This window comes from Mycolicibacterium sp. TUM20985, from assembly GCF_030295745.1.
Taxonomy (GTDB): Bacteria; Actinomycetota; Actinomycetes; order Mycobacteriales; family Mycobacteriaceae; genus Mycobacterium.
Window position 1 is genome coordinate 3,978,629 of the sequence record NZ_AP027291.1, and the last position, 55,764, is coordinate 4,034,392.

The following is a 55,764-nucleotide window of genomic DNA, read 5'->3' on the forward strand; positions in this document are numbered from 1 at the left end:
ACATACAGTTCTGCATGGCGACGTCCGCGCCGCACGTCCTCGAGAGGTGGCGTACGTCGGGAGCCGTGGTCGCTCCGATTCCAGCTACGCCGTACCCGGACGAGAGGTACCGTACGAAGATGATGTGGTACGACCGTCGGACATTCGCCAATCACGCTTCGCCGGAACAGATTCCGAAGATCTTGAGGGAGATGAGCACCGTGTCGAACCAAACCGAGGTTCAGCTGGCGAGCCTCGCGGCCGCGCAGTGACGGACACCCCCATCTCAGACGGTGTCGCACGAGTTCTCGATCCGGGAGCCGAAGAGGACGCACGACTGCTGGCTGCGCTGCGGGCCGACGAGAAGATCGAATTCGTCGACACCTGGGCTGCCCAGCGGGCGGCGTTGGGCCGACTGGTGCCCGGCGTCGAGGCGGATCTCGCCGAGGAGTCGCCACGCTTCGTGCACTACCCATGGCGCCGGGCGGTGGTGAAGACCCTTGGACCGCGGTCGTTTCGTCGACTTCGCCTGGACCGCAACCGGAATCTGATCACCACCGAGGAGCAGGATCGCCTCGGGCGGTTGCAGGTCGGCGTCATCGGGCTGAGCGCGGGTCACGTCGTCGCGCACACCATCGCCATGCAGGGACTCTGCGGTGAGCTGCGGCTCGCCGACTTCGACGATCTCGAGTTGTCGAACTTGAATCGCGTACCGGGTGGATTGTTCGATCTCGGCCTGAACAAGACCACCGTCGCAGCCCGCAGGATCGCGGAGCTGGATCCCTATCTCGTGGTGCGCACCGCCCCCGCCGGGATAACCGCCGAGACCCTCGACGAATTCCTCGACGGCCTCGACGTCGTGATCGAGGAATGCGATTCGCTCGACCTGAAGGTCGGCATCCGACGGGCCGCGCGGTCACGTCGGATGCCAGTGCTGATGGCCACGAGCGACCGTGGGCTCATCGACGTCGAGCGATTCGACCTCGAACCCGACCGGCCCATCTTCCATGGCCTGCTCGGTGACGTCGACCCCGAGTCACTGACCGGCTTGAGCGCCAACGACAAGGTTCCGTACGTTCTGCGTCTCATCGAAGTCGGCGGCTTGTCCGCACGGGCGGCCGCCTCCCTCCTCGAGGTGGGCCACGCAGTTGCCACGTGGCCGCAGATGGCCGGTGACGTGACCCTGGGCGCGGGTCCCATCGCGGAGGCCGTCCGGAGAATCGGCCTGTGCGAGCCACTTTCATCGGGTCGAGTCCGACTGGACGCTGGCGCCGCACTGGACCGGATCGCGACGCCCAGCCCACTGCCAACCGCCGCAGTCGACGGCACCGGACGCACCGCGCACCAGCCCAGGTCGACGGAGCCCGGTGACACCGTCACGGCCATGCTCAGCGCTGCTCTGCGTGCACCGTCGGGCGGCAACGTCCAGCCCTGGGTCATCGACGCGTCGACCGATGGGGTCACCGTTGCGCTCGACCCCGCTCGCACGTCGACCATCGACGTCGGTCGGCGCGGAAGTGCCGTCGCGGTCGGGGCCGCGGCCTACAACGCCCAGGTGGCCGCGGCCGCCTGCGGCGCCCGGAGTCGGGTCGACTTCGAAGAGGACGGCGACGCGTCCCCTCTGATCGCCAGAGTTCGTCTCGAAGACGGTACCGACGACGAACTGGCGGGCCACTACGACGCGATGCTGCGGCGTGAGACCAACCGCAGCCGCGGCGAAGGCGCCTTCCTACCCGCCGGGGTCGCCGACCAGCTCGTCGCGACGGCGCAACGGGAAGGCGCGCGGCTGGATCTGATCACGTCCCGTCCCGCCATCGACGAGATCGCCGATATCTTCGCCGCCGCCGACCGGATCCGCTATCTGACCAGCAGGCTTCACGAGGAGATGATCTCCGAGCTGAGATGGCCGGGCGACGTCGACCCAGACACCGGCATCGACGTGGTCAGCCTCGAGCTGGGCCCCCGGGGGGATCTCGCACTCGAGATCCTGCGTCGGCCCGACGTGATGGCGGAGTTGTCGGTCTGGGGCGGCGGGGAGATCCTCGGCGACGAGACCGCCGCGGGACTCAGGGCGAGCTCGGGGTTGGCGGTACTTCGCGCGACCGGGCGCAACCTGACCGATTATGCGCGCGGCGGTGCGGCGGTCGAGGCGACGTGGATCGCCGCCCAGGAACTCGGTCTGGCAGTGCAACCCATCTCACCTCCGTTCCTCTATGCCACCAACGACGCCGAACTGCAGAACGTCTCACCGAAGCACGCCGAAGAGCTGGCTGAGTTGCAAACGAGATTCCGCGCGGCCGCAGGCATCGCTAACAACACGGCTGACGCAATGATCTTGATGCTGCGGCTGTCGGTGGCAGGACCCGCCACGGTTCGGAGCCGACGACGGGGCGTCAATATCGACCCGCCACCGCTACCCTGATTCGGTGTCCGTGGAAAATTCGCGCCTCAGCCTCGACAGGCTGGTGACGACGGTCGCCGTCCGGTTGATGGCGGCCAACGCGGCGACCTCGGCGATCGTCTCGCAGGAGGTGCTCGCCGTCCTGCTCGAATACTTCGACGTCGACGTCAGTTTCCTGCGGTACAACGACCACTCCATTCGAGCCTCCATTCTGATTGCCGAATGGCCACTACGGCCCGACGTCCCCGATCCGGACCCCTTGAAGGTCGTGTTCTACGAGGACGCCGATCCCGTCTTCGCATTGGCCGAGAACGTCAAGTCGCCCATGATCTTCCGGCCCGAGAACGAGGACTACCAGAAGCGAATCGAAGAGGGACGCAACATCCCGCAGACGTCGATGGCTGCGGCGCCGCTGGTGTCGGGTGAGGTGACGACCGGCGTCTTGGGCTTCGTCAAGGTCGGCGACAGGGAGTGGAAACCCGAGGAGATCAACGCGCTCGAGGCCATTGCCTCGTTGTTCGCTCAGGTGCAGGCCCGCGTGCAGGCCGAGGAGCGTCTGCGCTACCTCGCGGAACACGACGACCTGACCGGCCTGCAGAATCGACGCGCCCTGATCGATCACTTGGACGCCAGACTGGCGGCCGGTCGACCGGGTCCGGTGTCCGCGCTCTATCTGGATCTCGACCGCCTCAAGACCATCAACGATTATCTCGGCCACAACGTCGGCGACTGGTTCATCCGCGTGCTCGCCGAACGACTCCAAAGGGGTACCGGGGACGAGAGCGTCATCGCGCGACTCGGCGGTGACGAATTCGTCGTGGTACCCGCGTTGCCCATGCCCGCCGCCGAAGCCGAGAAGCTGGCCGACCGGCTGCTCGGCCTACTGAGCGAGCGCGTGGCGATCGACGGGGAGATGCTCACCAGAACCGTCAGCATCGGTGTCGCCCAGGGTGTGCCGGGTCGCGACTCCACCTCGGATCTACTCCGCCGGGCCGATCAGGCGGTGCTCACCGCCAAGGGTGCCGGCGGAAACCAGATCGCGGTGTTCTCCGACGAAATGTCGCTACGGACCGAATACCAGAACGACATCGAACTGCACATCAGGGACGTCATCCAGAACGGGGCGTTGTTCTTGCAGTACCAACCCGAGGTCGACATGCGCACCGGCGAAGTGCTGTCCACCGAGGCGCTGGTGCGGTGGAACCACCCCACTCGCGGCCTGCTGTCCCCCGCGGTGTTCATCGCCGTCGCCGAGTCGATCAACCTGGCCGGCGAGTTGGGCCGCTGGGTACTGCGCACCGCCTGCGAGGAGTTCGCCCGGTGGCGGGCGCTCGGCGTCGCCGATGGAATCGTATTGAGGGTCAACGTCTCCCCCATCCAGCTGGTGACGGACGGCTTCGTGGAGTCGGTGGCCGCGGTCATGCGCGAGTTCGCCCTCGAGCCCGGCTCACTCTGTCTGGAGATCACCGAGAACGTCGTCGTGCAGGACATGGAGACCACCAGCGTCACGTTGGCGGGCCTCCGGAAGGCCGGAGTGCAGGTCGCCATCGACGATTTCGGGACCGGGTTCAGCGTGCTGTCTCATCTGAAGTCACTGCCGGTCGACGTGCTCAAGATCGACCGGAGTTTCGTGACCGATCTCGGGTCCAACCCCGACGATCTGGCGATCGTGCGTGCCGTGATCGCTCTCGCCGAGGCCTTCGAGCTAGAACTGGTGGCCGAGGGCGTCGAAACGGAGATCGCGGCGAAGACGCTGCTGAAGCACGGTTGTTACCGGGCTCAGGGTTTCCTGCTCTCGCGACCGTTGCTCGGCGAGGACATCGTCCGACTACTGACCGACGGGCGGGTAGCCGTGAACTTTTCCGCAACGCCAACCGTCTAGGGACGGCTGCCGCGCTTCGTGCAGACCCTCGCGGAGCTGCCGACGCGACCCGGTGCACGTCGGCCGCGTGGGCGCCGCAGGTTCCGTGGCGAGCAACTCGACCCGGCTGAACCGGCTGGCCGTCCGACCGACGATGCAGACCTGCAGTCGTTCCCCTGCCGCCACGTCGACGTGCTCCTCGCCACCGTTGTCCTCATCCCGTGGCGCAAAGGTGATGCCGGATCGGGTGCGTACGGCGTAGGGACCGTCGGTGGTCGACAACACGACTCCGACGATCACGCCTTCCTCGAAGACGATCCGGTCGAGTGTGCTGGCGGCGTGCACCTCGACGTCGCGGTCGAGCGCCTGTGCTGTCATCCACCGACGCAGCGCGTGCTCTCCGAAGCCGTCGGCCCAATCCATCGCACCGATCGAGGCCACCTCGATGGACCCGCCCTGGTCCGACTTCATCGTGGTCGTGCGCCAGTCCCGCATGCTGGTGTACAGCAGGCCGAAGGGTGAGGCGATGCACTGCGCGGCCCATGCGTTAAGCCGCGATCCCATGAACGTCTCGATCCGGCGGGAGAAGGCCTCGTCCCGCGACAGGTTCCGGGCCGCGCGGCGGGGCACGACCACGTCGCGGTTCACGTCGGCCGACTCCATGACTCCCTCGGACACCGCCGCCAGGTACTCGTTGGTCTCGACGTCGAGTGTGTCGTGCAGCAACCAGCCGCGTTTGAGGCTCACGCGCTCGCGTAGCGTCCCCGACGGCATATCACCATGATTTGCGGGGCCGGCATCGGCCACGAGGACCTCGCCACCCGCATCAACCGTGGCGATGGCGTTAGCCAGTCCACCAAGACCCGCGCCGATGACTGCAACGTCAACTTCCGTATCCCACATGGGCGTTACATACTCCACGTTAGCTCGTTGAATGACTGCTGGGTTGCCGTGGCTGAGGCGCTCCGCGTCCAGTGGCATATGTTCCTGCACGTGGCGGAGCATTTTCGAAGAGTCCGGCAGCTGAGGTGGCCGTGGCGTCGAGCTGAATCATGTTGCTGCAGCTCGGTGTAAGCCGTTCACGGAGGTTGCTCTTCTCCGCGGGCGATCGTCGCACGGGGCGAAAGGTACCCCGCGCCAAGATCAGACCGTAAGTCACCACGGAACGTACTTTACATACTTTTGGAATGAAATCCAGCTGGGGAGATCATTAGTCTCGGGGAGTTTCCGAATCCGCCTGACATCTCCCGCCGCAGCGCTTGGCACCTGGGCCGCCAGACTCGCCCGAGCAATCGAAGATCACAGTGTGACGTCTGACACGACCGCTTTGGGGCCGTCGTTCATACACCTCGCCGCCGTGCGTGCCCAGCCGCCGCGTAACCTCGATGCCGATTAACGGTCCACCGGGACCTTTCGAGGCAATCCAGCCGTCGGCAGTAGTAGCTCCGCGGACGATCCGTCTCCCCCAACCTGGCGGGCGGCATCACGCGACGGTGGGCCATCGGGATCGAGAATGCCGCGCCCCCGGGCCTCGACAAACTATGATCCCGACGAACGATCGCCATCTGAGGGATCGACGGAGGTGCTGGAAATGGTGCGCCAGGCTCGATCCGAGGCGACACGGAGGAAGATCGTCGACTCCGCAGTCGATCTGATCAATGAAATTGGTTACCCCGCGGCCGGGTTGGGCGACATCATCGAACGCGCCGAATTGACCAAGGGCGCACTGTATTACCACTTCGACTCCAAGGAAGCCTTGGCGACCGCGATCATCGAAGAGGGATCCGAGAGCATCCTCGGCACGTTTCGAGCGGCGGGGCGATCGAGTTCTCCCACCATGGAGAACGTCATCCATGGGTCGTTCGTCGTGACCGACGTGCTCGGCAACGACCGGGTGGCGCGGGCGGGCGCCCGGCTCCTCCGCACGTTCGGTGGGTTCAATCCGGCCGCAAAGCGGACGTTGCAGATCCTGGTCGACGAACTCGTGAACGGGATCGAGGCCGCGACCACCGAGGGTGACCTGCGGCCCACCGTGGACGCCCAGGCGACCGGCGCCTCCATCGTCGCCGGCATGTTGGGGGCCGAACTGCTCTCGAGCACCTTGGCCGAAGGCGCAGACCTTCGCGCGGGGTTCACCAGAATGTGGGAGTTGGCGCTTCCCGCGATCGTCACCGACGAGTCGCTGAACTACTACCGGGAGTTCCTCGCCCGGCAGGCGCTGCGTCAGAACTCAGCGCAGTAGGAACGACGGTGGACCTCGCGTGGTCGCCGACCGACATCACGTTCCGCGAGGAGGTGCGCACCTTCCTCGACGCGAAGCTGACCCCGGAGCTCCGACGGTCCGGCCGGTTGATGACCAGTGTCTACAGCGATCATGACGCGAGCCTGGAATGGCAGCGGATACTCCACGAACGGGGCTGGGCGGCGCCGGCCTGGCCGGTCGAACACGGTGGCTGCGACTGGAGCCTGACCCAGCACTACGTCTTCAGCCGGGACTGAGCGGAATTGCATCTGGTGCAACAACATTGCGACTGCGGAGTCAGCATAACGCCTGCAGAACGTGCCTACGGGCGGGGTTCGACGGCGCTCCGGTTGCGGCCCACGTGCTCGTTTACCCCTAGCGCATCATTGTTGCGTTTGATACAACAGTCTCATGAGTGGAGATTTGCCTGGTTCAGCGGCTTTGTCGCTGGTGTCCAAAGTCGCGTCGCTGGACCCGGAAGCGGCGACGGTTCGGGCGATGCTCGCGGGTTGGTCGGATCAGCAGCGTGCACGGGTGTGCCTGCCGCCGACGATTCTGGCGCGGGCAAGCGTGGTGCGCCGGTTCGGCGACTTCACCGGTACCCACCCTTGGGAGTGGACCGCGGAAGATGCGGACGCGTTCTTTTCGTCGCTGGTCTCCGGTTCGAAGCCGAAGGCCGTGTCTACGGTGCGCGGCTATCAGAACGCGTTGCGCTTGTTCTGTGACTTCATCACCGACCGCCGGTATGGCTGGGCAGCCCTATGCGAAGAGCGGTTCGGGCAATTGCCCGCGCAGATCCTGCACGACTGGAACACCGTCACGCACGTCAACGAGTTCGAGGGCACGGCGGGACGCCGTCCGTTGACCTACGACGAGGTCCAGGAGTTGTTCGATGCCGCCGACGGGTTGGTCGAGCAGGCACGACACCGCCACCGCAAGGGTTCGTTGTCGGCGTTGCGGGATGCCGCGATGTTGAAAGTCGTGTACGCCTTCGGGCTGAGGCGCCAGGAAGTCGTCGGACTGGACGTCGTCGACTTCCGATCCAATCCCAAAGTCCCGGCGTACGGAAAATACGGCGGGTTGTTCGTCCGGCACGGGAAGGGCTCCCACGGCGCTGCGCCGAAACGGCGCACCGTGCTGACCGTGCCGGAGATGGATTGGATCGTCGAGGTGCTCGAGCACTACATAGACGAGGTTCGTCCATGCTTCCGTCCGGTTCGCCTTCCAGGCTTGTGGATCACCGAACGGCACGGGCGACTGTCCAAGCGCAGCGCGAACGAGGCGTTCACCGCCGCCCGCGACGCGGCCGAACTGCCCAAGGAACTCGACCTGCATTCGCTGCGCCACTCCTATGTCACGCACCTCACCGAGTTCGACTACCCGGAACGCTTCGTCCAGGATCAGGTGGGACACTCCTATGCCAGCACCACCTCGATCTACAGTCACGTCTCCGACGAGTACCGCAACCGCCTCGTGCGCGCCGCGCTCACCAAACGCGGCATCACCACGGAGAACGACCAGTGAACCGAAAGATGGGGTACCAGTGGCATCTTCGCGCGTTGATGGCTCAGCACGGGATGTTTCAAACCACCGAACTCGTGCCCTTACTGGCCGAACGAGGCGTCGTACTGTCCCGCGAGCAGGTATTCCGGTTGGTGACCCAGCCTCCCCAGCGGTTGTCGATGGACGTCCTGGCCGCGTTGTGCGACATCTTCGATTGCACGCCGAATGATCTCATCGTGATCGCCGTCGTCAACGCGCCCGTCAAGAAGGCTGTCGGCGATGCGGCGCCAACACCGCCCAAGGTTCGGCGCACTACCGTGCGCCGGCCCGATCACACCCGGTGAAGGGCTCACCACACTTCCGACCCAACGCCTGGGCGCGGGTCACTGCCCGCGTCGTCGCCGACGTCGCGGGCATGTCACCCGAGGCGGCCGAACGACTACTCACCGCCGCGAAGGTGCATCGCCCCAAGACCCTCAACGCCGTCGACCGGTATCTCAGCAGCCACCCCGACGGCGTGACGTCCCCCGATGCGGACTGCCCCCGAGGGGTCATGCGACTGACCCACGCGTTGCTCGATGGTGGCTACACGTCGGTGCGTCCGCCGCAGTGCACGCTGTGCGCCGCACGGAAGCCGCTGACCGCAATAGGTTCGTCTGGGCGGATTTGTGACCGATGCAGAAAAGTCAACCAGGCCGTCACCTGCGCGCGATGCCACAAGCTGGCGACATATCGAGTCAACCTCCCCGACGGAATCGTGTGTGCGAACTGTTACAGCCGAGACCCGCGCTCGAAGACGTTGTGCAGCAACTGCGGTCGTCTCGGTCACCGCGCACGCCGTCTACCCGACGGCGGTGTGCTCTGCTCCACCTGCGCCCCCCGCCCACAGCACACCTGCGTCGGCTGCGGGCAGATCCGCCCCGCCCAGTCCTTCACCGCCGACGGCCCACTCTGCAACCGTTGCTACGCCAGGATCAACATGTCGTGGCAGTGCGGACTCTGCGGGGCGCCCCGCCGACGCCAATCCGGCAGCGGCCTGGGTCCGCACCTCTGTCGAGTCTGCCGACAGCGCATTCGCAACGGAGTTCACCCCGAAGCCGGGTCGTCGTGGGAGTGCGGACTGTGCGGGGCTCCCCGACTGCGCCGGTCCGGCACCGGCCTGGGACCCCACCTGTGTGGAGTTTGTCGACGTGGCAGCAGCACCAGCCCACCGGCGGATCCCGGGCAGTCTGAGTGCGCGTTCTGCCACCGCACCCGTCCAGTGGGCAATCACTGGCCGGCGGGCCGTGTCTGCCAGCCCTGCGCGGCACGGGCGAAGTCCTATCCGGCGATCTGTGCCGCCTGCCACGACGCGAAGGTCCTGATCGGCCTGGACGACCACGCGAATCGGATCTGCGGGCCATGCGGAGGCGCGGCCATCGACTACCTCTGCAGGGCCTGCGGCCAACCCGGCGTTCACACAAAGGGTCGGTGCAGCCGCTGCGTCACCGCCGATCTCCTCGATGACGCCCTTCGGGGTCCTGACGGTCAGGTGCCTACCCAACTCATGCCGTTACGCGACGCTCTGGACGCCGCAGCCGATCCACGAAGCGTCGCCGTCTGGCTCGCGGACAGCGCCGCCGCAGACCTGCTCCGTACCCTGGCACGTGCCGGTGACCCCGTCACCCACGAAGCACTCGATGCGTTACCTCCCGGACGAAGTACTAACTATGTCCGCGAAATCCTTGTTCGCACATCGATCTTGGCGCCCCGCAACGAGCACCTCGAAGCAATCGAACCATGGCTCGACAGGCACCTCACCGACCAACCGCCTGAACACGCCAGGGTCGTCCGCAACTACGCGGTCTGGTACCTGCTGCACCGTGCCCGCCGTCAGCGGCGTCCGTTCGGCAAGGCCGGTGCCGCCCGTATTCGCCGCCGCGTTAGTTGCGCTCGAATTCCTGGCCTGGCTCGACAGTCGGGGCCGCCCCTTCTCTGCTCTCGATCAGGGCGACGTGGACACCTGGCTGGCCAACGGCAATTGGCGACATCGAGAAATCCGCCCGTTTCTGCGCTGGACAACACAGCGCCGCATCACCACGGGGGTATCCGCACCGGCCGAAATACCAGGCACACCATCGGTATTCATCGACGAGGCAACTCATCTCGAGCAACTGCACCGTTGCCTGCATGACGACGGCATCGACGTCGACTTACGCGCCGCCGGCGCACTCATACTGCTGTATGGCATTCCGACGATGAAGGTGCTCGAGCTACGGCAAAATCAACTCCATGCCAAGAGCGGCGATACGTTTCTGGTTCTGAAGGATCATGAGCTGTTGCTGCCCCGACGACTTGGTGACCTCGTGGCGCAACTGCCGCGGTCGACACGCCGCTCGACGTTCCCAGAGACGAGCGCACCCGACAGGTTGCTCTTTCCGGGCCGGACACCTGATCGACCTGTCGATGCCGCGGGGTTCGGCAAGCGGCTCAAACGCATTGGTCTCACCATCCGTGGTGGGAGAAATACTGCGCTCATCGGGCTGGCCGCAGAGCTACCTGCCGCGGTCCTCGCTGACCTGCTCGCCATCGACATCATCACCGCGACGAGGTGGGCCGCATACGCCAAGAAGGATTGGATCGACTACGTCGCCACGCGAGTCGCCGACGCCACGCAGCCACCTGCAGCGACGCCCTGAGCGCGTCCTTGCGCATTGGGCGCCGAGGAAGATCATCGCGGGTTCGACAGGACCTTCAGCAGCTTGAAACCGTGCGTAAATGTTTGTGACACTCCCGTAGCGGCCAATGCGTCATGGCGGTCCTAGCTGGCAGAGTGAGCCTGTGACGGTTGCCAAGCAGACCCGCCAGCGACGGGTGGGGTCGATGGAGATATTGGTCGCCGGCCTGCTGGTGCTGGCAGTTCTTGGTGGCACCGTGCGCGGCTTCGTCGTCGGCAACCCGGACGTGGCGACCGCTGCCACCGTGTTCTGCGGGGTATTCGTCCAAGCGCTGCCGTTCCTGGCTCTCGGTGTGGTGATCAGCGGGTTGATCGCCGCGTACGTGTCTCCCGACCGTCTGGCGCGCTGGCTGCCCCGCCGAACCGGTGTGGCGATCCTCACCGCCGGGGTCGGGGGTGCGGCGTTGCCGGGGTGCGAGTGCGGGGCAGTTCCGGTGGCCCGCAGGCTGTTTGGAGATGCTGACGGCTCCGCGGGCAGCCGACAGGGTGCGGCCGCGCTGACCTTCATGCTCGCCGCGCCTGCCATCAATCCGGTGGTTCTGGTGTCGACAGCGGTGGCCTTTCCCGGTGAGCCGGCCATGATCGGGGCGCGGTTCACGGCGTCCCTGCTCACCGCGGTCATCATGGGTGCGGTGTGGTCACGGTGGGGTCGCGCCGAATGGATCACCCGCAAGTTACCCCGAGCGCACCACGACGACGGGTCGAAGTGGACCGTGTTCACCGAAGCGGCGCGCCACGACTTCCTGCAGGCGGCGTCGTACCTCGTGCTCGGCGCCGCCACCGCGGCCGCACTGCACGTGCTGGTGCCGCCGGCGGTCTACGAGCACCTCGCCGGCCAAATGCTGCTCGGCATCCTCACCATGGCACTCCTCGCGTTCGTCTTGGCGCTGTGCTCGGAGGCCGACGCCTTCGTGGCGGCGAGCCTGACCATGCTGCCGTTGCTGCCGCGACTGGTGTTTCTGGTCGTGGGACCGGCCGTGGACGTCAAACTCTTCGCCATGCAGGCAGGCATGTTCGGCAGGGCATTCGCCACGCGATTCGCCCCGACCACTTTCGTCGTCGCCACCGTGGTCGCCACCGTGGTCGGCCTCGCGTTCCTGGGAGGTGCGCGGTGAGCCGGGAAACCGAGAACGTACTACTGCTGCTGATCGGCTTGTGCACGGCCATGATCGTGTGGACGGGCACGTACACCCGCTATGTGAAGCCGTCGTTGATGCCCTGGCTGGTCGTGACCGCCGTCCTACTCGTCACCCTGGCGCTGTGCGCGATCGTTCGAGACGTCCGGGCCCAAGGACGCCGCGACGACGATGCCGATCACCACGATGACGTCGGGCACGCGCACCGGGTCGCGGTGGTGTGGTTGCTTGTGCTGCCCATCGCGCTGCTGGCCTTCGTGATCCCGCCAGCACTGAGCGGGCGGGCCGCCGCGCCGACGGTCACCGAAGTTTCGCGCGAGGTCCTGTATCGCCCCTTTCCTGAACTGCCGGCCGGACGGGCACCCGAACTCCCTCTGGCCGAGGTGGTTTCGCGCGCAGACCTGGACTCTGCCAATACTCTGGACGGCCGGTTGATCACCGTGACCGGCTTCACCCTCAAGGAAGGCGACGGCATCGATCTGGGCAAGGTGGTGATCATCTGCTGCGCGGCCGACGCGCGGCTCGCGCGTCTGCACATGCGGGGGCCAGCCGCCGCCGAAGCCGACCGCTATCCCGAAGAGACCTGGTTTCGGGTCGAGGGCGTGGTGGTTCCCGAACCGCAGGCGCCATCGGGATTGGCCATCCCGACGCTGACGGTGACGACCCTGATGCCCGTCGAGGCGCCCAAGCACCCCTACGGCTACTAACGTCGATCGTTCAGGGGCCGCCAAATGGCAGAAGCGCCATCTCGCGGGCGTTCTTGACCGCCATCTTCACCGTGCGCTGCTGCTGAACGGTCAGCCCGGTGACGCGCCGGGATCTGATCTTGCCGCGCTCGGAGATGAACGTCCGCAGCAGCGCGGTGTCCTTGTAGTCGACGGTCTCGATGCCGAGCTTCTTGAACGGGTTGGCCTTCTTCTTCAGCGGATCGGCGGCGGGAGTTCGTCTGGTCGGCTTGCTTCGTCCTGGCATCGCGGTTACCAGCTCGCCTTGCGAATGCCGGGTAATTCGCCGTTGTGGGCCATGTCGCGGACCCGGATGCGGGATAGCCCGAACTTGCGCAGGTGGCCGCGGGGGCGTCCGTCGACGGCGTCGCGATTGCGCAGCCGTACCGGGCTGGCGTCCCGTGGCAGCCGTTGCAACGCCGTCTGTGCCGCATTGCGTTCGTCGGCCGTGCTGGACGGGCGCCGGATGACCTCCTTGAGGTCAGTCCGGCGTTCGGCGTAGCGGGCCACGATGATGCGGCGTTGGTCGTTCTTCACGATCTTGGATTTCTTGGCCATCTCAGCGCTCCTCGCGGAAGTCGACGTGCCGGCGGACGATCGGGTCGTACTTCTTGAGCACGATCCGGTCGGGATCGTTGCGCCGGTTCTTGCGGGTGACGTAGGTGTAGCCGGTGCCGGCGGTGGACTTCAGTTTCACCACGGGTCGAATGTCGGTGCTGGCCATCAGATCTTCTGCCCCACCGCACGCAGCCGGGCGACCACGGCCTCGATGCCGTCGCGGTCGATCACCTTGATGCCCTTGGTGCTGACCCGCAGCGTGACCCGTCTGCCCTGAGACGGCAGAAAATAGGTCTTGCGTTGGATGTTGGGGTTCCATCGACGGCGGCTGCGTCGGTGCGAATGCGACACCGAGTTACCGAAACCGGGCGAACGCCCGGTCACTTGACAGTGCGCGGACACGTGGCCTCCTCTGCGTTGTTAGTAATGACAATCGTTTTCGACAGGCGCCTCGAGGAACGGTAACGTAACCGACGGCTAGATGAAAATCGTTCTCAATAGAAGGCGGGCAATGCGTACACCAGTAGTCCTCGTCGCCGGTCAGGGTGACAGCGACCGCGTGTCGGGCGCCCTGATGGACACCCCCGGCACGCTGGTCGTCGGTCACGAATACGACGGACAGGTCGTGCGGCGCTGGGTCAGCATCATGCGCAATGGCGAATTGCACACCAGCGAGTTGCCGCTGGAACTGTCCAATGGCTGTGTCTGCTGCACGACCCGCAACGACCTGTTGATACTGCTGCGCAGGTTGCACCGTCGCGACGACGTAGCCCGCATCGTCGTCCTGCTGGCACCGTGGCTGGAACCCGAACCCATCTGTGTCGCCATCACCGAGGTTCATGTCCACGTCGGGCCCGGCTACGTCGACGGTCCAGCCGCGCGGGACGTCCGCATCGACGCGGTGGTCACCTCGATCGACGCCGACAACTGGCTTCCCCGGGCGGTCGGCAGCGACGAGATCGACGACGGCCGGACCGTCGCCCAAGTCGTCGTGGGCCAGGCAGAGTTCGCCGATCTGTTGGTGTTGAACCATCCCGAATCCACCACACTGGCGGTCCTGCGGCGGCTGGCACCATTGGCCCGGGTCACCGTCGGAACCGACCGGGTGGAGCAGGCGCTGGGCCACCTCGATGCGAACACCCGCCGCGGACGGCAACGCGATCCACACGAACCCCTGCTCAGCGGGCAACCACCGCTGGATCCCGCCGGGGAGGTCACCCTGGTGGAGTTCACCGCGCGGCGGCCATTCCACCCGCAACGCCTGCACGCCGCCATCGACGCACTGCTCGACGGTGTCGTTCGCACCCGGGGCCGGGCGTTCGTGGCCAACCGGCTCGACGACGTCATGGCGATCGAGTCAGCTGGCGGCGGCGTCCTCGTCGAACATGCCGGAACCTGGCTGGCGGCAATGGGTCCCAACGAGTTGGCCTACGCCGACCCCGAGCGACGGGCATTGGCCGCGATGGGTTGGGATGACCGGTTCGGTGACCGGCACATCTCTCTGGCGGTGCTGGTCTGCGGCGCGCAACCGGCCGACATCGACAGCGCCCTGCGCGGCGCTCTGCTGACCGATGACGAACTGTGCCGGCCGGACGACTGGGCGTCTTACCCCGATCCGTTCGGCGAGTGGCATGCCGACCCCTGCGACGACCTGCCCGACGAACTCGACGACGTCACCGCGCGACCCAACCGCCACGGAGAAGAGGACCGATGAAACCAGGTATCCATCCCCCCTACCACCCCGTCGTATTCCAAGACGCCAACACGGGCAAGGCCTTCCTGACCCGATCGACGATCACCAGTTCGCGCACCATCGAGTGGGAAACTGCGGACGGCGTCGCGACGTACCCGCTGATCGTGGTGGACGTGACGTCGGATTCGCACCCCTTTTGGACCGGAACCAACCGAGTGCTCGACTCGGCGGGACAGGTGGAGAAGTTCCGCCGGCGCTACGGGCAACGGTGACCGCGAAACTGCCCGTCACCGTCCTGTCCGGATTTCTCGGGGCAGGAAAGACCACGCTGCTCAACCACATCCTGGCCAACCGGGCGGGACGCCGGGTGGCGGTCATCGTCAACGACATGAGCGAGGTGAACATCGACGCCGCCCTGATCGCCGGCCAGGGGCACCTCGATCGAACCGAGAAGAAACTCGTAGAGCTGACCAACGGGTGCATCTGCTGCACGCTGCGGGAAGACCTCGTCGAGGCGGTAGGTCGGCTGGCCCGCCAGGGCCGCTTCGATCATCTGGTCATCGAATCGACCGGGATCTCCGAGCCGATGCCGGTCGCCGCGACGTTCGGTTGGGAGTTCGACGACGGTTCCAGCCTGGGCGACGTCGCCTCCATCGACACCATGGTGACCCTGGTGGACGCATCCACCTTCCTGCCCGAACTGGCCCGGGGCGACGCGTTGACCGATCGCGACCTGGCGGCCGCCGACGGTGACGCCCGCAGCATCGCCGACCTGCTGGTCGACCAGGTCGAGTTCGCCGACGTGTTGTTGCTCAACAAGACCGACCTGGTCGGTGAGCAGGCCCTGGGCACGGTGGAGACGATGCTGCGGCGGCTCAATCCGAGGGCGAAGCTGCTCCGCACGGTGCGAGGCGAGATCGATCTCGCCGAGGTTCTCGACACCGGTTTGTTCGATCCGCTCGTCGCCGAACAGACGCCCGGCTGGGATGAGGAGATCGCCGAGGGCCACACTCCCGAAACCGAGGAGTACGGAATCAGCAGTCTGACCTTTCGGGCGGACCGTCCGTTCCATCCGCAGCGCCTCGCCGATGTCCTCGACGTGGTGCGAGGTCTGTTGCGCAGCAAGGGTTTCTGCTGGATCGCCAGTCGACCCGACATCGTCGCGATCTGGTCGCAAGCCGGACCGAACCTGGTGTTCGAGCCGGCCCAATACTGGTCGACGACGGAGCTGGAGCGCGGCCAGGAGATCGTGTTCATCGGCCTCCGGCTCGACCGTGCCGAGGTTGAACGGCTGCTCCACTCGGCATTGCTCACCGACACGGAATACGCAGCAGGCGAACACGATTGGCTCGACTACCCAGATCCGCTACCCGCGTGGGAGATCGCCGCACATACGCACTGACCTCGAAGGAGCTCCGATCCTCGACTTCACCCAACACTCACAACCTGCGTCCCGCAGGCCCATCGACGTTGCGGTCGGCGTCCTGGTCGGGCTTCGCCAGTGCACCGAAGGCGAGGCGTTCGCGGAGATCGCGCACTCCGTGCACGCAACCGGCATCGGATTGGGCAGCCTCGCCCGAGCACTCGTCGCGCTGGCCAGCGGCACGGCCGAACCATTCCCACATCACGCAGCCGCCCAAGAGCTGTGGGGCGATCTGGTGGCCCGCCGCCGTCAGCTCACAGCAGCGCCCACTCACCGTCCTGGACCCGGGCGATGAGGTCGTTGCCCTTCGGCTGAAGGACCTAGGCGACGCCCTCTCGGTGCTCTCTAGTCCGCGCTGGCGCAGTCAGCACAGACCCCGAAGATCTCGATAGTGTGGCTGACCTCGGAGAAGCCGTGCTCGCGGGCGACTTCGGCGGCCCACGCCTCGACTTTCGCGCCCTGTACTTCGACCGTCGCGCCGCAGTGTCGGCAGACCAAATGGTGATGGTGTTGCTGCGAGCACCGTCGATAGACCGACTCACCGCTCTCGGTTCGCAGCGTGTCGACCAGACCGGAGGCCGCCATCGACTGCAGTCGTCGATAGACCGTGGTCAGGCCGATGCCCTGACCGCGGCGGCGCAGTTCGTCGTGCAGGTCCTGCGCCGAGCGGAATTCCTCGAGGTTCTCCAGCAGATCCCACACGGCGGCACCCTGCCGGGTCGCGCGCACGCCGGGGACGGTCGGTGGGCGGACATCGGCCGCGGCGTCGTTCACCTGCCCTCCGAAACATGCGTGACCGCAGCGATGACGATGTCTGCGAGGTGCTGGTCGACCAAGCGGTAACGCACTTCACGCCCCACCCGCTCACCGGCCACCACACCCGCTGACTTCAGGATCCGTAGATGTTGGCTGACCAACGGCTGAGGTAGGTCCAAAGCTCCAACCAATTCGTGGACGCACCGCGAGGACTCGCACAGCTGCACGACGATGGCGATCCGTACCGGAGCCGAGAGGGCGCGCAGCAGATCACCGGCGCTCGACAACACGTGCATGGGCGGAGGCACTTGGTGGCCGACGGCATCCACCACCGGGGGATCGGGGATGGCGGTCTTCAATCCTGCTCCCGGGGTTGATGATCGAGCTGCGCCAAAGATCGCAGTCTAAACGGAAATGGTTTTCACTTACGCGCCACTGTTTCATGCACGGTGGCGCATGTCAACGCGACACACGCCATCATGCGGTGTTGACGGGACTGGCGTGGTGCCCGCCACGGTCACGCAGCAGGGTGCGGCGGACGGCGCCGAACGGTCGCGTCCAAACCGCAGCGATAGCCACCTGCCCCACTGCCGCCAACGCGACCATCGGACCGGTCGGCAAGCCCGCGTGATAGCTGATCAGCAATCCGGCGACCCCGGACACCACGCCGGACGCGACGGCAATGACCATCATCGAGTCCAGCGAACGGCCGAGCAGGCGCGCCGTCACCGCAGGCGCAATCACCAACGTCACCGCCATCAGCACGCCGACGGTCACCAAACCGGTGACCATCGTCAGCGACAGGGTCACCAGCAGCGTCGCGTCGATCAGTCCGACCCGCATCCCGACCGTCCGGGCGTGCACCGGGTCGAACGTCGTCGCCAACAGCACCGGCCGCAGCGCAGTGAGTACCAGCACCACCACGACGGCTAGCGCGACGTCGATGACTACGTCAGTTCCATTGACGGTGAGCGGGTTGCCGAACAGGATGTGCGACAGCGCCTTTGGATCGCTCTGCAGCGAGATCCCGACGACGCCGAGGGCGAAGAGCCCCTGGCCGACCACCCCGATCGCGCCGTCCTCGGGCACCCGGGCGCGAACCACCAGCAGCGACACGCACAAGGCCATCGTCACCGCAGCGAACAATCCGCCCACCAGCAGACTGCCACCGACGATCGACGCGCCCGCCACCCCGGCCAGGATGCCGTGACTCATCGCGTCGGTCAAGTAGACCAGCCGTCGCGACAGCGCCCAGATTCCGCACATCGGCGCCGCCACGCACACGGCCAGCGTCGCCAGCAGGGCCCGTTGCATGAACTCGTAGCTGAACGGCTCGATCGCCCACGACCACCAGCCGGTCATGCCGTTGCTGCCCGCAGGGTGAAGATGCGTTCAACACCGGCGGCGTCGAGCACCGCGTCAGTGACGCCGTCGGCAACCACCCTGCCGTCGGCCAGGGCAACCGCCCTGGTGAATGCCGACCGGGCGATGTCGAGTTCGTGCAACGCGCAACAGACCGACGTGCCGCCGTCGACCAACCGCGCCAACAGGGCGACCACCGCGTCGACCGTCGCGAGGTCCAGCCCGGCGAACGGCTCGTCCATGATCATCACGTCGGGCCGTTGAATCAGCGCACGGGCGAGCAAGACCCGTTGTGCCTGACCGCCGGACAGTTCGGCGACCGACCGGCTGGCGAGCTCGCCGAGGCCGACTGCTCCCAGTGCCTCGTCGACCGCCGCTCGGTCGGCGCGGCCGGGTCGGCGCCACCACACGCGGCGCCGACCGGCGGCCACCACGTCACCCACGGCGAAGGGCAGATCCCACCTCGCGGCGGAACGCTGCGGAACATAGGCGATTTCGACGATCGTTCGTCGGTGATGACAACCTTCGGCATGCAGAATGACCTCTCCGCGCGCAGCGGGTTCCAGCCCGCAGATGGCCCGCAACAGCGACGACTTGCCGCTACCATTTCGGCCGACGACCGCGACGGATTCCCCCGCCGCGATGTCGAGGTCGAGCGGGTGGAGCGCACATCGTTGGCCGTAGGTGACGGTGAGTCCGCGGCCGGAGATGACCGGCGCAGGCGCCGATGTCGCCATCGGTGTCGCCAAGGCCTCAGGCCCCGCCGACGACGTGCGCAACGACGGTGGAGTCCGCCCAACCGGCCAGCAGCCGGCCTGCGCGGTCCCACCCGACGGCGGTCGCCGGTGAATCCCGGAACATCAGGTCCACCGCCGCCGCCGGACTACCCGGGACCGCGCGTGGCGGCCGCCAGACAGCCACCCGGCCGTCCGCTCCTGATCCGGCTAACAGGTCGCCGTCGGGGGACCACGCCACGGCCGTCACGACCTGCTGGTGGCCTTCCAATATCCGGGGCGTGCTCCCGCGCGGGCCGGCTGCGGTGAAGTCCCAGACGGTGACGTCCGGCGCACCCCCGGACGCGAGCAGGCTGGAGTCCGGCGAGAATTCCAGCGCGCTGATCTTACTCGGGTAGCCCGCCATGGAGAGTTCTTCCCCGCGGCGCCCCACTCCCCAGACGTGCAGGGTGGCGTCCTGGTTTCCGCTGGCCGCCCAGCGCCGATTCGGGCTGATCGACAGGCTCAGGAGCGACCCGGTGAACGCCATGACGTCCGGGGCCACGGCGGGCGACCTGTCGTGCAGGAAGACCCCACCGTAGGCGGCGGTCGCGACGCGACTCTTGACCCAGGCGACGCCGGTCACCGTGCTGTCGCGGCGGGCCGTCCACCGTTGCGTGCCATCGGGATTGAGCACGACGAGCGTGCGACCCACGCCCGCGGCGAGGCGCGTCCCGTCGACGCTCCACGCCAGCGCGGAGCACCACCCCCCGCGGTGCCCGCCGATGACCTCACCGCTGCCGTCGAGGACGTCGACACCGTCGACCGAGCCCACCGCAAACCGGTCGGCGTGCGGTGACCACGCCACGGCGAGGCCGCCGCGGGACACCGCCGCGATGTGCTCGACGGCACCGTCGGCCGACAGCAGCGTGACCGAACCCTCCGCGCCGACGACGGCGATCCGACCATTGCGGGAGGCAGCCAGTGCCACGACCCCGTCGTCGACCTCGGCCCGCCACGATCCGTGCTGGTCACCAGCGCACTCACCCGGCCGCACCGACCAGGCAGGCGCGGAAGCTGGCCTCCAACTAGTGGTGTGTCCTGGATTTAGCTGACCTTTTCGAGGGCGATGCGCCCGCGGGCGACCTTGGCGAGGATGGATTCTGCGGTCGCTGTCCACACGTAGGGTCGGGGGGCGTCATTGTGTGAGTCGAGGTATTCCTGGATCGAGGCAACGAGGTCAGGGACGGAATGGAATACCCCGCGCCGCAACGCTTTGTCGGTCAGTTCACGAAACCAGCGTTCCACCAGGTTCAACCACGATGAGGACGTCGGGGTGAAATGCAGGTGGAACCGAGGATGGTTGTCCAGCCACTTGATGACGTCTTGATGTTTGTGGGTGGCGTAGTTGTCCACGATCAAGTGGACCGCCAGGTCCTGGGGCACCTCGCGGTCGATGGTCTTGAGGAACGTCAACCACTCCTGGTGGCGGTGCCGCGGCAGGCATTGCCCGATCACCTTGCCGGTCAACACGTCCAGTGCCGCGAACAAGGTTGTGGTGCCGTGACGCTTGTAGTCGTGGGTCATCGTCTCACCGCGCCCCTTGACCATCGGCAGCGACGCCTGAGTGCGGTCCAATGCCTGCACCGAGGACTTCTCGTCGGCGCACAACACGATCGCCTTCTCCGGCGGGTTCATGTACAGCCCGACGACATCGACCAGTTTCTCCTCGAAGCGCGGATCGTTGGACAGCTTGAACGTCTCGACCCGATGCGGCTTGAGCCCGCGCGCGTGCCACACCAGCTGCACCGTCGACTTCGACACCCCGGTCGCTGCCGCCATCGTTCGACAGCTCCAATGGGTCTCACCCGCCGGTCGGTAGTTCAAGGTCAGATCGACGATCTCCTCGATCTTCGATTGCGGGATCGACGGTTTGGGGCCACGCCCCTTACGCACCTGAGCGAACTTCACCAAACCCTGCACGGCGAACTGCTCACGCCAACTCTTCACCGATGCCGGCGACACCGACAATGAGGCAGCGATCGCCGTGTTGGCCATACCGTCAGCGGCCATCAACAGGGCCTTGGCTCGCACCACCTCCCGATGCGCACCCGACTGCGACCGAGCCAACGACTCCAGCACCTCCCGTTGGCCATCCGACACTTCCAACGCAGGCACGGGTCGTCTCATGGAGAAAATCATAACCAATTAACCATCAGTTAATCGCAGGACACACCACTAGGGTGCCGGAGTGACGGGACGGACATCGGTGCTGAGCGAACCGAGTCCGGCCAGCGCCATCCTGACCAGGATGTCGTTGAGCCCGTCGACGCGAACCGCCTGGGGTGGCCACTGCGCGACGGAGTCGATGAGTCCGTGCGTGGCGTGAATTGCGGCGCGTAGAACGTCGGCATCCTGTTGGGGGTGGCATAACTGCAGGCAATCGAACCACCGCTGAATGTAGCGGTTGATCCGGGCCCGCAGCCGGGCCCGGTAAGGACTCGGGATCGAATTCCTCTCCTTCGTCCACACGCCCATCAGCTCACGTTCGTCCAAGACGCGTTGGACATGTCCCCGGACGAGGTGCTCGAGCTCCTCGCGAGGGTCATCGAATTCGCCACCGGTGGACATCAACACCCGGTCGACCGCCTCGTCGAGCAGCGAGAGGAGGATCTCGTCTTTGCCGCTGAAGTACCGGTAAATCGCGGGTCCGGACATCCCGGCGCGCTGGCCGATCAGGTCCACCCCGACGCCGTCGAAGCCCCGCTCGTGGAACAGGTGCATGGCAGTACGCAGGATGTGCTCTGAACGATCGTTGGCACTGGCGACCACTGAGCCAAGGTACCGCAGCGAAAGCCGCTGTGCCACGACTCGAGGAGGGACGCGGCCCAGCCCAGCGCGGAGGATTACGGTAACGATCGTTGCAAGTCCAGCAACTCACGAAGACCACGGACCATCAAGGCTCCAGACTCGACGTCGGCGAGACCGTCTGCCCCGTTCACGGCGTCGAGAGTTTGGAAGTCCACCGTGGCGGCCGCGGCACGACGCACCGTCTCGTAGGACAGGTCGTCGGGCGCCGCACTGGAACCTGGCGGACCGACACGCTTGGCGGTTGCTTGCCAAGCGTGTCGGCTCGCTACGTCAGTTGTGCTGCAATGACTTTGGAACCTCGACCGAGTCGTCGTCCTCGGCGATCTGAGTGGTGAGATTTCGGTGTATGGCTACGGTGAGTGCGGCGACCCAGATCGCGAATCCCGCGAGTGGGATGTAGATGCCGACGATGCCGTTCCAGGCGAACGGGCCGCTCTTGAAGAACAGGACCAGGCCGGCGGGCAAGATCAGCATGGACACCCAGATGCTCAGGTAGCCCATCCAACGCGGGAGGACGGGCGTCGGCCTGCGGTCGATCAGGATGGCCGCGGCGATGGCCACCATCTGTACCCAGGCAGACCAGATGACCGTGACGAAAAGGATCCACCCGAGATCATGCATGGCTTCGGTGACGTCGGCGGCCCGGCTGTCATACCGAAAACTTGCGGCCATCCACACGCCGATCGGTGTGATGAACTCCAGCGACAACACCCCGCAGGAAATCATTTGGGTGTCGCCCAGGGCCTTGGCGCGACGTATGCGTTTCAGTTGGCCGGAGATGGCGACGGCCCACGGCACGAGCAGCGCAGAGGCCGCCATCACGATCACCGCGCCGATCTTGATGCGAACCTCACCATGGGCATAGAGGTCGACGATTTGCTGGGCTGTCGCGGAAGGGTTGGACGGCGGGAAGAATTCCATGACGAAGACGAACGTCACGAACCAGACCGCAACCATCAGTGGACCGGACCAGATCAGCACTCGTTGGACTCGCCACTCCATTGGGGTCTCCTCCGCTATGTTGCTATCAGTAATATGAGCGTTGTCCAAATAACTTTATTGGTCGTCGTCCAATAAACCAAGGGAGCTCCAAAGATGGCTCGTCCCGTACTCAGCAAAGCTCAAGTCGACGCCGAGCGTCGTCGGCTGAGCGCGACCGCCCTGCGGCTATTCCGGGAGCACGGCTACGAATCCGTTACGCTGCGGAAGCTCGCAACCGAGGCCGGAGTCAGCAAGGGCCAGCCGTACAGCTATTTCGCCTCGAAGGAAGAACTCTTCGCCTACCTGCGGGCCGATCTCATTCGACAGTTCTCGGATTGCATCCTGCAGCCGGCTGTCGAGGTGCAGAATCCCCTGGCCCGGATACGAGCGATCCTGTTGAAGTTCGTGGACTTCGTCATCGCGCATCCGGAGGAATATCGTCTGATGTTCTCACTCCGCCAACCGGATCCGCGGAAGTATCCCGACCTCGAGCGAGCCCGTCTCGATCTGATGCAGCCGATGCTGGATGCCTACGAGCAAGCCATTGAGCAGGGGGCGGCCCGCGGCACGCCCGCCGTCCAGGCTCACATCGCCTGGGCACTGGTGCACGGTCTTCTGAGTCTGCACGCGGCCAACCAACTGGTTCGGGGCTGCGACCTGAACTCGCTGGTCGGGCCGGCGATCGACCAGCTCTTCGAGCAGCAGGCGCCGGATTCACGACGACCGGTCGTCTCGAAATCGAGCTAGGGCGTCACACTGCCGACGGTCAACTGCCCATCCACTGCGGCGGGCGCTTCTCGACGAAGGAGCGTGCGCCTTCGGCGGCGTCGTTCGATTCCCGAATCCCATCGACGACGGGGCGTTGCTGCTCGAATCCCTCGGAGTCCGACCAGTTGCGCGCGGCCTTGGCGATCTTCTTGGCGCCCTGCACGGCCAGCGGGGCATTCAGTCCGATCTGCCGGGCCATCGCAAGGGCTGCTCCTGCAGCCGCATCAGGCTCGACGATCAGACTGACGAGTCCGAGCTCGGCCGCCCGGGTTGCGGTGATTGGCTCACCGGTGAGAATCATCTCCATTCCGATGTTGAACGGAATGCGTTGCGGCAGTCGCAGAATCCCGCCGGCTGCGGCCACCAGGCCGCGTTTGACCTCGGGCAGCCCGAAAGCCGCGGTACGCGCCGCCACGATCACGTCACAGGCGAGGGCGATCTCGAAGCCTCCCCCGAGCGCCTTGCCCTCGACGGCGGCGACGATCGGCTTGTTCGGTGGGCACTCGATGATGCCGAACGCTCCCCGGGTCGGCGAGATCGGCCGCTCACGGGTGGCCGAAAACGCCTTGAGATCCATTCCAGCGCAGAAGGTTCCGCCAGAGCCGGTAAGCACGATCGCGCGGACGTCCTGGCGCTCCTCGGCCTGGTCCAGCGCCGCCGCGACGCCAAGTGCGGTAGCCAGGTCGATCGCGTTGCGCACGTGCGGCCGGTCGATGGTGATGATCGCGACGTGATCGGTAACGTCGAATCGCACGGTTTCCGTCATGTGGTCCTGGTTCCTCCGAATTGTCCTGAGCCTGTTCGCCGCAGGCGGTCGACGTTTCGCAAACCGCCGTCAAACCGAGGCAGCGGGCACGGCAGCGGGCATGATCGCGCCGGCGGTCAGCGTGTTCCAGATGAGATCCTCGTCGCCCGAGGCGGCACGGTCACCGAGCAACGCCGACCACTCCCTGGCAGGCAGGTCGGTGTCGCGCCAGGCCCACAATCGCAGCGTGAGTGGGTGCAGCCCGTACTCGGCGGTGATTCCGATGGCTCCGTGCAGCTGGTGAGCGATCCGCGCCGTCTCGTCGGCCGCCGCCGAGCCGGCTATGCGAGCGACCGCGGCAGCCGCCAATCGTTCATCGGCGCTGACACCATCAGTTCGGCGGTACACCGTTGCTGCGCGGTCGAAAGCGGTTCGCGCCAGCAGGACGTGCGTCTTCATCGTCGCCAGATGAGCTGCGACGGCGGGAATCTTGAGCAGGGGTGCACCGAACTGTTCGCGAGTCTGGACGTAGCGCCGAGTCAACTGATACGCACCCTCCAATGCGCCGCACAGTGCCGCCGACCACAGCAGTGCCTGACGGGCACGCACCTGCACGGGATTGACGCGCCCACACAGTGTCAGCGCACCCGGGTCAGACACCGTGACACGGTCGCGTGGCTCGCCTGCGATGTTCTGACCCGACTCGACGACGGCATCGGCGCGCTCGACGACGAGGACATCGCCGTCGTCGTCGATGAAAAGTATCCGAGGAACCACCACGGCATAGGGCACAGCCGACACGACGAGGACACCCGCGTCCGCGGATCGTTGCGACCCGAACGCGACAGTTGCACAATCGGACTCGTAAGCGGTCGACCCGACCTGATTGCACCCGGCCAGCACCGCCTGCGCGACGGACGCTTCGATCAGCGGACTGCTGACGCCGAGTCGCCCGAACTCACACACCAGGGTCAGCAGGTCGTCGAAACTGCCTCCTGAACCGCCAAGTTCCTCATCCACCCCGACGCCGACCAGACCCAGTTCTTGAATCTGGAGCCAACGCTCGGCTTCGGGCAATTCAGCCAGGGACTGCGCGAGGTCGACGAGTTCGTTGGCGTGCTGCGGCACAGCGGTTCCCGCAATGACCGATCCAGGCCGGTTGACCCCGGCGTCTCGGGCGGCTTCCTGGCGCACGATGATGGACAGCAAGACGTCCGCCGCACCGCCGCGGAGACTGAATCCCGGTGACGCGAGCAACGCCTGACCGAACGCCGATTCCGGTCCGCCGGGGCCAAGGACTCGGCGGCCGTACTCCACGACGTCGCGCTCGAATGCGTTTCCGAGGTACTTCAGCGTTGCGGCCCCCTGTACCGGTGCCACTCCGCGATCCAGCTGGGCGGCGACCTCGAAGGCCATCGAGCGTAACGCAGCCAGTCGAGCGACGAACTGTCCCAACTCCTCTTGGCCGTGGCGTTCTCGCACGACATCGCTGTTGGCGAGGATCTCGATGAACAGGGGGTACGTCGACAACACGCGTTCCGGTCCCCCGCGCTCGAACGACAATTGTTCGATGACTTGCCGCCAGCCATTGCCCTCCTCGCCGAGCAGGCGTCCATGCGGCACGAACACGTCGTCGAGGACCAGTTCGTTGAAGTGATGCTCGCCGGCCATGTCCACGATGGGGCTGACGAGGACACCGTCGGAGTTCATGTCCATGATGAATTCACTGAGCCCGTGATGTTTGCGCTCACCAGGCGACGTCCGGGCGAGCACGTAGGCATGGGTTGCGAAGTGCGCGCCGGTGGTCCAGACCTTGTGGCCGCGCAATAGCCATCCTCCGTCGACCGCCGTGGCTACGGTCTTGACCGCGGCGAGGTCGGAACCGGCTTCGGGCTCGCTCATCCCAAGACAGAAGAAGCTCTCGGCGTTGACGATTCCGGGGAGGATCTCACGCCGCAGTTCGGGCGTACCGCATCGCAGTATCGCCGGACCTATCTGGCGATCGGCGATCCAATGAGCTGCGACGGGCGCGCCCGCCCGCAGGAGCTCTTCCGTCACCGCAAGTCGATCGATGTTGGAGAACTCACCGCCGCCGTACTCCTGGGGCCAGGTCATTCCGATCAGTCCCCGCGCTGCGAGTTCCCTGCTGAACTCGACGTCGGGTGAGCGCAGCCACGAATCGCTGCGCGGTTCAAATCGCCCCGCCGCGCGCCACTGACTGGTCACGTCACGGACACTGCTCCGTAGTTCCTGCGCCGAGGCGCGCGCCGAATGGTTCATGGACAACCCCCACGCCTGGTACGAATTACTTGCTGACACGCGCACGCCACCTCGGCGCGCACCGGATGCTACTTTTGAACCTTACCGTCTCATTATAGGTGCGGGCCGCACAGCGGCGCAACCGTCTGTCCGGCCACGACGGCGCGAACGACCGTTCATGCCCTTGGTCGACACCCGGACCCACCGCACGACGTCGGCGCCCACAGCCGTCAGCTTTGAACTGCCACGCGTCAAGTCCGGCGGGCGGCACCGCGAATGCCTCCGTCGCCGGGTCAACGTCGAATGGATTGTCCCCGCCGAGGACGCGTGCACCGGTAAGCGTTGGTGATTGAGTCATCTCAGTCCTTCTTCCCACTGGCCCGGCCTGGTGCCGCTGTGTTCGTCGGCATGTGGCGACATCGGTGTGACGCCGATCATGGCGACACTGGCTCCATAATGTATCACTGAGACGAGTCGTGTCAATAATGTTTCAATAGCCCGGGAACGACGAACGAACCTAGATATGACCGCAGTTCGTCCACGGTATCGAAGAACTCCCGGCGCTCGAGGCAACTGAACTGGATGAACAACAACCACCGCATGATCGACCGATCGTCGATGTCGTCACGGAGCTCGTCACGGTCCCGGCAGTGCTGCAGCACGAGCCCCCAGTATTCGAGCTCGACGGACAGGATGTCGGTTTCCTTGATCAGCAGATCAGCGGTGATCTTGGGGATCTCCTCGATGAGGAGGCGAATGAAGTGGTCGTTCACGGCGGTGGCGTGACCGAGCATCAAGGCGTCGGTGAGCAGATCTGCGGCCGGACCCACGATGGGTCGCTGGGCCAACCGTCGCGCGTGGGTCGATCGGGTTTCAGTGACGACCGCCTGCAACAGCAGTGCGCGTCGACTCGAGAAGTGGCGATAGATGTTTGGTCGTGCAATTCCTGCGTGGTCGGCAATGTCCGACATCCGGGTCTGTCGAACACCTGACATGCGGAAACATTCGATCGCCGAGGCGACGATGCGCTCGCGGCCTGCGAGCGTGCCCGCCGGTGGTGGTTCTGAATCGGCATCGGCGGCAGCGTCTTCGGCGCGGCGAACCGGGACTTCACTTCCGAAGCTGGCCGTTAACTGCTGCTGTAGAGCACCGGGGATGTCGGCGCCGGCGGATAGCAAGGCGACGAGTTCCCGGGCCACTTCTTCGGCCCGGCAGTCCGCGACAGGTGCCCCGGCGGCACGCACCATCTGCATCACCGCTTCGGAGCTGAGTTCACTCTCGGACCGCTCAACCGCTCGCGCGGCGACGTCCTGCGTCAGAAGCCGGAACGAAGCAAGGGTCCTGGCCCGTGGGCCTGCCGGCGACATCCATGATTCGCGCAGTTCCCAACGCCCGCCGGGTCGCTTGATGACGAACGCCACGTCTGCTCCCTTCCGCAGCCCACTCGCACCGCACGATAGTGGTCAATCGCGACACTATCAGTATGGCCCGAGGCCTCACCGAAAGAGTGCCTGCACGTCAGGAGTGCTCGTTGCGGCAGCGACACGGGATACACGGCCAGTCCAGCGACCTAGTGGTGTGTCCTGCGATTAACTGATGGTTAATTGGTTATGATTTTCTCCATGAGACGACCCGTGCCTGCGTTGGAAGTGTCGGATGGCCAACGGGAGGTGCTGGAGTCGTTGGCTCGGTCGCAGTCGGGTGCGCATCGGGAGGTGGTGCGAGCCAAGGCCCTGTTGATGGCCGCTGACGGTATGGCCAACACGGCGATCGCTGCCTCATTGTCGGTGTCGCCGGCATCGGTGAAGAGTTGGCGTGAGCAGTTCGCCGTGCAGGGTTTGGTGAAGTTCGCTCAGGTGCGTAAGGGGCGTGGCCCCAAACCGTCGATCCCGCAATCGAAGATCGAGGAGATCGTCGATCTGACCTTGAACTACCGACCGGCGGGTGAGACCCATTGGAGCTGTCGAACGATGGCGGCAGCGACCGGGGTGTCGAAGTCGACGGTGCAGCTGGTGTGGCACGCGCGCGGGCTCAAGCCGCATCGGGTCGAGACGTTCAAGCTGTCCAACGATCCGCGCTTCGAGGAGAAACTGGTCGATGTCGTCGGGCTGTACATGAACCCGCCGGAGAAGGCGATCGTGTTGTGCGCCGACGAGAAGTCCTCGGTGCAGGCATTGGACCGCACTCAGGCGTCGCTGCCGATGGTCAAGGGGCGCGGTGAGACGATGACCCACGACTACAAGCGTCACGGCACCACAACCTTGTTCGCGGCACTGGACGTGTTGACCGGCAAGGTGATCGGGCAATGCCTGCCGCGGCACCGCCACCAGGAGTGGTTGACGTTCCTCAAGACCATCGACCGCGAGGTGCCCCAGGACCTGGCGGTCCACTTGATCGTGGACAACTACGCCACCCACAAACATCAAGACGTCATCAAGTGGCTGGACAACCATCCTCGGTTCCACCTGCATTTCACCCCGACGTCCTCATCGTGGTTGAACCTGGTGGAACGCTGGTTTCGTGAACTGACCGACAAAGCGTTGCGGCGCGGGGTATTCCATTCCGTCCCTGACCTCGTTGCCTCGATCCAGGAATACCTCGACTCACACAATGACGCCCCCCGACCCTACGTGTGGACAGCGACCGCAGAATCCATCCTCGCCAAGGTCGCCCGCGGGCGCATCGCCCTCGAAAAGGTCAGCTAAATCCAGGACACACCACTAGAAAGATTGTTAGACCATCCGGCGCCGTGGCCACCAGCCTCGCCCAACCGTGCGGGGACGAGGCTGCGCAAGCCCACTTGGCACCGGCCCCAGTCGGTGAACGAATGATTCGTCAGATGCCAAAATATTGCTTTGCGCGCGGCATTTACGCACTTCTTATTGTGAGAACGATCGTTTATAGTCTTCGAGTGGAGGTGGCGCGTGATCCCCCTCGGCGCGCGGGTACGTGGGCTACGAATTGCCAAGCATGAACGACGAGAAGGACAACCCCGATGAACTTCGAACTGAGCGAAGATCAGCGAGTACTGCAGAAGCGGGCTGAAGAGCTCGGCGATTCCTTCCGTGACGAGGTGCGCGCCTGGGATGAGTCCGACGAGGCTCCGTACAACCAGATCTTCGAACGGGTGCGTGAGGCCGATCTGCTTGGTGTCGCCATGCCACGGGAGTACGGCGGGCACGGCGGCGGCGCGATGGAGTACCTGATCGTCGTGGAGGCGTTGTTCCGCCACGCCCAGTCCTGGCTTCCCCCCGAGCCGGTCTTCTGCACCAGTGGTCCGGGGCCCTCGATGTTCCTGCTCGGGAACGACACGGTCAAGGAGAAGTACCTGCACGACATCGTGGCGGGACGACGCGGCTGCAACATCGCGCTCACCGAACCCGACGCGGGCTCTGCGCTGACCCACTTGACCACGACGGCGGTCCGAGACGGAGAGCACCTCATCCTCAACGGCGCCAAGAGTTACGTCACAGGTTCGAACGTCAACGACCTCAACGCGACGTTCGTGCGCTTCGACGCCATCCCGGGTGCCAAGGGGATCGGTGCGGTCGTGGTCGACCGGTCACTGCCGGGGGTCACGATCGAACGCGGCCCGACGTTCATCGGCGATCGCGGAATCGCGCACGGCAACATGATCTTGCAGGACGTCCGTGTTCCGGCCGAAGACATCATCGTCGGCCCCGGCCAGTTCAAGCAGTTGATGACGGCCTTCAATCTCGAACGCCTGCACAACTGCGGGTTTTGGTTGGGTCTCTCGCAGGCAGCCTTCGACGAAGCAGCGGCATACACGCAGAAACGCGAGGCGTTCGGCAAGCCAATTCTCGACTTCCAGGCCGTGTACCACTCGCTGGCCGACATGTGGGTACAGATCGAGGCACTGCGCCTACTGTCCTACCGCGCCGCATCCTGCGCGATCGACGGTCGGTTCCCCCCGCTGGCCGAGGTCACACAGGCAAAACTATTCGGCGCCACCACGGGACCCCAGATCACGCTCAAAGCGCTGGAACTGCATGGCGGTTACGGCGTCACCACCGACTATCCCATCCAGCGCATCCACCGGGACTGTGTCACGAACGTCGTGGCCGGCGGCGCCCCGGCGGTTCTTCGCAACGGCATCGCCGCGGGGCTCTTCCCCGGACATCGTTTTCCGCAGACCTGAGACCGTCCCACCACATCTGAAAGAGATCAATGAGACTCACCGACGAGCAGCTCGCCTTCCGCACCGCAGTCCGCGACTTCGGCAGTCGCGAATGCGGTACCCGCGAGCAGCGACATTCGTGGATCGATCCGGACGAAGAGGACCACTCCAGCGCCCTGTATTCCAAGTTGGCTCAACTGGGTTGGCTGGGTGTGGCGATTCCCGAGGAGTACGGCGGTTCGGACGGCACCTACGTCGAGCAGACCTTGCTGTTCGAGGAGCTCAATCGCGCCATGGTCCCGGTGAAGGCCATCGGCGCCACCACCACCGTGGCGGGCTGCTACAAGCGCTTCGGATCGGAGGCTCAGAAGAAGGACGCGCTGGCTGCGGTGGCCGCCGGTGAGGTGATGGCGATCTCCATCTCCGAACCCGGTGCGGGATCGGATGTCTCGGCAATCTCCTGCGCAGCCAAGAAGGTCAGTGGTGGGTATGTCTTGAACGGCCAGAAGACCTGGTGCTCGTTCGCCCACATCGCCGAACGCATCCTGCTCGTCGCGCGCACCAGTCACGATGAGAAGCCGCATCAAGGCTTGACCATCTTCGAGGTGCCCGGCGACGCGGCGGGCCTCGAGACCCGCCGCATCTCCACGATGGGCGGCCGCGAGGTCAACGACGTCTTCTACACCGACTGTTATGTGCCGGAGGAGAACGTCGTCGGCGCCGTCGGACGCGGCTTCCCTCAGATCATGGCGGGACTGGACGGGGAACGGCTACTCGCCGCAGCCGTGGGTCTGGGAGTCGCTCAGCGGGCACTCGACGACCTGCTCGCCTACGTCAAGCAACGCAAGCAGTTCGGTCATGCCATCGGGTCGTTTCAAGCTCTACGCCACCGAATCGCCGACCTGGCAACCGAACTCGAGTGCGCCCGCCTGATCACCTACGAAGTCGCCGAGCGCCTGCAGGATCCGGCCGGCGATCGCGTCGAGACAACCCGGATGACGTCGATGGCGAAGATCAAGACGACCGAGACCGCCAAGGCCGTGGCGCTCGAGGGCATGCAAATGATGGGCGGCTACGGCTACGCAACCGAGTACGACATGGAGAGCCACGTCCGCTACGCCCTGCTGCTTCCCATCTATGCCGGAGCGAACGAGGTCATGCGCGACATCATCAGCGGATCACTCGGGCTGCGGTGAACTGCCCGGCACGAGGTCCCCGGAGCCGACGGCGGCCAGCAGAGCGTCGGTGAACGGTCCGGCATTCTCGAACATCGGAAAGTGTCCGCTGTCGGGAATCCTCACCTGGCTCGCGACGGGTACGTGGTCCATCAACCACGACGCCGCGCGGGTGGAGAGGATGGGATCTGACTCACCGAGGATCTGCACCAGCGGCACCCCCAGTTCGACAGCGTCGTCGACCTGGTTGGTGTTCAGCACCGTCGCCAAACAGCCACGACCGGCCCAAGAGGGCACCCGCATCGTCAGGCCGAGAAGCCACCGAATGGTGGCCTCCGAGGTACCCTTTCGCATCGTCGAGCGGATCTGCTGTTCGCGTGACGCAACGCGATCCGTCAGCTCTACTGCCAGGACGGCGTCTTGGACGTCGGCGGCGGCGGCCCCGAAGGGCAACCCGGGCTGGCGGGATGCGGCGACCCCGTTCGAGCAGACCAACACCAGTCTTGCGAACAGGTCGGGCCTGGCGATGGCCGAGCGGAAGGCGGTCAACCCACCCAGTGACCACCCCACCAGGGTGACGTGCTCCAGCTCAAGGCCCTCGATGACGCCGATGACGTCGGACGCCAGCCGCTGCACGTCGTATCCGTCGAACGGTTTCGACGAAAGGCCATGTCCCCGAAGGTCGATGGCGATGGCCCGACGTCCGCTCGTCACAAACTCGTAAACCTGGCGATCCCACACCTCGTGCCCCAGCGCCCAGCCGTGCAGAAGAACGACGGGGTCACCCGAACCCAGATCCTGGGCATGAATCGAAACCCCGGGCTCGACCTCGATCAGGTGCTCGGTCATGACGTCGTGGCGTTGGTGCGCATGGCACGGTCGGTGACGGTGCGCGGCGGATACACGGGTGCGCGCTTCTCCCGAAACGCCTGGAGTGCTTCGCCGAAGTCGGGTCGCTCCTGCAATCTGGGCTGCAACTCCGCTTCGAACAACAGCTGGTCCGTCAGCTCGGCCTCGGCCCCACGACGCAATGCGTGTTTGATGGCGCCGACACTCGAACTCGTCGACGCCAGCTCCTGTGCCAGGGCCAGGGCGTCGTCCAGGTGGCGGCCGGGCTCCGATAGCCGTGTCACCAGGCCCCACGACAGGGCGTCGCCGACCGGGAGATTGGCTCCGAGCAGCGCGAGCTCGGCAGCCCGAGCAGTGCCCACCAAGCGGGGTAGTAACCATGTCAGTCCTGCATCAGGCGATAAACCGAGCTTGACGAAGGACAGCTGAAAGTAGGCGGTCGGCGACGCTACTCGGAAGTCGCACGCCAAGGCGAGTGAGACGCCCGCCCCGGCGACTACGCCGTCCAGTGCTGCGATGATCGGCAGGTCGGATGTCAGCATCGCGGTGATCAGAGGGTTGTAGTGGTCCTTGAGCAAGGCCTCGGCGCCGATGCGATCTACTTTGATGTCGGCGCCCGCGCTGAACGCGCCGCCATTGCCGGTGAGCACCACTGCCCGAACGGCGGGATCCTGCTCCGCCCGCAGCAACGCGTGGTGTACTGCATCGATCAATTGACCCGTCAGGGCATTTCGCCGTTCCGGCCTGTTCAACCGCAGGACCGCAACACCACCTACGGACTCCTCGACTAGCTCAGGAGCTTCGACCGGGGTACTCACTGCGCCGCCCCCTTGCCGGGGTGCTGCCCTGTAGGCGAAGTCCAAAGCGTCACGAGCCACTCTCCGATCGTTCGCATTGTCCGGTCTCGTCTTTGGTCAATCTACCAGGGGTTCGCCAATTTGAAAACGATCGTTATCGTCTAGATGAGGCGGGCTAGCCGGCCTGCCATGCATTTCGCATCCTGACAAGCTATGCGAGACGAACTCCTTGGCTTCGTTCGATCGCGTTAACGCGAACAGTCGTTTACGTGCCAGGTAAAACAGGTCCGGACCCGACGGCTGTCCATCCGCCAAACTCGGCCGTGACAACCCGCGTGGAAGTCGCCGCCACGGGACGAATGCGCCCGCGCACCAACGCTCTTCGTCAAGCCTTAGGAGCCCTCGCACCGTCGTTACGGCGGGGCTTGAGGCCGTCCTTGTATTGCTGCGGTTTCTCCGGCAGCAGGCCATAGAGAAGCAGGTCGCACGCGGTGTCGATGAGTTCGTCCCGAGTGGGGCGCTCCAGTCCTTCGGGGAGGAACATGGGCTCCAATGCCGTCAGCGAGGTCATCATCCCGGCGATCATTCTGAGCCAGAGCTTGGAGCGTTCCAGTGGGAACCCGCCCCCGTCCTGCCAGCGTTCTACGGACAGCCGTGCAGTGGGTCGTACATCTCGCTCATGAGTTTGGTGGCGTCGCGCATCGCCGGTTCGGCGTCGGGGTCCCCGCTGGCGACGATGAGCGCGAGCAGGCTATTGCGATGTTGGTCGAAGTGGTCGAACATCGCCAGAATCCGTAGCGCGATGATGTTCTTCTGAATCTGCGACGTCCCGCCCATCACACTCTGTGCACGGCTGTACATGTAGGCGGCGAACAACTCCGGGTCCCCCGTGCCGACGGTGGCGAGCACCGCATGCCCCACCGACTGTTCCACCCACGTCATCAGCAGCTTGTCCAATGAGCCCTGGGGCCCGTGCGTCAGGCCGTCGAGCTGCTCGAACAACCGTCGTCGCACGTGTAGGCGCAGCATCTCGGTCTGCACCCAGGTCCAGGACAGTTCGTCCGGCGCCGAGCCATCGACGCGAGTGGCCATCTGCCGCACCAGTTTTCCATATCGCGCAGAGAACCCCAGGGTCGACGGCTCGCGTTCGTGGCTGACCACGGTCATCGCGAGCTTCCACCCGCCCCCCGGCGCGCCGACCATGTTGTCGGCCGACACCCGCGCGCCGTCGAACTCGACCTGGCCGAACTCCTTGGTCACCCCGCTGATCATCTTCAGCGGGCGCTGTTCGATACCGGGCTGATGCATCGGCACGATGAACGCCGAGATGCCCTCGTGCTTCGGCACGTCCCGGTCGGTGCGCGCCAGCAGCAGACACCACTCGGCGACGTCGGAGTAACTCGTCCAGATCTTGTGGCCGTGGATCACGTAGTCGTCACCGTCGCGGGTCGCCTGATGAGGCGGTCGGAGCGGGTTGCGGGACGAAAAGAGGCGCCGAAACCGCTCGATAATCTCAGCGTTCCCGGTGATGCGGAGTGCGCCGTTGGCTTGCACTTCGTCGAGGCATGGTGGTGCGCAGTCACGGGAGCAGGGTGCGTTGATCGGTATGCAGTATGGCGACTAATTTCGGACGCTGATGAGCGCCGCCACGCCATCAAGATCGCCGACCACATCGCGATCAGAGGAACGTCTTGCTGAGCGTCCTCGCGGCGTCGATGACCGCGGGATGGCCGACGTGCAGTCGCTCGGTGTTGACGAGGCGATGACTGGCGGGTTCGCTTGTTGTGCACCAGAGACCGAACACGGTCCAGTGCGGGCGGTGAAAGGACCACCACCGCACCCCGTCCCAGCGGCGGTCGCCGAGGTCGTTCTGCTCGGTGAAGATCTCCAGTGCCCACCCTTGGGTAACCGCGCGGTTGCGGGCGATCACTTGGGTCGGCCGCAGCCCGCGGGCCAGCAATGCGCGAGGGTCGTCGAGATCGAGCAGCCGCACATCGTCGGGCACTTCGAACACACCCAGGGTGCGCGGTGCGTTCGGCAGCGCCGGGAACTCGAACATGTCATCGCCCCACACGGTGATGTCACCGAATACCTCCCCGACCGCGGCCTCCGGGCTTGCCGCGAAGTACCAGGTGTCGTAGTGCCGCGGGTTGTCGAGCCGACCCTTGCCTTGTGGTCGGTGCAGATACTCCGGATGGCCCGCAGTGCCCGCGACCGCGGACGTGTCGAAAGGAAAGACCCGGTAGGCCAACACGATCAGGCGTAGGCGCCCGCGGCGACGGCATCGAGCGCGTCGATCACCTCGGCGGAGCCACGGACCTTGAGGACGTCGAGCGGACGCGCGCCGTCGAGATAGGCGTTGGCGCTTGTCAGCCAGTCGGTTGCCACTCGCGCGGACCACAACATCAGCGCGCGGGTCATCACGTGATCGAGGTCGACTAGGCCGCGGGCCGCGTCTGGGCCCGGCTGCTCAGCCCCGCTGCGCCACCGGGTCGGCTGGCTGCGCGACACCCCCAGCATCCGGGCCAGCTCCGCGCCACCAACGATGCCGGCAAGGAACTCGGTCCGTTCCTTGGCCAGCGGGGTGGCGGATGGTCGCTGCGCGGGCGTCCTCGCACGACGGCGCCCCGATGTCTTGCCGGCCGTGACGGAGGCCTTCGTCACCGCGACCGGCGCCGGACTGGACTTTGCCGTTGAGTGAGCCATAACACCATCGTACCCAACAAACTCGTTGGGCGGCGGCGTCGAACAAATCGGCCCGGCCTCCGGAATTATTCGATGAGCCGCGGCCTCCCAACCATGCTCCCTGAGACGTTTTCGTTATCGGGACCCTCGTCAGGCTTACGGTCGTCACCCGATGGTCGGATCATTGGCTCGACGAGCGCTGATCGAGATCGTTTGAGTTGCCGTGCTGCGCGGCGAAGCCTGGTCGGACCGCGGCGCGCTGCGCTCCGCCGTGGGTTAGCGCATGCTGCTCGAGCCTGCTTCGTCGAGGTGGGCAAGAATCGGGCCATGCGTGAGCCGTGGAATGTCAACATCCACTACGACGCCCAACTCGACGCTTCGGTGTCGGTGGATGCCAGCTCGGTACTCGATGTGGATTGTGGTGATGGGTTCTTGGCCGCACGACTGTCGCGAGGCATTCCGCGTGTCGTCGCCCTCGACATCGACGAGCCGGTTCTCGAGCGGCCAAGATGCGCTTCGCCGACACACGGGTGATCTGGATGCACGGCGATCTGCTGCGGGTTCCACTCGGCAGCTTCGACGCGGTGGTCTCCAATGCACCTTGCATCACCTTCCCGACACCCGCGCCGGACTGCGCCATCTGTGCCGCCGTGTACGCCCAGGCGGGACGCTGGCGATCGTCGCGTTCGCCCGCCCCGGGTGGCGCGACCTCCCATGGGCCCTGGCCGCATTCGTGGCACGTGGCGTCGCGATCGGCGTTCGTGGCAAATGGGAGCACACCGCGCCGACTGTGTGGCCGCCGGCCGTCACCGTTCACGAATTGCGGCAACATGTCCGCGCCGAGTTGCCCGACGCTGACGTGAGGCGTTTGCTGTTGGGGTGGACATTCATCTCATGGCGTGCGCCGACCCCGTAGGCAGAACCCATAGACACCAGCCGAGAGCAAAGCCGCGGCCTCATCGGTCAGAGGACCGGCAATCGGTGCCAGTCCGTCGCAGGGGGTATCCGGCATACGGTAATTTCTCCGTTGGCCAAACGGCCGCGCGCTCCGGCTGCGGGCTACCGCCCGAGTCGGGCCCGCCACAGCATGGCGAAGACGCCTGCGGCGCCGAAGCGCACGACGGCGTTGGCGATGAGCGCTGGACTGGCTGGGGTGTAGGTGAGGTACACGAGTTCCAGCACACCCGTCGTGAGATGAAAAGCGATGAACACCATCACGATCAGGCGCACGGCCGCCCGGTCGGTGAGGCGGACCGCGCCGAAGGACAACAAGGCGATCGCCAGTTCCGTGGCTGCCAGCAGGTAGCAGAGCAAGAAGCCTGCACGGTCGAGGGGAATGTTCACCGTGGATAAAATGGCGCCGGGAGCGACGGCGAGAACCACCGCCGCGGCCAACGTCGCCACACCGTGGATGATGAAGACCGTGCGCAGCGATGCACTGACACGCCATTGGGAATGGACCCGGGGGTCAGTGCTTCTCGGCATGGTCTCGTTGATCCTCTCGGCGCGGCGGGGGGCTATCGCGGTACGGCGGGTTCATGGACGCGTAGGCGGCTCGGCATGCGAAGGTTCCGGCGAACAGGGCGAGCAGGCCCCACCGCGCGAAGCGTTCCAGAAGTGTTGCAAGCAAGTGGGTTTCGGGTAGCGCTCTCGTCGTACCCACAAAACCAACCAAGGTCGCGAGCAACGATGCGAAAGTCGACCACGTTACCAACGGCGAAGCGCGCCAGGCAATCGCGAGTGAAAATGCCACGACGGTCATCAACGCGCCGAGAAAGGTGAGGATCGCGCACTCCCCGACGCCGAGCCCCTGATAGTGCGCACGTGTGAACTGCGTCTAGGCGAACCACCACGGTCGACGCTACGAGCACCGTAAACCCGTCGGTTTTCGTCACGGTTGACCATCCATCGGCTCACCGGCGCAGCTACCCTCGACATCAGAACTCGATGGACGCCAGCGGGGCACCCACGCGCGCACAACGTGCCGGTATGCCTCATACTCGCTGCCGAATTGCTGGATGAGGGTGGGCTCCTCGTACCAGTGCACGAATGACGCCGTCACGAGCCATCCGAGTGCGGCGTAGAGCAGCAGTCCAAGACTACTGAACAGTACTGCCTGACCGACGATCGCGAGTAGGAGCCCGAGGTACATCGGATTGCGGACGAACCGATTGAACCCGTTGACCACGAGATGCTCGGTCGGCGCCACCGGTGCGGGCGTGCCGCCCGCCCTCGCGAACTGCACGAATGCATGCACCGCCGGGACAAGCCCCACGACGATGAGCAGCACGCCCACCACCTGAGCTACCCGCCACGCGACGCTGCTGCCCGATATCTCCCAGCGGGTGATGAACCATGGCAAGAGACCCACGACCGTGCCCGGCGCCACCACGAAGAACACCGCTGTGCCGGCCGCGGCCGTCGATCTGCGCATCGCCTACTGTCCTTCGCCCAGGTCGTCGGGCTGACGTGAGGCAGGCACGGCGACGGCGCGAAGGAAGGCGGTGGTGAACACCGCGCAGGCCTGCTCCAACTCCGCGGCATCTTCAGCTCCGCGGGGAATCACGGACCGCACGAGGATGTGTGCCAACAGGGGGCCAATCAGCTGCTGGAGCAGCAGTGGTACGGAAATGTCGCGGATGCGGCCCGCCCTTACGTGTCCCTCAAGCCATCCGCCAACACTGACCAGTGCACGCGGAAAGTATCGAACGAAGATCCGTGCCGTCGGCCCGCTCGGGTTGCCAAGCAAGTCGGCCAGCATCGCGGTGGCCACACGCGGCTCATCAGTCAGACTCGCAGCGATCGTCCGATAGAAGTCGGCCACGGTCTGCTCCAGATCTGCGGCCGGATCTGTGCACAGGCTCACCAGATCAATTAGTGGGCTGTACTGCTCATAGATCGCGGCGAACAGCCCATCGCGGGTGCCGAAGATCGCATACAGGCTGGGCACCGAGCAGCCCGCAGCCTCGGCGACTGCCTCGAGCGTGACCGTGGCCGGGCCGCGTCCACTCACCAGCCGGGCCCCGGCTTCAACGGCCCGTACCCGCACCGGCCGACCCCCCGGATCGATGCCGGCCGCGCGAACCGCTTCGTCCAACGCCCGTCGCGATCCACCCAGCCGCCGCAACAACGTGCTGCGAGAAACTCCAGCGGCCTGCGCAATGGTGTTCAGCGGGACGTCCGCCACACCCCTGCCGCACTGTTCTGCGGCGCGTATCGCTGCTGCCACGAGCTCCGGCGGCGCACCTAATTCATCAAGAGATGACATGCCACTAAGGTTAGCATATAGTTCGGTTCAGCGACGTCGACATCACCGGCGAGAACGGACGGTGCCATGGCCACCTCGGCTCCGCAAACGCGCAACCCACGCGACCTCCATCGAGCACGGCGGACCGTTTACCTTGCCGCTGGTGTCGCCGCCGTCATCGTTGCGACGGGTTACCCATTCCTCGGGGTGATCGCGATCGCGATCTGCGCCCTGTTTGCGGTCAGCTTCCTGCCATGGCGACTAACCACCTACGGCCGCCCCGCCGATCCGCCGCCCCTAATCGTGCCCTACCTAGTCGCTGTAATCCTCTTCATGATTCATGTCGGCGAGGAGTACCTCACCGACATATGGGATGCCTTCTCCAGGCTCGGCCAACCGATGTCGGAGCGCACGTTCTTCCTCGTCGCAGCCACCATCGCGCCGATCTTCTGGCTACTCGGCCTGATCCTGCTTTACCGACGAACGGAAATCGGCAATTGGATCACGTGGGTATTCGTCGTGGCCATGGCTGTCGTCGAGGCGTCCCACTTCATGTTCCCGTACCTGGACACCGGCCACTTCGGCTACTTTCCCGGCCTGTACACGTGTTTGCTACCGGTGGCCGCCGGCTGGCACCTCGGACTCCGGCTCTACCGCGCCAACGAACCACCGCGCGCAGCACGCGCCAAGCCCGCCTTCCTGTGGCTGCTCAAACACACCCTCAACCGAGCGACGAGCCGGGCGGCGCGCACCGGCCGTAGCCCGTTCTCCCTTGTCCGCCACGTCGGCCGCAAGACCGGCACGGCCTATGAAACCCCGCTCATCGTGGCCCGCGTCCCCGACGGCTTCGTCGCTGAACTCACCTACGGGCCCGATGTCTCCTGGTATCGCAACGTCGTCGCGGCCGGAGGCTGCGAGATCGTCGTGAAGGGCACTGACTATCACATCGCGGGCATCGAGCCCTACCCCGCCGAGGCCGGTATCCGCGCCTTCGGATACCCAGCGGCGTTCATCTTGAAAGTGTTTCGCCGCACCGAGTTCCGGCTCCTGAAAACAGCGACGCGGCCGGCGGAACCGGAGACACCATGAACACCGTTTCTCTCCTGGCCACAGCCTGCTACGTGATCGCGCGCTGTCCTGCTCGCCGCTCGAGCACCCCGTCGGCCTCCATGTCGCGGCCAGCTTCGTCCCATGAATCGCTTCTCAGACTCCAGTGATCGCCGCGGCCATCCGCTAAATCGGTCGCCTCGGCGGCCGTGTCTAGGGTGACGAAGCCAGAGGCCATCACTGCCACTGGGTGCGGGCTACCGCTTCGAACGAGGCGAGCTAAGTCGGCCCTGTAAGGCTTGAGGTGACGTCACGCGCTGCACCGAGTTATTGTCAAGACCTGTGGATGGGGTTGTTTCAGGCGACCTCCGTTTCGGTTGATTCGGCACCGGGTTCGGTCGGTGTGATGTCGATGGGGCGTTCCAGGAGCTTGCCTTTGTGGAACACCGCACCGGCACGGAACAGGGCGACCAGATGCGGTGCGTTCACTGCGCGCCACCGGGCCTGTGCCGCGTCGATCAGTTTGTAGGCCATCGCAATTCCGGCGGCACGGGAACCCGGACCTTTGGTGACCTTGGTCCGCAACCGCACCGTCGCGAACGTCGATTCGATCGGGTTGGTGGTGCGTAGATGAATCCAATGCTCGGCGGGATACCTATAGAACTCCAACAGCACGTCGGCATCGTCGACGATCTTCGCGACAGCCTTGGGGTACTTGGCGCCGTAGTCGACCTCAAAGGCCTTGATCGCCAACTGCGCATGGTCGATGTCCTCGGCGTTGTAGATCTCCTTGATCGCCGACAACGCAGCTGGATGCGCTGACTTCGGCAGCGCAGCAAGCACATTGCCCTGCTTGTGAAACCAGCACCGCTGCTCGCGGGTGGCTGGGAACACCTCCCGGACCGCCTTCCAGAAGCCCAGTGCACCGTCACCGACGGCCAGCACCGGGGCGGTCATCCCGCGGCGACGACACGACCGCAGCAGGTCAGCCCACGACTCGGTGGACTCCCGGTACCCGTCAGCCAGCGCGACGAGCTCCTTGCGGCCATCGGCGCGCACCCCGATCATCACCAGCAAGCAGAGCTTCTCCTGCTCGAGGCGGACCTTGAGGTGGATGCCATCAACCCACACGTAGACGTAATCGGTGCCCGAGAGATTCCGCTCCCCGAAGGCCTTCGCCTCGTCCTGCCATTGGGCGGTCAGCCGGGTGATCGTCGTCGCGGAGAGCCCCGCACTCGACCCCAGGAACTGCTCCAACGCTGGACCGAAGTCACTGGTCGACAACCCGTGCAGGTACAGCAGCGGCAACACCTCGCTCATCTGCGAAGACTTGCGCGCCCAGGCCGGCAGGATCGCCGAGGAGAACCGTTGCCGCTCACCGGTATCGGCGTCGATGCGCTTGTCGTTGACCCGCGGCGCCTTGACCTCGACCGCACCCGCAGCGGTCAGCACGTCCCGTTCGTGGTGATACCCATTTCGCACCACCAGTCGCCTGCCGTCGGCGTCGAGCTGGTCGGCGAACTGCTCCACATACGCGGCGACTTCGGCCTGCAACGCCGCGGCCAACATCTTCCGGGCCCCGTCGCGGACGATCTCATCGAGCAACGACCGCTGGCGGCCGGCCTCGTTGCCGTTGGCCTCCTCGCCATCCTGAACTACGGTGAGCATGGGCGTACCTTCCCAACCAGCGCGCCAACGCCGGTCTTGATCAGAGAACCTTGGAATTCAGATCATCCTCGGGAAGGTGCGCCCACTTTCACGCCGCCCCGCCGAGGGTCATCCACAGGTTTTGATCATTGCTCCGCTGCACCACGTTGGGGAGCCAAGGGCGTTCGATCTTGTCTCACGACAACGGCTCGGTCTGTCACGATGCGCTTCATTCGTCAAGCGTTCCGGATCGCCGACGTTGAGTGCCCCACAGATGCCCAAAGGCCATTCTCCGCGTTTGAGAATATTAGACGGTTTAGTCTACTATTGCATGCATGCCACGGCCGGAACGCCATTCCGTCGACATGATTCTCGATGTCTCACGCGACCTGGTTCTGCGTGAAGGGGCACGAGGTGTCACCGTCGACCGGATAGTTGCCACTAGTGGTGCGCCGAAAGGGTCGGTGTATCACCGGTTCTCGACTGTCGACAACCTGTTGGCGACGATGTGGTTGCGCGCTGTGCGCCGATCTCAGGACGGGTTCCTGCAGGAATTGACCGCCAGTGGCGATCCGGTCGAGGCAGCAGTCGCCGCCGGCCTGGCTATTCACGACTTCGCGTGGCAGGAACCCGCGGATGCTCGGTTACTTGCTGCGTTGCGACGCGAAGACCTTGTCGGTGAGGTGACTGATCCGGCCCTCGCCGTTGCGCTGCGGGAAGTCAACGATCGATTACGAGCCGCGCTCACCGTACTGGCGCAGCAACTCTACGGACGTGCCACCCGCGACACGGTAGAGCGGACGACCTGCGCGGCGGTCGATCTGCCGATGGGGGCGATCCGGCGGCATCTCGTGGGTGGCGCAGCCGTGCCGGGCAATGTCCGGTCCCAATTGACTGCAGCCATCCGGGCCGCGCTGTACGACCGGAATCATCGCCCCGAGCCAAACGTGAAGGGAAAGGAGCCCCGGGATGTCTAACGAAATGGAAGTGGTTCGTCGGCTCTTCGCCGCGGTCGAGCAGCGTGATCTGGAGCGCTTGCTGGCCTGCTATGCCGATGACGTGGAGATCCACGAGGCGGAGGTGTTGCCCTATGGCGGGATCTGGCGCGGTCACGAAGGCGCGTTGGCTCACGCCGCGGGGTTCCTCAGCTCGTGGGCGGCCCTTCAGGGTCCCGCGGAGATTCGCCTTGATGCGCGATTCTGGGGCGATGATGCTGGGACGGTGTGCGTCCTGTTCCGGCACCGTGCCACGGATCCCTCACGCGGTGCGCATTTCGACGCTCCCGAGGTGGGCATCTACCAAGTCCGTGATGGGCAGGTCGTGCGCTCGCAGATGTTCCACGCCGACACCTGCGCGGTAGTCCGATTCCTCCGCGAAGTCGGGCAGGCTCACCAGGACGCGCCGGCGGCCCCGTCGTGATCGGCCGCCGGGAACGTTGGGGCCCCATCAGTGGCCTGCTGTTGTGCTCGGCGTCGCCGGCTTGATCCTTCCTCGCCTGCTCGGGGTCGCCGAAACTCTCACTGGCTTGGCCGCATTGAGTCTAGCCGTTGTCATGCTCGGTGCAATGAGCATGCACGCCAAGCTGGCGATTACCGAGCACCGCAACGCTCTAGTCAATGTGGTCCTACTGCTGCAGCGAGTCTCCGTGGCTGTCGGTCGGATTTGATTTATGCGAGGCGCGACGCGCGTTCCGCGACAACCGGATTCGGCGCGCCGGTGACGCCGCCATGTTCATTCACCGGCGGGCGGCCAGGGCATAAATCTGGGCATCGAGGATGCCGACTCCCCGTTGTCGCTCCGCAGCGCGCGTCGTCTCGCTGGCGAGCAAGCTCACCGACGCCACCGCCTCGTCCCGTCGACGTCTGATCCGAAACCGCGCCATGCGGACTGCCGGAATGATTCCCGTCGTCAGGCTCCGTCTCGCGTGGCAACGGTCCGCCCTTGACCGCCGCTGACCTCCCCCACACCCATCCACGGAGGGAGAGAACCATGAAACTCGTCGAGGGCGGGCCCTCCCCTCGCCGCGCGGACGTCGGCTACCGCGAGATGGTTGCCTTGCTCGAAGGCGCCGCGCGGACGCAGACGACGGCCGGGACCACTGGTTCCTGTTCAACTACTTCCCCTCTGACGAAGCGCACGCGTCGACAGTCGCGGCAACAGACCGTCGGCGGGCGAAACGGCTCTGCCGCAACCCAACCGGTTCTAGTTCCCCAGCATCCCTAGGCATAGGTGCCTTGGTCATCCATGGGACACGTGACATCGCCGCCGGTAAATCGGCGCCGACCTCGCGGGACAGAACGCTAGCGGCTTATCGTGCGCGGGATCGCGATGGCGGCGAGCTTGTCGGGGTTGTTGATGGCGTAGAAGTTGCCGATCTTCCCGTCGATGACATCGACGGTGAACATGGCTTCGAGGTGGTCGCCGCGGTAGATGACCACCGCTGGGGCGCTGTTGCATACGATCGTCTCGAACCGCAGGTCCGGCATGCGCTTCTTTGCCACCCGGAAGAGTGCGATGACGGTGCTCGCTACCCTCTCCGCGCCCACCACCGGCCGGCGGATCCCGGCAGCCTTGCCGCCGCTGTCGGTGGTCCAGGTGGCGCCCGGTGCGAGCATCGACAGCAGTCCATCGATGTCACCGGTGGCGGCTGCAGTCATGAACTCTTCAGTGATCTGTACAGTTCTGGCGGCGTCGACGGGCTCGAACCGCTTGCGACGGGCCTGGACGTGCTTGCGGGCGCGGTGCGCCATCTGGCGCACCGTTGTCACGGATTTGACGACCGCTCCGGCGATTTCGTCGTAGTCGAAGCCGAACACCTCGCAAAGCACGAACACCGCGCGCTGGTCAGGGGTGAGCGTCTCGAGCAGGATGAGCATGGCCATGGACACCGACTCGGCTAGGACGACGTCCGCCGACGGGTCCCGCGCGTCGAGCAGCAGCGGCTCGGGCAGCCAAGGGCCGATGTAGTCTTCGCGACGGCGGGCGCTGGCCCGCAACGCGTTGAGCGCTTGTCGGGTCACCAGTTGCGCCAGGTATGACTTGGTGTCGCGCACGGTCGCGAGTTTCACGTCGGCCCACCGTAGATAGCTGTCCTGCAGCACGTCGGATTCCGTTGCCGAGCCGAGGATTTCGTAGGTGATCGTGAACAGCAGCGGCCGCAGACCGCTCGGCATGCTCGTCGGCGGTACTCACGGCCTCGTGAACAGGTCTTGTTCGAACGGCGGCTGCGTGGGACGCTTGCCGCCTTTGAGCCAGAACGTGGAGCCGGGCTTGCGGGCTTCCCGGCGGATGTCCCGCACCGTGCCCTTGGTGCCCGCCTGCTTGATCGACGCGCCCACACGGCCGCCGACGTAGAAGTTCACCGGCGTGTCGTCCTTGCGAGTGAAGTGAGCTACGGCGGCTCGCCGGCCTAGGCTGACGCACGACCCCACGAACGCCAGGTCCAGCGGGGCGGGCTGGGTGCAAGTGATACGGCTCAGCACGGTGTCGGCGGCGTGGGCGCCCATGGGTAGAGCGGTATAGCAGCTCATTCGCCGTGGCCGGCCCGACGGCGAGGCGGAGTCACCGGCCGCGACGATGCGGTCGTCGTCGACGCTGGTCAGCGTCTCGTCGGTGAGCAGCCTGCCCAAGGCGTCGGTGTGTAGACCGCTGCGGACGGCCAGTTCCGGCACGCCGAATCCGGCGGTCCAGATGGTGATCGTGCTGGGCCGAACCGCACCGTCGGCAAAGACCAACTACGTCATCTACGCCATCGGCAGCACCGGAATGACGCCTGCAGCGGTGCCCGGTGCGGGCGAGTTCGCCTATTCGGTAGCCGAACTGGAGCAGGCGCAGCGACTGCGCGTGGCTGTCGACGAGATGGATCCCGACGCTCCCGTCACCGTTGTCTGGGCTGGACTCACCGGCATCGAGACGGCCTCCGAATTGGCCGAGCAAGGCCGCGTCGTCACGCTGGTCTGCGGCGGACAACTGGCTCCTGCGTTCTCGACACCGGCCCGGCGGTCGGTGGCCAAGTGGCTCGCCAAGAACGGCGTCGTCGTGTTGGAGGCCGACGTGGTCCCAGGTTTAGCCTAGGGTTAGCCCAGGCGCAGTTCGTAGTCCAGCTGGCGGCCCGTGGCCAGCTCAACGGTCCGCGCGGTCGTGGCGATGCGGGTGGCGCTGTCCACCACCAGTCGGACGCCCTCACCGAGGAGCGTGCCGTAGTCCGCGGTGGCCTCGCCGGTGCCGGCCGCAAACTGGTGCAGCCGGAGTCGTTCGACGAACTTCGGGCGCGGGTTGACCAGAGCGATGTCAACGTCGGCGCTTAGTGGTCTGGTTCGTTAGTTCGTCGGGGGTCATGCGGCTTGGGTCGCCCGTTGGTGCTGGTCGAGTCGTTCGAGGTGCCGATTGAGATCGGCTGTGGTGTATTTCCATTTGAACGGAAGGGCAGTCGCGTTGTACCGGTATTCGAAGGCAAGCTGAATCACCCGAGGTTTCGTGCCGCCTCCATGGTGGGCTGTTCCTCGGGGTTGAGGGCAGCGTAGTAGATGGTTTCGAACTCATTGGGTGGGACCAGCCCGATGCTCGAGTGGAGCCTGCTGTTGTTGTACCAGTCGACCCAGGCCGCGGTGGCGAACTCGACGTCGGCGATGGTCTTGTAGGGCCCGGCGTGGAAGATCGTGGTGCGGATGCACTCGGTCTTGTAGAGGCCATTTGCTGATTCGATCAACGCGTTATCGTAGGCATCACCGACCGATCCGATAGATGCTGCGACGTGTTCCAGCGACAGCCGCTCGGTCAGCAGAATGGACGTATATTGCGAACCGGCGTCCGAATGATGAATCAGTTCACCAGCTTTCACTGGATGACCGTCGTGGGCGCGTTGCCATAGCGCCATCCGTAACGGGGTGGTGACCAGGCTGACGTCCTTGCTCGTCGAGGCATGCCAGGCCACGATCCGGCGGGAGAACACGTCGGCGATGAACACCACGTACACCCACCCCGCCCACGTTCGGACGTACGTGAAGTCTTATGCCGACCCGTGGAATATGCCGACAGTCGTTGCGATGGTGCAGCCCAACGGTGGTGCTGAGGTACAAAAGGTCGGCATAGTCGCATAGTCGTGGTCACGCTTCAGGCACTGAATTGTCTGGAGGTGAGGTCCGTGACGAAGAGATCGCCGACGGCCCGGTCGTATCCGGTTCGAGTCCCGCGGGTTCCGGTGGGCCCTTTGGCGCCGATGGTGCTGGGCGAGTGTTCGGGATGGTTGGCCGGGCTGGGCTATTCGCCGGGTTCGGCGGCCGCGGTCGTGAATGTGTTGGAACGACTGAGCTGGTGGATGCAGCTGGTGGGCGTCGAGGTCGACGACATCGATGAGGATCTGCTGGCCCGGTTCCTCGAAGTGGAGGGATCCCGAGATCTTCCGTGCGCCACAGTGAAGCGTTGGATCGGCACCATACGCAGGTTCTTGATGGCCGCCGGCTATCTGAATTCGGCTGGGGTCCAAAGATTCACTCACGCCGGTGAAGTCCGCGGTGGTGGACTGGTGTTCGTGGATGCGGCAGCAGCGCGGACTGACTGAGAAGACCATCGCGGCCCGTTGTCACTACGCGGCCGGCCTTCTGGAGGTGTTGACGGCGGCTGACGGTTCGGTACAGTGGCGGCGCCTGGACGCGTCGATCATCAACGCCTACGTCGCTGAGCGTGGACGCCCCTACGGTGTTGCTGCACGTGCTCACATCGTCGGATCTGTCCGCTGCCTGCTGCGGTGGGCGTTGAGCACCGGCCGCCTCGATCGGGACCTGACCGCCGGGATCCTCAAGGCTGCCGGGACGCGGCGATCGTTGCCGCGGGGCGTGGACACCGATCAGGTCGCGGCCTTGCTGAGTGTGTGCAATCAGGCCACCGCGCTCGGCGCGCGGGACCGGGCACTCGTCACGATCCTGGTGCGCCTTGGCCTACGTGCTGGCGAGGCCGCCCAACTGAGGATCGACGACATCGACTGGGCAAGTGGACGTCTCAGGGTCACCGGCAAGGGTCGCGAGCACCTGTTGCCGCTCCCGGTCGATGTGGGTCAGGCATTGGAGACGTGGTTACGGCTGCGGCCGCCCGCTCTGGACCGGGCCGTGTTCGTGCGGCTGCGGGCACCCCGACAGATGATGACGACCTCGGGCATCTCGGGGGTCATCGCCCGGTTATCGGATCTGGCGGGGATCGACCGGATCTACGCGCACCGGCTGCGGCACACCGCCGCGATGGACGTGTTGGCCGCAGGTGGCTCCTTGACCGAAGCCAAGGAGCTCCCGGGCACGCCTACACGGTCACCACGATGGGCTACGCGAAAGTCGACCTCGCATCGTTGCGCGAGTTGGTCGTCCCGTTCGGGCAGGTGCCGCGATGAGGACACTGCGCGAACGACTCGATGAGTACTTGCAGCTGCGCCGGTCTCTGGGGTTTCAGCTCAACGACCTCGAACGCCAAGTCGGCTTGTTCTGCACCTGGCTCGAAGCTCAAGGCCAGACAACGACGTTCACCATCGATGATGCCGTGACGTGGGCCCGGCTCAACCCCGACGCGCACCCCTCATGGTGGGCGACCCGCCTGTCGTTGGTGCGCCGCTTCGCCGCCTACCTCCACGCCGACGATGTCGATGTCCCCGTCATCCCCAACGGCTTGCTTGCGGCCCGCAAACCCCGAGCCGTTCCCTTCATCTACAGCCAACAAGACATCGATGCGTTGCTTGCCACCTGCGACACCGAGTTCGCCGACGAACGGATCGCCGCGACCCTGCGCACCGTCATCGGTCTGCTTGCCGCTACCGGCCTGCGGATCGGCGAAGCACTGAACCTGCGAGTACCCGACATCGACCAGCACAACGACCTGCTGACGATCAAGGCCGCGAAGTCTGACGAGCGGCGCGTCCCAGTGCACCCCTCGACGACGGCCGCCCTCAGGCAGTACATCGCTCTGCCTGCCCGAATGGCCACCCGCCCCGACCCCCACGGCCCGGTCTTCGTGACCTGCAAGGGAACCGGATACGTCTACGTGTCATTTCAGTCCCTGTTCAAACGAGTCCGGGAGGCTGCCGGGCTCATCCCACGGAGCAGGGCACGCCCCCGTCTGCACGACCTGAGACACACCTTCGCCACCGCGCACATGACCGTGGCCTATGCCCACGGCGGTGACCCCGACCGGGTGCTCTCGCTGCTGGCCACCTGGCTGGGGCACTCCGACGCCGCCCACACCTACTGGTACCTGACCGCGACCGGGGAACTCATGGCCCTGGCCGCAAGCAAACTCGAACCCATCTCCGAAAGTGAAATACAGTGAACGCCTTGGCTATTAGTTTGCAGACCTACTTCACGACCTTCGCCCACACCCAGCGCGACCTGTCGATCAACACCATCGCTTCCTACCGCGACACCTGGCGGATGCTCCTGAAGTACCTGACCGCGACACTCGGGATTCCCGCCGACGCACTCGACTTCGACGCCGTCACCGCCACGCACGTCACCGGGTTTCTCGACCACCTCGAACACGAACGTGGCAACAGCAGCAGAACCCGCAACGCCCGACTCACCGCGATCCGCTCCGTGCTCGGCCGGGCTCTGCCCGACCATCCCGAGCACGCCGCCACCATCACCCAGGTCCTTGCGATCCCACCCAAACGCACAATCAGGCCCGTCATCGAGTTCCTGACCCCCGCAGAGGTCGACGCACTACTGGCCGCACCAGACCCCACCACCTGGACCGGGCGACGCGACCACGCCCTGCTGGCCATGACCGCGCAAACCGGTCTGCGGATCAGCGAGATCTGCTCACTGACCCACGACGACATCCACCTCGGCACCGGCCCTCACATCGCCTGCACCGGCAAAGGACGTCGCCAACGGATCACCCCGCTGACCAGAGCCACCGCCAGCACCATGACGACCTATCTCGCCGAACGGATGACCCGGCCAGGCTCCGCGCTGTTCTGCGGCCCCCACGGACAACCCTTGTCCCGCGACGCACTCGAACATCGCCTCGCCACGCACATCGCGACCGCGACGACCACCTGTCTCAGCCTCACCGCCAAGCACGTCACGATGCACACCCTGCGCCACACCGCGGCGATGAACCTTCTCGCCGCTGGAGTCGACGTCTCCGTAATCGCCTTATGGCTCGGGCACAGCGACACCCACAGCACCGACGCCTACCTCCACGCCGACATGGCCATCAAACAAGCCGCCATCGACCGGACCAGGCCACCCAACGTCAAGCCCGGGATCTACCGCCCCGCGCCCAACATCCTGGCCTGGCTGACATCCCTGTGAATATGCCGACCCCTCAGCCCCGAAAGCCGCGCAGGAGAGCGCCATCGCAAGCACTGTCGGCATATTCCACGGGTCGGCATAAGACTTTTAATGCCGACGTCGGCATTAAAAGTCCCCGACATACTTCGTGTTCACCGCCGCGGAGGTGAAGTCGCGGCTCAGCAGATCGGGCACCTTCTGGTTCGCCGGGTCGGCCACGGTGGTCCTCACCCGTCGCCGACGGCGGTAGCCGGTGATCCCCGCGGTGCGCATCACCCGGGCCACCCGCTTGTGGTTGACCCGCTCCGCCTCGGGGGCACCGTCGTTGAGCTCGGCGGTGATCCGCGGCGCACCGTAGGTGGTGTCGGTGGTGTGCACCGCTCGAATGCGCTGCGCAAGTTTGTCATCGGCCACTATTCGTGCCGTGCGGGTCACGGCGGCGTTGACCCAGGCGTAGAACGACGACCGAGCGACGTCGACGATCTGACATAGCCACTTCACCTCAAAGGTGTCGGAGTGGTCGGCAACGAACTGGAAGCGGCTCACCAGTTCGTCTCCCCGGCGAAATATTTCGCCGCCGCCCTCAGGATGTCGCGTTCGGTGTTCAGCTTCACCGATTCGACTTCCAGTTCGCGGACCCGCGCTCGCAGCCGGATGGCCTCCTGCTCGGGAGTTTCGGCCGGGCCGGGCGGCGCCTCGGTGTGGCCCCGCCTGCGGATCGCGACACCCGCGGTTCTGAGCCAGGCCGACAGGGAGCCGTGCGCGATACCGAGATCGCTGGCGATCTGGGCGACCGTGGCGCCCTCGGTCACGCGATACAGCTCGACTGCATCGCTACGAAACTCTTCGGAGTAATTTTTCCTTGCCATCGCGGTGGATCATCTCGCTTCCCCCGGCTGAAATCCGGGATCAAGCGTGTCCAACACGCGGGGCGAAGGCCCGTCGGTGTATCGCGATCCTCGGGGGCGAACTGGGCGCGTGGGCACAAGGTCTACCGCAGCGGCGTGGTGGTCGGGTTCGTCGCGCCGTTGGATCGGCTGGCGGTCCGTCAGATCAGTTCGCGGTACCTGTCTCAAGACGAGCGCATCGAGATCGCCGATCTGCGTCAGTCCGGGCTGAGCCTGCGGGCGATCGCCAGTCGGCTCGGACGTTCGCCATCGACGATCTCGCGGGAGCTTCGGCGCAACGCTATCGCCGGTCGCGGGTACCGCCCCTTTGATGCGCATCGCCGAGCCACTGCGCGGCGGGAGCGTCACCACCGGCGTCGGGTCGACATCAGCGATCGACTTGGCGCGCTGGTCGCCGAGCTGCTCCTGCAGCGGTGGAGCCCGCAGCAGGTCAGCCGACATCTCCGATCGCGCTTCGCCGACGACCCGACGATGCGGTTGTGTCATGAGAGCATCTATCAGGCTGTGTACCAACCTAATTCACGGTTCCTGTGACCCTCGCGGCTAGCACCGCACCGTCGTTCACCGCGGCGTACCGGTCGTGACCATCGGCGTGCCCACCAGTGTCAGCAGCGTCGGCGACCACGCTTTCAGCAGCCAATGCTCACCATCCACGACCGGCCGTTCCTGTTCGACGACCGATCCGAGGCCGGGCACTGGGAGGGAGGTCTCATCATCGGCAATGACCACAGCTCGGCGATCGGCACACTGGTCGAGCGCCAAACCCGAATGGTGCGACTGGTGCACCTACCGCGCAGTGACTCCGACTCCCTGCATGCGGCCCTGGTGGCCCGCATGCAGGATCTGCCACCGGCACTGTTGCGGTCCATCACCTGGGACCAGGGCACCGAGATGGCCCGCCACCTCACTACCGCCGCCGAGCTCGGAGCACCCGTGTACTTCTGCGACTCCCATTCACCTTGGCAACGCGGCACGAACGAGAACACCAACGGCCTGTTGCGTGACTACTTCCCCAAGGGCGTGACCCTCATCAACCATCCGCCATCGCGTCTCCTGGCGGTCGAACGCGAACTCAACCACCGTCCCCGCATGGTCCTCCAAGACCGTTGCCCCGCCGATCTATTCGTTTATCTTCAAATAGTTCGTGATGTTGCGACGTTGACTAGAACCCACCAAGTCGACACGGGGTTATCTTTCAGGCGTCGCCGACAATCTTCGCCGAGTCGGCGCTTCCGATGAGTCGTTCCTTCAGTCTGGATCGGTCGCCCGAAGACCTGCGCGACGACGCGAACCTGCCGAAGTTTGGCGTTCTGGACTGGGTCAAGCAGGTCGCACGATCGAAGATGCTCCGTCCCGACCTGGGCCCCTACGGGTGGTTCAAGGTCCTCGATGACTACATCGAAAACCGTCGGGAGGAAGCCGACGGGGTGCCCGACTCGGAGCTAGGCCGTTTCTCCGACGACGAGCTGATCCACTACACCGAGCAGCAGATCATCTTCGAGGAGCTGTACAACCGTGACGTCTGCTTCCCCGGATTCTTCATGCTGTGCCGCGACTCGATGGCGGCCCTTGGGCAGATCGTGAATCAGTGGTACACCGGTGACAACGAGCACGCCTTCACCCACCTGGTCACCGGGACCCCGGAGGCCACCTGGACGGTCCGTGAGCACATCGCACTGTGGAGGCTCGCCACTCACATCCGCGAGAACGCCGAGCTGTCATCGGCTTTCGAGACCCGCTCCGGTGGCGAGTTCTTTGACTACGCCGCCAAACTGGAATCCGCCACGGAGTTCACCGCCGGAATCGAGATGTCGGGCCACCGTGGCCACGCCGACCGCGACATCTACTACACCCGCTACGCCGAGGACCCCGCGGTCCTCTATTCTGCGCTCGCCTCGCACCTGAAGTCCGACGACAACCCGCTCGAGCAGGAACGCCGCAACAACGAACTGCGCAACGCCGCCTACGAGGACGTGCTGTCCAACATCGCGCGGCCCGCTCGGATTCCTCAAGGCCGAGGCGTTCAAGATCGTGCACGACTACGTGATGCGGTTCTTGACCTTCCGCGACAACGAACGCTGGCTGATCGACCGCAACACCTTCTCGATAAAGAAGGCACTCCTCGAGCTCAACCGGCGAATGATGGAGCGCGGCCTGTTCGAGACCGAGCGTGACTTCTACTTCCTCACGTGGGAGGAGCTGCTCGAACACCGCAAGGGCGGCAGCAACCCGCGGATGACCCGTTGGAAGATCGAATCCCGGATGCGCAACTTCGATGCATGGGACTACAAGCAGGTCAGCATGCCGAAGTTCCTGCAGCGCAACGCCCCCCGCCAGGTCCTCTCGACCACGGGGGCCGTGGACTCCGAGGGTCGCAAGATCCTGCAGGGGTTCGGCACCAGTGGTGATGACATCACCGCGACCGCGCGGGTGATTCGCAACCTCAAGGAGGTCGGCCGCGTCGACAAGGGCGACATCATGATCACCAACAGCACCGACCCGGGCTGGACGCCGGTGTTCGCCGCGCTGAGCGGGGTGATCGTCGAAACCGGTGGCCTGCTCTCGCACAGTGGCTGCCTGGCCCGCGAGTACGGCTTCCCCGCCGCCCATATCGAGGACTCCGTGAACCAGATCGCGGACGGAGCCACGATCACCCCAACGGTACCGCCGGCGGGGTCCGTATCGAGCACAGCGCGGTCGAGGACAGCGCGGTCGAGGCGCCGCCCGCCCTCGTGGAAGCCGCCGGCTGAGGCCGCCGGCAAGTTGAAGTGCCTGTCCTTGGCACCCTGGGAATGCCAACAGATTCCGAGGGGCCTTACGGGGCAGGCGCTTCGGCGCTTCAAAGACCGATCGAGAACGGCCCCTCACAGTGTCGAACGCGAGACGGTACGCGGTCGTATCGAAGGACCATAGGTGTTTCAAGCGTACGTGCTGCCCTCCGAAGGCGCCGCGGCTAGAGCCGATGCGTTGGCGGTGAACCCTTCGGCTCGAGTGAGATTCGACGTCGATGCGCGGCATGCACCCGCACTTCCGAACTGTGTCGGCGCCACCAAACGCCGTTGGACCTATCAGGGGCGTGCGTGGCTCGTCACGGCGGGCTCAGCCATGTCTGGGTCGGCGTGACGAAGAACCTAAACGGACCGCGCGAGCAATACGTGCCCGCATCCGCCATGGTGGCGCATCTCGTCCCGTTGTATTCAATGTAACTGCGCGGGGGCAGATCCCGCTCCGCCCGCCCCGGAGGGAACTGGACCCCCAACAGCCAGTCGTAACGTGTGACGATGTTTCCGTTGGCCCACCCGATGTTCGTCGTGCCTGGCGGCGCACCGCGGATATCGCCGATACAGCCAAAGCTTCCCCTGTCCCAGATGCCACAATAGAGTCCAAGCGGTGTCGAGAACCAGACGCCACCAGCACTATTGGTGAAGTAGTCGTCGTACTTCACTTTGTCGTAGTAATCGAGGATGAAGTAGGACGACGGGTAGGGGCTCGACGGAGAGCCGCCGTTCGGCTCTGCGTGCACCGTCGGCGGCGTGACGATCATCAGCCCGCTCAGACAGGCGAACACCGCCAACCAGTGGCGAAGCCGTTTGGCGCAGCCTGCAAGTCGCCCGGTCACGGTAGGTTGCCCGGCGATGATTCGTTCTCCGCCGTGTGCGGCACGCTGCCGTAGCAAGTCGCATTTCCTAGATCGAGAATGCTCTCGCAGAGTACGTCGTCTCCTTTCATGATGCGGACCGTCACGAAATGGCCCTGCAGGACCCGCGCAACGGTTGCGGCCGTCCGAAAGTTCGGTCGCCAGTCGGCTCGCAGTTCGGCACCGTCACGCGTCGGGCTCGTCGCATTGACCACCGGTACGGTCAGAGTCCAGGGCAACGGCACGTCCTGCAGCAAGTGCTTACCCGACGTGTCGCGGTATTCGACGCCAGCCAACTCGCCGACCGAGTCGGAGAAGATGTCGTAGGTGACGGTATCCTCTGCGCGCGCCACCGGTGCGTACGCCAAGCCAGTGAGACCGACGATTATCGAGACCGCCGTCGATTGAATTCGCTTCACCTGGCTCCTTCAGCATCGAGAGTGAAAATCGTGAACCTTCGAGGAAACGGGTCGTTTCTAACCAGCCAGCACGACCGTCGTCAGTGTCATGTCCTTCTTCGCGTTGTACAGCACACTTACGCCAAAGTCGGTGTACGAGCAGTCCGGGAGCTTCGTATAGCCCTGGATGATCAGGGCCTTTATCGCATCGCCTTCGTTCTTCGCGGCGCCCGACAGGGTTGTTGCCTTGCTGCTGCCGTAGCCCAGGTCC

At 65.3% G+C, this 55,764-nt stretch carries 57 protein-coding genes and 10 pseudogenes (2 of these 67 only partly in view); 33 read left to right on the forward strand and 34 right to left on the reverse strand.

What is annotated here, in order from left to right; translation table 11 throughout:
• From QUE68_RS19475 to QUE68_RS19485, 3 genes are all read left to right on the forward strand, one after another.
• A protein-coding gene (locus tag QUE68_RS19475; protein WP_286275875.1) for a hypothetical protein crosses the window boundary here: on the forward strand, positions 1 to 251 show its 3' end. 490 nt of this gene lie to the left of the window's left edge; only the last 251 of its 741 coding nucleotides appear in the window; its start codon lies beyond the left edge, outside the window; the stop codon is at positions 249 to 251.
• Positions 248 to 2,401, forward strand: a complete 2,154-nt coding sequence (locus tag QUE68_RS19480; RefSeq protein ID WP_286274283.1) for an Rv1355c family protein — start codon at positions 248 to 250, stop codon at positions 2,399 to 2,401. Before QUE68_RS19475 ends, QUE68_RS19480 begins: the two co-directional genes overlap by 4 nt.
• Positions 2,402 to 2,468: 67 nt before the next feature.
• Positions 2,469 to 4,262: a bifunctional diguanylate cyclase/phosphodiesterase gene (locus QUE68_RS19485; protein ID WP_286275876.1), complete on the forward strand. Its 1,794-nt coding sequence runs from the start codon at positions 2,469 to 2,471 to the stop codon at positions 4,260 to 4,262.
• Here the strand turns inward: QUE68_RS19485 and QUE68_RS19490 are convergent.
• On the reverse strand, positions 4,209 to 4,988 hold the full coding sequence (locus tag QUE68_RS19490) for an FAD-dependent oxidoreductase (RefSeq protein ID WP_286274284.1): 780 nt from the start codon (positions 4,986 to 4,988) through the stop codon (positions 4,209 to 4,211). The genes QUE68_RS19485 and QUE68_RS19490 overlap by 54 nt on opposite strands.
• An 844-nt stretch (positions 4,989 to 5,832) precedes the next feature.
• Between QUE68_RS19490 and QUE68_RS19495 the strand changes: the two genes are divergently transcribed.
• The 7 genes and pseudogenes from QUE68_RS19495 to QUE68_RS19525 all read left to right on the forward strand — a co-directional run bounded on the left by QUE68_RS19495 (position 5,833) and on the right by QUE68_RS19525 (position 12,545).
• Entirely contained in the window at positions 5,833 to 6,483 is a 651-nt protein-coding gene (locus QUE68_RS19495) for a TetR/AcrR family transcriptional regulator (RefSeq protein WP_286274285.1), read from the forward strand.
• An 8-nt stretch (positions 6,484 to 6,491) separates the two neighbouring features.
• Positions 6,492 to 6,737, forward strand: a pseudogene (locus QUE68_RS19500) (acyl-CoA dehydrogenase family protein); the annotation flags it as partial.
• A gap of 157 nt (positions 6,738 to 6,894) precedes the next feature.
• The gene (locus QUE68_RS19505; RefSeq protein ID WP_284235595.1) at positions 6,895 to 8,007 is read left to right on the forward strand and encodes a tyrosine-type recombinase/integrase; all 1,113 of its coding nucleotides are present in this window, start codon (positions 6,895 to 6,897) and stop codon (positions 8,005 to 8,007) included.
• Entirely contained in the window at positions 8,004 to 8,330 is a 327-nt protein-coding gene (locus tag QUE68_RS19510) for a helix-turn-helix domain-containing protein (protein WP_284235594.1), read from the forward strand. Before QUE68_RS19505 ends, QUE68_RS19510 begins: the two co-directional genes overlap by 4 nt.
• A gap of 1,518 nt (positions 8,331 to 9,848) precedes the next feature.
• Positions 9,849 to 10,664: a hypothetical protein gene (locus QUE68_RS19515; protein ID WP_284235593.1), complete on the forward strand. Its 816-nt coding sequence runs from the start codon at positions 9,849 to 9,851 to the stop codon at positions 10,662 to 10,664.
• A 184-nt stretch (positions 10,665 to 10,848) separates the two neighbouring features.
• Positions 10,849 to 11,817: a permease gene (locus tag QUE68_RS19520; protein WP_284236192.1), complete on the forward strand. Its 969-nt coding sequence runs from the start codon at positions 10,849 to 10,851 to the stop codon at positions 11,815 to 11,817.
• Complete coding sequence (locus QUE68_RS19525) at positions 11,814 to 12,545, forward strand: TIGR03943 family putative permease subunit (RefSeq protein ID WP_284235592.1); 732 nt, start codon at positions 11,814 to 11,816, stop codon at positions 12,543 to 12,545. Before QUE68_RS19520 ends, QUE68_RS19525 begins: the two co-directional genes overlap by 4 nt.
• 10 nt (positions 12,546 to 12,555) lie before the next feature.
• On the opposite strand, the gene rpsR is transcribed toward QUE68_RS19525, so the two are convergent.
• The 4 genes from rpsR to rpmB are packed head-to-tail and all read right to left on the reverse strand — an operon-like array spanning position 12,556 to position 13,523.
• Complete coding sequence (gene rpsR, locus QUE68_RS19530; protein ID WP_284235591.1) at positions 12,556 to 12,810, reverse strand: 30S ribosomal protein S18; 255 nt, start codon at positions 12,808 to 12,810, stop codon at positions 12,556 to 12,558.
• 5 nt (positions 12,811 to 12,815) lie between these two features.
• On the reverse strand, positions 12,816 to 13,121 hold the full coding sequence (gene rpsN / locus QUE68_RS19535) for a 30S ribosomal protein S14 (protein ID WP_284235590.1): 306 nt from the start codon (positions 13,119 to 13,121) through the stop codon (positions 12,816 to 12,818).
• 1 nt (position 13,122) lies between these two features.
• On the reverse strand, positions 13,123 to 13,287 hold the full coding sequence (gene rpmG, locus QUE68_RS19540; RefSeq protein ID WP_284224569.1) for a 50S ribosomal protein L33: 165 nt from the start codon (positions 13,285 to 13,287) through the stop codon (positions 13,123 to 13,125).
• Positions 13,287 to 13,523 (reverse strand): 50S ribosomal protein L28, encoded by a 237-nt coding sequence (gene rpmB / locus QUE68_RS19545; protein ID WP_284235589.1) that lies wholly within the window; start codon positions 13,521 to 13,523, stop codon positions 13,287 to 13,289. The genes rpmG and rpmB overlap by 1 nt, the downstream gene beginning before the upstream one ends.
• A 109-nt stretch (positions 13,524 to 13,632) precedes the next feature.
• Between rpmB and mrf the strand changes: the two genes are divergently transcribed.
• Genes mrf through QUE68_RS19565 form a run of 4 tightly spaced genes read left to right on the forward strand, consistent with a single transcriptional unit; the run spans position 13,633 to position 16,532 of the window.
• Entirely contained in the window at positions 13,633 to 14,835 is a 1,203-nt protein-coding gene (mrf, locus tag QUE68_RS19550) for a ribosome hibernation factor-recruiting GTPase MRF (protein ID WP_284235588.1), read from the forward strand.
• Entirely contained in the window at positions 14,832 to 15,086 is a 255-nt protein-coding gene (locus QUE68_RS19555; protein WP_284235586.1) for a type B 50S ribosomal protein L31, read from the forward strand. The genes mrf and QUE68_RS19555 overlap by 4 nt, the downstream gene beginning before the upstream one ends.
• Positions 15,083 to 16,216, forward strand: coding sequence for a GTP-binding protein (locus QUE68_RS19560; protein ID WP_284235585.1), 1,134 nt, complete (start codon positions 15,083 to 15,085; stop codon positions 16,214 to 16,216). Before QUE68_RS19555 ends, QUE68_RS19560 begins: the two co-directional genes overlap by 4 nt.
• Positions 16,098 to 16,532: an ANTAR domain-containing protein gene (locus QUE68_RS19565; RefSeq protein WP_349816915.1), complete on the forward strand. Its 435-nt coding sequence runs from the start codon at positions 16,098 to 16,100 to the stop codon at positions 16,530 to 16,532. The genes QUE68_RS19560 and QUE68_RS19565 overlap by 119 nt, the downstream gene beginning before the upstream one ends.
• A gap of 50 nt (positions 16,533 to 16,582) precedes the next feature.
• Here QUE68_RS19565 and QUE68_RS19570 read toward each other — a convergent pair whose 3' ends face one another.
• From QUE68_RS19570 to QUE68_RS19605, 8 genes are all read right to left on the reverse strand, one after another.
• Entirely contained in the window at positions 16,583 to 17,011 is a 429-nt protein-coding gene (locus QUE68_RS19570) for a Fur family transcriptional regulator (RefSeq protein WP_284224563.1), read from the reverse strand.
• The gene (locus QUE68_RS19575) at positions 17,008 to 17,289 is read right to left on the reverse strand and encodes an ArsR/SmtB family transcription factor (RefSeq protein ID WP_284230641.1); all 282 of its coding nucleotides are present in this window, start codon (positions 17,287 to 17,289) and stop codon (positions 17,008 to 17,010) included. Before QUE68_RS19575 ends, QUE68_RS19570 begins: the two co-directional genes overlap by 4 nt.
• 181 nt (positions 17,290 to 17,470) lie before the next feature.
• The gene (locus QUE68_RS19580) at positions 17,471 to 18,355 is read right to left on the reverse strand and encodes a metal ABC transporter permease (protein WP_284235584.1); all 885 of its coding nucleotides are present in this window, start codon (positions 18,353 to 18,355) and stop codon (positions 17,471 to 17,473) included.
• Positions 18,352 to 19,092 (reverse strand): metal ABC transporter ATP-binding protein, encoded by a 741-nt coding sequence (locus QUE68_RS19585; protein WP_284235583.1) that lies wholly within the window; start codon positions 19,090 to 19,092, stop codon positions 18,352 to 18,354. Before QUE68_RS19585 ends, QUE68_RS19580 begins: the two co-directional genes overlap by 4 nt.
• A gap of 16 nt (positions 19,093 to 19,108) precedes the next feature.
• Positions 19,109 to 20,059, reverse strand: coding sequence for a WD40 repeat domain-containing protein (locus QUE68_RS19590; protein ID WP_284235582.1), 951 nt, complete (start codon positions 20,057 to 20,059; stop codon positions 19,109 to 19,111).
• Positions 20,060 to 20,175: 116 nt separating this feature from the next.
• Positions 20,176 to 21,258, reverse strand: a complete 1,083-nt coding sequence (locus QUE68_RS19595; RefSeq protein ID WP_284235576.1) for an IS630 family transposase — start codon at positions 21,256 to 21,258, stop codon at positions 20,176 to 20,178.
• 48 nt (positions 21,259 to 21,306) lie between these two features.
• Positions 21,307 to 21,900, reverse strand: coding sequence for a TetR/AcrR family transcriptional regulator (locus QUE68_RS19600; RefSeq protein WP_284235581.1), 594 nt, complete (start codon positions 21,898 to 21,900; stop codon positions 21,307 to 21,309).
• Positions 21,901 to 22,209: 309 nt separating this feature from the next.
• Positions 22,210 to 22,941: a hypothetical protein gene (locus QUE68_RS19605; RefSeq protein ID WP_284235580.1), complete on the reverse strand. Its 732-nt coding sequence runs from the start codon at positions 22,939 to 22,941 to the stop codon at positions 22,210 to 22,212.
• Positions 22,942 to 23,034: 93 nt separating this feature from the next.
• Between QUE68_RS19605 and QUE68_RS19610 the strand changes: the two genes are divergently transcribed.
• The gene (locus QUE68_RS19610) at positions 23,035 to 23,667 is read left to right on the forward strand and encodes a TetR/AcrR family transcriptional regulator (RefSeq protein ID WP_284235579.1); all 633 of its coding nucleotides are present in this window, start codon (positions 23,035 to 23,037) and stop codon (positions 23,665 to 23,667) included.
• Positions 23,668 to 23,686: 19 nt separating this feature from the next.
• On the opposite strand, the gene QUE68_RS19615 is transcribed toward QUE68_RS19610, so the two are convergent.
• The 3 genes from QUE68_RS19615 to QUE68_RS19630 form a co-directional block, all read right to left on the reverse strand.
• Positions 23,687 to 24,454: a crotonase/enoyl-CoA hydratase family protein gene (locus QUE68_RS19615; protein ID WP_284235578.1), complete on the reverse strand. Its 768-nt coding sequence runs from the start codon at positions 24,452 to 24,454 to the stop codon at positions 23,687 to 23,689.
• 69 nt (positions 24,455 to 24,523) lie between these two features.
• Entirely contained in the window at positions 24,524 to 26,659 is a 2,136-nt protein-coding gene (locus tag QUE68_RS29515) for an acyl-CoA dehydrogenase family protein (protein ID WP_353507012.1), read from the reverse strand.
• A gap of 512 nt (positions 26,660 to 27,171) precedes the next feature.
• Complete coding sequence (locus QUE68_RS19630; protein WP_284235577.1) at positions 27,172 to 28,113, reverse strand: TetR/AcrR family transcriptional regulator; 942 nt, start codon at positions 28,111 to 28,113, stop codon at positions 27,172 to 27,174.
• 201 nt (positions 28,114 to 28,314) lie between these two features.
• Here QUE68_RS19630 and QUE68_RS19635 point away from each other — a divergent pair, with 201 nt between their 5' ends.
• The 3 genes from QUE68_RS19635 (at position 28,315) to QUE68_RS19645 (ending at position 32,026) form a co-directional block, all read left to right on the forward strand.
• Positions 28,315 to 29,397 carry an IS630 family transposase gene (locus tag QUE68_RS19635; protein WP_284235576.1) on the forward strand — a complete coding sequence of 361 codons (1,083 nt, stop codon included), beginning with the start codon at positions 28,315 to 28,317 and terminating at the stop codon, positions 29,395 to 29,397.
• 290 nt (positions 29,398 to 29,687) lie between these two features.
• Entirely contained in the window at positions 29,688 to 30,851 is a 1,164-nt protein-coding gene (locus QUE68_RS19640) for an acyl-CoA dehydrogenase family protein (RefSeq protein ID WP_284235575.1), read from the forward strand.
• 29 nt (positions 30,852 to 30,880) lie between these two features.
• Complete coding sequence (locus QUE68_RS19645; RefSeq protein WP_284235574.1) at positions 30,881 to 32,026, forward strand: acyl-CoA dehydrogenase family protein; 1,146 nt, start codon at positions 30,881 to 30,883, stop codon at positions 32,024 to 32,026.
• On the opposite strand, the gene QUE68_RS19650 is transcribed toward QUE68_RS19645, so the two are convergent.
• The 6 genes and pseudogenes from QUE68_RS19650 to QUE68_RS19675 all read right to left on the reverse strand — a co-directional run bounded on the left by QUE68_RS19650 (position 32,009) and on the right by QUE68_RS19675 (position 36,357).
• Positions 32,009 to 32,854 (reverse strand): alpha/beta fold hydrolase, encoded by an 846-nt coding sequence (locus QUE68_RS19650; protein ID WP_284235573.1) that lies wholly within the window; start codon positions 32,852 to 32,854, stop codon positions 32,009 to 32,011. The two genes, QUE68_RS19645 and QUE68_RS19650, sit on opposite strands and share 18 nt — an antisense overlap.
• Positions 32,851 to 33,672 carry an enoyl-CoA hydratase/isomerase family protein gene (locus tag QUE68_RS19655; RefSeq protein ID WP_284235572.1) on the reverse strand — a complete coding sequence of 274 codons (822 nt, stop codon included), beginning with the start codon at positions 33,670 to 33,672 and terminating at the stop codon, positions 32,851 to 32,853. The genes QUE68_RS19650 and QUE68_RS19655 overlap by 4 nt, the downstream gene beginning before the upstream one ends.
• Positions 33,673 to 34,036: 364 nt before the next feature.
• On the reverse strand, positions 34,037 to 34,225 hold the full coding sequence (locus tag QUE68_RS19660; protein WP_284235571.1) for a hypothetical protein: 189 nt from the start codon (positions 34,223 to 34,225) through the stop codon (positions 34,037 to 34,039).
• Positions 34,226 to 34,431: 206 nt separating this feature from the next.
• Positions 34,432 to 35,103: pseudogene (locus QUE68_RS19665) on the reverse strand (acyl-CoA dehydrogenase family protein); the annotation flags it as partial.
• A gap of 226 nt (positions 35,104 to 35,329) precedes the next feature.
• A complete protein-coding gene (locus QUE68_RS19670) occupies positions 35,330 to 35,905 on the reverse strand; it encodes an RES domain-containing protein (protein ID WP_284235570.1) in 576 nt (191 codons plus the stop codon).
• 2 nt (positions 35,906 to 35,907) lie between these two features.
• Complete coding sequence (locus QUE68_RS19675; RefSeq protein WP_284235569.1) at positions 35,908 to 36,357, reverse strand: antitoxin Xre/MbcA/ParS toxin-binding domain-containing protein; 450 nt, start codon at positions 36,355 to 36,357, stop codon at positions 35,908 to 35,910.
• A 306-nt stretch (positions 36,358 to 36,663) separates the two neighbouring features.
• Between QUE68_RS19675 and QUE68_RS29520 the strand changes: the two are divergent.
• Positions 36,664 to 37,252 (forward strand): annotated as a pseudogene (locus QUE68_RS29520) (class I SAM-dependent methyltransferase).
• Between the two features lie 143 nt (positions 37,253 to 37,395).
• Here the strand turns inward: QUE68_RS29520 and QUE68_RS19680 are convergent.
• The 3 genes from QUE68_RS19680 to QUE68_RS19690 all read right to left on the reverse strand — a co-directional run bounded on the left by QUE68_RS19680 (position 37,396) and on the right by QUE68_RS19690 (position 39,604).
• On the reverse strand, positions 37,396 to 37,821 hold the full coding sequence (locus tag QUE68_RS19680; RefSeq protein ID WP_284235567.1) for a hypothetical protein: 426 nt from the start codon (positions 37,819 to 37,821) through the stop codon (positions 37,396 to 37,398).
• A gap of 406 nt (positions 37,822 to 38,227) precedes the next feature.
• Complete coding sequence (locus QUE68_RS19685) at positions 38,228 to 38,770, reverse strand: methyltransferase family protein (RefSeq protein ID WP_284235566.1); 543 nt, start codon at positions 38,768 to 38,770, stop codon at positions 38,228 to 38,230.
• 3 nt (positions 38,771 to 38,773) lie between these two features.
• A complete protein-coding gene (locus tag QUE68_RS19690; RefSeq protein ID WP_284235565.1) occupies positions 38,774 to 39,604 on the reverse strand; it encodes a TetR/AcrR family transcriptional regulator in 831 nt (276 codons plus the stop codon).
• A 66-nt stretch (positions 39,605 to 39,670) separates the two neighbouring features.
• Between QUE68_RS19690 and QUE68_RS19695 the strand changes: the two genes are divergently transcribed.
• Positions 39,671 to 40,672, forward strand: coding sequence for a PNPOx family protein (locus tag QUE68_RS19695; protein WP_284235564.1), 1,002 nt, complete (start codon positions 39,671 to 39,673; stop codon positions 40,670 to 40,672).
• Between the two features lie 315 nt (positions 40,673 to 40,987).
• Here QUE68_RS19695 and QUE68_RS19700 read toward each other — a convergent pair whose 3' ends face one another.
• Complete coding sequence (locus tag QUE68_RS19700) at positions 40,988 to 42,298, reverse strand: IS256 family transposase (RefSeq protein WP_284235563.1); 1,311 nt, start codon at positions 42,296 to 42,298, stop codon at positions 40,988 to 40,990.
• A gap of 314 nt (positions 42,299 to 42,612) precedes the next feature.
• Between QUE68_RS19700 and QUE68_RS19705 the strand changes: the two genes are divergently transcribed.
• The 4 genes and pseudogenes from QUE68_RS19705 to QUE68_RS29655 all read left to right on the forward strand — a co-directional run.
• The gene (locus QUE68_RS19705) at positions 42,613 to 43,254 is read left to right on the forward strand and encodes a TetR/AcrR family transcriptional regulator (RefSeq protein ID WP_284235562.1); all 642 of its coding nucleotides are present in this window, start codon (positions 42,613 to 42,615) and stop codon (positions 43,252 to 43,254) included.
• A complete protein-coding gene (locus tag QUE68_RS19710; protein ID WP_284235561.1) occupies positions 43,247 to 43,696 on the forward strand; it encodes a nuclear transport factor 2 family protein in 450 nt (149 codons plus the stop codon). The genes QUE68_RS19705 and QUE68_RS19710 overlap by 8 nt, the downstream gene beginning before the upstream one ends.
• Positions 43,697 to 43,739: 43 nt before the next feature.
• Positions 43,740 to 43,943, forward strand: a complete 204-nt coding sequence (locus QUE68_RS29525) for a DoxX family protein (RefSeq protein ID WP_349816913.1) — start codon at positions 43,740 to 43,742, stop codon at positions 43,941 to 43,943.
• A gap of 37 nt (positions 43,944 to 43,980) precedes the next feature.
• Positions 43,981 to 44,232: pseudogene (locus tag QUE68_RS29655) on the forward strand (FAD-dependent monooxygenase); the annotation flags it as partial.
• Positions 44,233 to 44,577: 345 nt separating this feature from the next.
• Here the strand turns inward: QUE68_RS29655 and QUE68_RS19715 are convergent.
• Both QUE68_RS19715 and QUE68_RS19720 read right to left on the reverse strand, forming a co-directional pair.
• The gene (locus QUE68_RS19715) at positions 44,578 to 45,450 is read right to left on the reverse strand and encodes a sigma-70 family RNA polymerase sigma factor (protein WP_454786495.1); all 873 of its coding nucleotides are present in this window, start codon (positions 45,448 to 45,450) and stop codon (positions 44,578 to 44,580) included.
• 15 nt (positions 45,451 to 45,465) lie between these two features.
• Positions 45,466 to 46,018 (reverse strand): annotated as a pseudogene (locus QUE68_RS19720) (FAD-dependent oxidoreductase); the annotation flags it as partial.
• Here QUE68_RS19720 and QUE68_RS19725 point away from each other — a divergent pair.
• Positions 46,010 to 46,336: pseudogene (locus QUE68_RS19725) on the forward strand (FAD-dependent oxidoreductase); the annotation flags it as partial. The pseudogenes QUE68_RS19720 and QUE68_RS19725 sit on opposite strands and share 9 nt — an antisense overlap.
• A 31-nt stretch (positions 46,337 to 46,367) precedes the next feature.
• Here the strand turns inward: QUE68_RS19725 and QUE68_RS29660 are convergent.
• Together QUE68_RS29660 and QUE68_RS19730 are read right to left on the reverse strand one after the other, a co-directional pair.
• Positions 46,368 to 46,569: pseudogene (locus QUE68_RS29660) on the reverse strand (FAD-dependent oxidoreductase); the annotation flags it as partial.
• 170 nt (positions 46,570 to 46,739) lie between these two features.
• Positions 46,740 to 47,285 (reverse strand): annotated as a pseudogene (locus QUE68_RS19730) (IS3 family transposase); the annotation flags it as partial.
• 135 nt (positions 47,286 to 47,420) lie between these two features.
• On the opposite strand from QUE68_RS19730, the gene QUE68_RS19735 reads away from it, so the two are divergent.
• The 4 genes from QUE68_RS19735 to QUE68_RS19750 are packed head-to-tail and all read left to right on the forward strand — an operon-like array spanning position 47,421 to position 50,571.
• Positions 47,421 to 47,837, forward strand: coding sequence for a hypothetical protein (locus QUE68_RS19735; RefSeq protein ID WP_286274286.1), 417 nt, complete (start codon positions 47,421 to 47,423; stop codon positions 47,835 to 47,837).
• On the forward strand, positions 47,779 to 48,681 hold the full coding sequence (locus QUE68_RS19740) for a tyrosine-type recombinase/integrase (RefSeq protein ID WP_286274287.1): 903 nt from the start codon (positions 47,779 to 47,781) through the stop codon (positions 48,679 to 48,681). Before QUE68_RS19735 ends, QUE68_RS19740 begins: the two co-directional genes overlap by 59 nt.
• Positions 48,653 to 49,585: a tyrosine-type recombinase/integrase gene (locus QUE68_RS19745; RefSeq protein ID WP_284232744.1), complete on the forward strand. Its 933-nt coding sequence runs from the start codon at positions 48,653 to 48,655 to the stop codon at positions 49,583 to 49,585. Before QUE68_RS19740 ends, QUE68_RS19745 begins: the two co-directional genes overlap by 29 nt.
• A complete protein-coding gene (locus tag QUE68_RS19750) occupies positions 49,582 to 50,571 on the forward strand; it encodes a tyrosine-type recombinase/integrase (RefSeq protein ID WP_284232743.1) in 990 nt (329 codons plus the stop codon). The genes QUE68_RS19745 and QUE68_RS19750 overlap by 4 nt, the downstream gene beginning before the upstream one ends.
• 111 nt (positions 50,572 to 50,682) lie before the next feature.
• Here the strand turns inward: QUE68_RS19750 and QUE68_RS19755 are convergent.
• Positions 50,683 to 51,419 (reverse strand): annotated as a pseudogene (locus tag QUE68_RS19755) (IS3 family transposase); the annotation flags it as partial.
• Positions 51,420 to 51,554: 135 nt separating this feature from the next.
• On the opposite strand from QUE68_RS19755, the gene QUE68_RS29665 reads away from it, so the two are divergent.
• From QUE68_RS29665 to QUE68_RS19770, 4 genes and pseudogenes are all read left to right on the forward strand, one after another.
• Entirely contained in the window at positions 51,555 to 51,992 is a 438-nt protein-coding gene (locus QUE68_RS29665) for a transposase (RefSeq protein WP_454786492.1), read from the forward strand.
• Positions 51,993 to 52,094: 102 nt separating this feature from the next.
• A pseudogene (locus QUE68_RS29670) lies at positions 52,095 to 52,697 on the forward strand (IS30 family transposase); the annotation flags it as partial.
• Positions 52,694 to 53,632, forward strand: coding sequence for a hypothetical protein (locus tag QUE68_RS19765; protein ID WP_286274288.1), 939 nt, complete (start codon positions 52,694 to 52,696; stop codon positions 53,630 to 53,632). The pseudogene QUE68_RS29670 and the gene QUE68_RS19765, both read left to right, overlap by 4 nt.
• Positions 53,598 to 54,371, forward strand: coding sequence for a PEP-utilizing enzyme (locus tag QUE68_RS19770; protein WP_284235535.1), 774 nt, complete (start codon positions 53,598 to 53,600; stop codon positions 54,369 to 54,371). The genes QUE68_RS19765 and QUE68_RS19770 overlap by 35 nt, the downstream gene beginning before the upstream one ends.
• Positions 54,372 to 54,546: 175 nt before the next feature.
• On the opposite strand, the gene QUE68_RS19775 is transcribed toward QUE68_RS19770, so the two are convergent.
• The 3 genes in view from QUE68_RS19775 to QUE68_RS19785 are tightly spaced (at most 57 nt apart) and all read right to left on the reverse strand, a layout consistent with a single transcriptional unit that may run on beyond the window.
• Positions 54,547 to 55,077, reverse strand: coding sequence for a hypothetical protein (locus QUE68_RS19775; protein ID WP_284235534.1), 531 nt, complete (start codon positions 55,075 to 55,077; stop codon positions 54,547 to 54,549).
• A complete protein-coding gene (locus QUE68_RS19780; protein WP_284235533.1) occupies positions 55,074 to 55,514 on the reverse strand; it encodes a hypothetical protein in 441 nt (146 codons plus the stop codon). Before QUE68_RS19780 ends, QUE68_RS19775 begins: the two co-directional genes overlap by 4 nt.
• A 57-nt stretch (positions 55,515 to 55,571) precedes the next feature.
• Positions 55,572 to 55,764 carry the final stretch of a hypothetical protein gene (locus QUE68_RS19785; RefSeq protein WP_284235532.1) on the reverse strand. 218 nt of this gene lie beyond the right edge of the window, so only the last 193 of its 411 coding nucleotides appear in the window; its start codon lies beyond the right edge, outside the window; it ends in the stop codon at positions 55,572 to 55,574.

Bases quoted from the DNA above. Each gene is read 5' to 3' on its own strand.
- mrf (WP_284235588.1), top strand. From the start codon at position 13,633: ATGCGTACACCAGTAGTCCTCGTCGCCGGTCAGGGTGACAGCGACCGC.
- QUE68_RS19485 (WP_286275876.1), top strand. From the start codon at position 2,469: ATGGCGGCCAACGCGGCGACCTCGGCGATCGTCTCGCAGGAGGTGCTC.
- rpsR (WP_284235591.1), bottom strand. From the start codon at position 12,810: ATGCCAGGACGAAGCAAGCCGACCAGACGAACTCCCGCCGCCGATCCG.
- QUE68_RS19610 (WP_284235579.1), top strand. From the start codon at position 23,035: ATGGCTCGTCCCGTACTCAGCAAAGCTCAAGTCGACGCCGAGCGTCGT.
- QUE68_RS19675 (WP_284235569.1), bottom strand. From the start codon at position 36,357: ATGGCTCACTCAACGGCAAAGTCCAGTCCGGCGCCGGTCGCGGTGACG.
- QUE68_RS19645 (WP_284235574.1), top strand. From the start codon at position 30,881: ATGAGACTCACCGACGAGCAGCTCGCCTTCCGCACCGCAGTCCGCGAC.
- QUE68_RS19615 (WP_284235578.1), bottom strand. From the start codon at position 24,454: ATGACGGAAACCGTGCGATTCGACGTTACCGATCACGTCGCGATCATC.
- QUE68_RS19495 (WP_286274285.1), top strand. From the start codon at position 5,833: ATGGTGCGCCAGGCTCGATCCGAGGCGACACGGAGGAAGATCGTCGAC.
- QUE68_RS19685 (WP_284235566.1), bottom strand. From the start codon at position 38,770: ATGCGCAGATCGACGGCCGCGGCCGGCACAGCGGTGTTCTTCGTGGTG.
- QUE68_RS19575 (WP_284230641.1), bottom strand. From the start codon at position 17,289: ATGCACGTGTTGTCGAGCGCCGGTGATCTGCTGCGCGCCCTCTCGGCT.
- QUE68_RS19705 (WP_284235562.1), top strand. From the start codon at position 42,613: ATGCCACGGCCGGAACGCCATTCCGTCGACATGATTCTCGATGTCTCA.
- QUE68_RS19715 (WP_454786495.1), bottom strand. From the start codon at position 45,450: ATGCCGAGCGGTCTGCGGCCGCTGCTGTTCACGATCACCTACGAAATC.
- QUE68_RS19580 (WP_284235584.1), bottom strand. From the start codon at position 18,355: ATGACCGGCTGGTGGTCGTGGGCGATCGAGCCGTTCAGCTACGAGTTC.
- QUE68_RS19595 (WP_284235576.1), bottom strand. From the start codon at position 21,258: ATGAGACGACCCGTGCCTGCGTTGGAAGTGTCGGATGGCCAACGGGAG.
- QUE68_RS19680 (WP_284235567.1), bottom strand. From the start codon at position 37,821: ATGCCGAGAAGCACTGACCCCCGGGTCCATTCCCAATGGCGTGTCAGT.
- QUE68_RS19690 (WP_284235565.1), bottom strand. From the start codon at position 39,604: ATGTCATCTCTTGATGAATTAGGTGCGCCGCCGGAGCTCGTGGCAGCA.
- QUE68_RS19770 (WP_284235535.1), top strand. From the start codon at position 53,598: ATGATGGAGCGCGGCCTGTTCGAGACCGAGCGTGACTTCTACTTCCTC.
- QUE68_RS19520 (WP_284236192.1), top strand. From the start codon at position 10,849: ATGGAGATATTGGTCGCCGGCCTGCTGGTGCTGGCAGTTCTTGGTGGC.
- QUE68_RS19640 (WP_284235575.1), top strand. From the start codon at position 29,688: ATGAACTTCGAACTGAGCGAAGATCAGCGAGTACTGCAGAAGCGGGCT.
- QUE68_RS19695 (WP_284235564.1), top strand. From the start codon at position 39,671: ATGGCCACCTCGGCTCCGCAAACGCGCAACCCACGCGACCTCCATCGA.
- QUE68_RS19650 (WP_284235573.1), bottom strand. From the start codon at position 32,854: ATGACCGAGCACCTGATCGAGGTCGAGCCCGGGGTTTCGATTCATGCC.
- QUE68_RS19765 (WP_286274288.1), top strand. From the start codon at position 52,694: ATGAGTCGTTCCTTCAGTCTGGATCGGTCGCCCGAAGACCTGCGCGAC.
- QUE68_RS19710 (WP_284235561.1), top strand. From the start codon at position 43,247: ATGTCTAACGAAATGGAAGTGGTTCGTCGGCTCTTCGCCGCGGTCGAG.
- rpsN (WP_284235590.1), bottom strand. From the start codon at position 13,121: ATGGCCAAGAAATCCAAGATCGTGAAGAACGACCAACGCCGCATCATC.
- QUE68_RS19745 (WP_284232744.1), top strand. From the start codon at position 48,653: ATGAGGACACTGCGCGAACGACTCGATGAGTACTTGCAGCTGCGCCGG.
- QUE68_RS19635 (WP_284235576.1), top strand. From the start codon at position 28,315: ATGAGACGACCCGTGCCTGCGTTGGAAGTGTCGGATGGCCAACGGGAG.
- QUE68_RS19700 (WP_284235563.1), bottom strand. From the start codon at position 42,298: ATGCTCACCGTAGTTCAGGATGGCGAGGAGGCCAACGGCAACGAGGCC.
- QUE68_RS19605 (WP_284235580.1), bottom strand. From the start codon at position 22,941: ATGGAGTGGCGAGTCCAACGAGTGCTGATCTGGTCCGGTCCACTGATG.
- QUE68_RS19555 (WP_284235586.1), top strand. From the start codon at position 14,832: ATGAAACCAGGTATCCATCCCCCCTACCACCCCGTCGTATTCCAAGAC.
- QUE68_RS19585 (WP_284235583.1), bottom strand. From the start codon at position 19,092: ATGGCGACATCGGCGCCTGCGCCGGTCATCTCCGGCCGCGGACTCACC.
- QUE68_RS19505 (WP_284235595.1), top strand. From the start codon at position 6,895: ATGAGTGGAGATTTGCCTGGTTCAGCGGCTTTGTCGCTGGTGTCCAAA.
- QUE68_RS19660 (WP_284235571.1), bottom strand. From the start codon at position 34,225: ATGATGACCTCGCTGACGGCATTGGAGCCCATGTTCCTCCCCGAAGGA.
- rpmG (WP_284224569.1), bottom strand. From the start codon at position 13,287: ATGGCCAGCACCGACATTCGACCCGTGGTGAAACTGAAGTCCACCGCC.